Source organism: Micromonospora sp. 050-3, from assembly GCF_046549335.1.
Taxonomy (GTDB): Bacteria; Actinomycetota; Actinomycetes; order Mycobacteriales; family Micromonosporaceae; genus Micromonospora; species Micromonospora trifolii.
The window spans coordinates 168,379-223,846 of the sequence record NZ_JAJPVX010000004.1 but is presented as its reverse complement, the minus strand read 5'-3'; the positions used below and the strand labels follow the sequence as shown (position 1 = coordinate 223,846).

The 55,468-nt window shown below is 71.1% G+C and carries 42 protein-coding genes and 1 riboswitch (1 of these 43 cut by a window edge); of the genes, 16 read left to right on the top strand and 26 right to left on the bottom strand.

Annotation, left to right across the window (positions count from 1 at the left end):
* Positions 1 to 224 precede the first annotated feature (224 nt).
* Positions 225 to 1,898 (bottom strand): phenylacetic acid degradation protein PaaN, encoded by a 1,674-nt coding sequence (gene paaN / locus ACLJOK_RS33160; protein WP_410822417.1) that lies wholly within the window; start codon positions 1,896 to 1,898, stop codon positions 225 to 227.
* A gap of 227 nt (positions 1,899 to 2,125) precedes the next feature.
* Here paaN and ACLJOK_RS33155 point away from each other — a divergent pair, with 227 nt between their 5' ends.
* Positions 2,126 to 4,318: a hypothetical protein gene (locus tag ACLJOK_RS33155; protein ID WP_410822416.1), complete on the top strand. Its 2,193-nt coding sequence runs from the start codon at positions 2,126 to 2,128 to the stop codon at positions 4,316 to 4,318.
* A 9-nt stretch (positions 4,319 to 4,327) separates the two neighbouring features.
* Here the strand turns inward: ACLJOK_RS33155 and ACLJOK_RS33150 are convergent, their stop codons facing one another.
* From ACLJOK_RS33150 to ACLJOK_RS33115, 8 genes are all read right to left on the bottom strand, one after another.
* Entirely contained in the window at positions 4,328 to 5,347 is a 1,020-nt protein-coding gene (locus ACLJOK_RS33150; protein WP_410822415.1) for a GNAT family N-acetyltransferase, read from the bottom strand.
* A 251-nt stretch (positions 5,348 to 5,598) separates the two neighbouring features.
* Positions 5,599 to 6,885 (bottom strand): threonine synthase, encoded by a 1,287-nt coding sequence (gene thrC / locus ACLJOK_RS33145; RefSeq protein WP_410822414.1) that lies wholly within the window; start codon positions 6,883 to 6,885, stop codon positions 5,599 to 5,601.
* 10 nt (positions 6,886 to 6,895) lie between these two features.
* Positions 6,896 to 7,031: riboswitch (SAM riboswitch) on the bottom strand.
* 105 nt (positions 7,032 to 7,136) lie between these two features.
* Positions 7,137 to 7,337 carry a hypothetical protein gene (locus tag ACLJOK_RS33140; RefSeq protein WP_410822413.1) on the bottom strand — a complete coding sequence of 67 codons (201 nt, stop codon included), beginning with the start codon at positions 7,335 to 7,337 and terminating at the stop codon, positions 7,137 to 7,139.
* Positions 7,334 to 7,705 (bottom strand): YbaB/EbfC family nucleoid-associated protein, encoded by a 372-nt coding sequence (locus ACLJOK_RS33135; RefSeq protein WP_410822412.1) that lies wholly within the window; start codon positions 7,703 to 7,705, stop codon positions 7,334 to 7,336. The genes ACLJOK_RS33140 and ACLJOK_RS33135 overlap by 4 nt, the downstream gene beginning before the upstream one ends.
* Positions 7,702 to 8,133, bottom strand: coding sequence for a YbaB/EbfC family nucleoid-associated protein (locus tag ACLJOK_RS33130; protein ID WP_410822411.1), 432 nt, complete (start codon positions 8,131 to 8,133; stop codon positions 7,702 to 7,704). Before ACLJOK_RS33130 ends, ACLJOK_RS33135 begins: the two co-directional genes overlap by 4 nt.
* The gene (locus ACLJOK_RS33125) at positions 8,130 to 8,852 is read right to left on the bottom strand and encodes a hypothetical protein (protein WP_410822410.1); all 723 of its coding nucleotides are present in this window, start codon (positions 8,850 to 8,852) and stop codon (positions 8,130 to 8,132) included. The genes ACLJOK_RS33130 and ACLJOK_RS33125 overlap by 4 nt, the downstream gene beginning before the upstream one ends.
* Positions 8,853 to 8,863: 11 nt before the next feature.
* On the bottom strand, positions 8,864 to 9,163 hold the full coding sequence (locus ACLJOK_RS33120; RefSeq protein ID WP_410822409.1) for a hypothetical protein: 300 nt from the start codon (positions 9,161 to 9,163) through the stop codon (positions 8,864 to 8,866).
* A gap of 114 nt (positions 9,164 to 9,277) precedes the next feature.
* Positions 9,278 to 10,240, bottom strand: a complete 963-nt coding sequence (locus tag ACLJOK_RS33115) for a DMT family transporter (RefSeq protein WP_410822408.1) — start codon at positions 10,238 to 10,240, stop codon at positions 9,278 to 9,280.
* 90 nt (positions 10,241 to 10,330) lie between these two features.
* Here ACLJOK_RS33115 and ACLJOK_RS33110 point away from each other — a divergent pair, with 90 nt between their 5' ends.
* Both ACLJOK_RS33110 and ACLJOK_RS33105 read left to right on the top strand, forming a co-directional pair.
* Entirely contained in the window at positions 10,331 to 10,636 is a 306-nt protein-coding gene (locus ACLJOK_RS33110) for an ArsR/SmtB family transcription factor (RefSeq protein ID WP_410822407.1), read from the top strand.
* Positions 10,637 to 11,062: 426 nt separating this feature from the next.
* Complete coding sequence (locus ACLJOK_RS33105; protein WP_410822405.1) at positions 11,063 to 11,752, top strand: DUF4232 domain-containing protein; 690 nt, start codon at positions 11,063 to 11,065, stop codon at positions 11,750 to 11,752.
* A 9-nt stretch (positions 11,753 to 11,761) separates the two neighbouring features.
* Here the strand turns inward: ACLJOK_RS33105 and ACLJOK_RS33100 are convergent, their stop codons facing one another.
* Both ACLJOK_RS33100 and ACLJOK_RS33095 read right to left on the bottom strand, forming a co-directional pair.
* Positions 11,762 to 12,628 (bottom strand): ABC transporter permease, encoded by an 867-nt coding sequence (locus tag ACLJOK_RS33100; RefSeq protein ID WP_238676619.1) that lies wholly within the window; start codon positions 12,626 to 12,628, stop codon positions 11,762 to 11,764.
* On the bottom strand, positions 12,628 to 15,492 hold the full coding sequence (locus ACLJOK_RS33095; RefSeq protein ID WP_410822404.1) for an alpha/beta fold hydrolase: 2,865 nt from the start codon (positions 15,490 to 15,492) through the stop codon (positions 12,628 to 12,630). The genes ACLJOK_RS33100 and ACLJOK_RS33095 overlap by 1 nt, the downstream gene beginning before the upstream one ends.
* Positions 15,493 to 15,864: 372 nt before the next feature.
* Here ACLJOK_RS33095 and ACLJOK_RS33090 point away from each other — a divergent pair, with 372 nt between their 5' ends.
* The 8 genes from ACLJOK_RS33090 (at position 15,865) to ACLJOK_RS33055 (ending at position 25,151) form a co-directional block, all read left to right on the top strand.
* Positions 15,865 to 17,043, top strand: a complete 1,179-nt coding sequence (locus tag ACLJOK_RS33090) for a hypothetical protein (RefSeq protein ID WP_410822402.1) — start codon at positions 15,865 to 15,867, stop codon at positions 17,041 to 17,043.
* Positions 17,030 to 19,648, top strand: a complete 2,619-nt coding sequence (locus ACLJOK_RS33085) for a nitrate- and nitrite sensing domain-containing protein (RefSeq protein ID WP_410822401.1) — start codon at positions 17,030 to 17,032, stop codon at positions 19,646 to 19,648. Before ACLJOK_RS33090 ends, ACLJOK_RS33085 begins: the two co-directional genes overlap by 14 nt.
* Positions 19,645 to 20,118: a roadblock/LC7 domain-containing protein gene (locus ACLJOK_RS33080; RefSeq protein WP_091402960.1), complete on the top strand. Its 474-nt coding sequence runs from the start codon at positions 19,645 to 19,647 to the stop codon at positions 20,116 to 20,118. Before ACLJOK_RS33085 ends, ACLJOK_RS33080 begins: the two co-directional genes overlap by 4 nt.
* The gene (locus ACLJOK_RS33075) at positions 20,115 to 20,603 is read left to right on the top strand and encodes a DUF742 domain-containing protein (RefSeq protein ID WP_410822400.1); all 489 of its coding nucleotides are present in this window, start codon (positions 20,115 to 20,117) and stop codon (positions 20,601 to 20,603) included. Before ACLJOK_RS33080 ends, ACLJOK_RS33075 begins: the two co-directional genes overlap by 4 nt.
* Positions 20,581 to 21,336, top strand: coding sequence for a GTP-binding protein (locus ACLJOK_RS33070; RefSeq protein ID WP_410822399.1), 756 nt, complete (start codon positions 20,581 to 20,583; stop codon positions 21,334 to 21,336). The genes ACLJOK_RS33075 and ACLJOK_RS33070 overlap by 23 nt, the downstream gene beginning before the upstream one ends.
* Before the next feature lie 38 nt (positions 21,337 to 21,374).
* The gene (locus ACLJOK_RS33065; RefSeq protein WP_410822398.1) at positions 21,375 to 21,875 is read left to right on the top strand and encodes a hypothetical protein; all 501 of its coding nucleotides are present in this window, start codon (positions 21,375 to 21,377) and stop codon (positions 21,873 to 21,875) included.
* Between the two features lie 36 nt (positions 21,876 to 21,911).
* Positions 21,912 to 24,125, top strand: coding sequence for an AAA family ATPase (locus ACLJOK_RS33060; protein ID WP_410822397.1), 2,214 nt, complete (start codon positions 21,912 to 21,914; stop codon positions 24,123 to 24,125).
* A 276-nt stretch (positions 24,126 to 24,401) separates the two neighbouring features.
* Positions 24,402 to 25,151 carry a superoxide dismutase gene (locus tag ACLJOK_RS33055; RefSeq protein ID WP_410822396.1) on the top strand — a complete coding sequence of 250 codons (750 nt, stop codon included), beginning with the start codon at positions 24,402 to 24,404 and terminating at the stop codon, positions 25,149 to 25,151.
* A 51-nt stretch (positions 25,152 to 25,202) separates the two neighbouring features.
* Here ACLJOK_RS33055 and ACLJOK_RS33050 read toward each other — a convergent pair whose 3' ends face one another.
* The 9 genes from ACLJOK_RS33050 to ACLJOK_RS33010 all read right to left on the bottom strand — a co-directional run bounded on the left by ACLJOK_RS33050 (position 25,203) and on the right by ACLJOK_RS33010 (position 32,012).
* A complete protein-coding gene (locus tag ACLJOK_RS33050; RefSeq protein ID WP_410822395.1) occupies positions 25,203 to 25,712 on the bottom strand; it encodes a GNAT family N-acetyltransferase in 510 nt (169 codons plus the stop codon).
* Between the two features lie 149 nt (positions 25,713 to 25,861).
* Entirely contained in the window at positions 25,862 to 26,749 is an 888-nt protein-coding gene (locus ACLJOK_RS33045; protein WP_410822394.1) for a hypothetical protein, read from the bottom strand.
* The gene (locus ACLJOK_RS33040) at positions 26,718 to 27,317 is read right to left on the bottom strand and encodes a DUF3618 domain-containing protein (protein WP_410822393.1); all 600 of its coding nucleotides are present in this window, start codon (positions 27,315 to 27,317) and stop codon (positions 26,718 to 26,720) included. The genes ACLJOK_RS33045 and ACLJOK_RS33040 overlap by 32 nt, the downstream gene beginning before the upstream one ends.
* Before the next feature lie 22 nt (positions 27,318 to 27,339).
* Positions 27,340 to 27,735: a phage holin family protein gene (locus ACLJOK_RS33035; protein WP_354940370.1), complete on the bottom strand. Its 396-nt coding sequence runs from the start codon at positions 27,733 to 27,735 to the stop codon at positions 27,340 to 27,342.
* Positions 27,732 to 28,370, bottom strand: coding sequence for a hypothetical protein (locus ACLJOK_RS33030; RefSeq protein WP_410822392.1), 639 nt, complete (start codon positions 28,368 to 28,370; stop codon positions 27,732 to 27,734). Before ACLJOK_RS33030 ends, ACLJOK_RS33035 begins: the two co-directional genes overlap by 4 nt.
* Before the next feature lie 193 nt (positions 28,371 to 28,563).
* Positions 28,564 to 28,971 carry a DUF3263 domain-containing protein gene (locus ACLJOK_RS33025; RefSeq protein ID WP_410822391.1) on the bottom strand — a complete coding sequence of 136 codons (408 nt, stop codon included), beginning with the start codon at positions 28,969 to 28,971 and terminating at the stop codon, positions 28,564 to 28,566.
* Positions 28,972 to 29,081: 110 nt separating this feature from the next.
* Entirely contained in the window at positions 29,082 to 30,098 is a 1,017-nt protein-coding gene (locus ACLJOK_RS33020; protein WP_410822390.1) for an ABC transporter permease subunit, read from the bottom strand.
* On the bottom strand, positions 30,095 to 31,105 hold the full coding sequence (locus ACLJOK_RS33015; protein WP_410822389.1) for an ABC transporter ATP-binding protein: 1,011 nt from the start codon (positions 31,103 to 31,105) through the stop codon (positions 30,095 to 30,097). Before ACLJOK_RS33015 ends, ACLJOK_RS33020 begins: the two co-directional genes overlap by 4 nt.
* Before the next feature lie 121 nt (positions 31,106 to 31,226).
* Entirely contained in the window at positions 31,227 to 32,012 is a 786-nt protein-coding gene (locus tag ACLJOK_RS33010; protein ID WP_410822388.1) for a DeoR/GlpR family DNA-binding transcription regulator, read from the bottom strand.
* Between the two features lie 200 nt (positions 32,013 to 32,212).
* On the opposite strand from ACLJOK_RS33010, the gene ACLJOK_RS33005 reads away from it, so the two are divergent.
* The 3 genes from ACLJOK_RS33005 (at position 32,213) to nagA (ending at position 35,313) form a co-directional block, all read left to right on the top strand.
* Positions 32,213 to 33,142 (top strand): SIS domain-containing protein, encoded by a 930-nt coding sequence (locus ACLJOK_RS33005; RefSeq protein ID WP_410822387.1) that lies wholly within the window; start codon positions 32,213 to 32,215, stop codon positions 33,140 to 33,142.
* Positions 33,143 to 33,256: 114 nt separating this feature from the next.
* Positions 33,257 to 34,207, top strand: a complete 951-nt coding sequence (locus tag ACLJOK_RS33000) for an ROK family protein (protein ID WP_410822386.1) — start codon at positions 33,257 to 33,259, stop codon at positions 34,205 to 34,207.
* Positions 34,204 to 35,313 (top strand): N-acetylglucosamine-6-phosphate deacetylase, encoded by a 1,110-nt coding sequence (gene nagA, locus ACLJOK_RS32995; protein WP_410822385.1) that lies wholly within the window; start codon positions 34,204 to 34,206, stop codon positions 35,311 to 35,313. Before ACLJOK_RS33000 ends, nagA begins: the two co-directional genes overlap by 4 nt.
* Positions 35,314 to 35,319: 6 nt before the next feature.
* Here the strand turns inward: nagA and ACLJOK_RS32990 are convergent, their stop codons facing one another.
* A complete protein-coding gene (locus ACLJOK_RS32990) occupies positions 35,320 to 36,543 on the bottom strand; it encodes a DUF4032 domain-containing protein (RefSeq protein WP_410822384.1) in 1,224 nt (407 codons plus the stop codon).
* Between the two features lie 119 nt (positions 36,544 to 36,662).
* Here ACLJOK_RS32990 and ACLJOK_RS32985 point away from each other — a divergent pair, with 119 nt between their 5' ends.
* Positions 36,663 to 37,400, top strand: coding sequence for a phosphatase PAP2 family protein (locus ACLJOK_RS32985; RefSeq protein WP_410822428.1), 738 nt, complete (start codon positions 36,663 to 36,665; stop codon positions 37,398 to 37,400).
* Between the two features lie 11 nt (positions 37,401 to 37,411).
* Complete coding sequence (locus ACLJOK_RS32980) at positions 37,412 to 38,647, top strand: APC family permease (RefSeq protein WP_410822383.1); 1,236 nt, start codon at positions 37,412 to 37,414, stop codon at positions 38,645 to 38,647.
* Between the two features lie 19 nt (positions 38,648 to 38,666).
* On the opposite strand, the gene ACLJOK_RS32975 is transcribed toward ACLJOK_RS32980, so the two are convergent.
* The 5 genes from ACLJOK_RS32975 to ACLJOK_RS32955 all read right to left on the bottom strand — a co-directional run.
* Entirely contained in the window at positions 38,667 to 39,452 is a 786-nt protein-coding gene (locus ACLJOK_RS32975; protein ID WP_410822382.1) for an ABC transporter permease, read from the bottom strand.
* Positions 39,449 to 40,438, bottom strand: coding sequence for an ATP-binding cassette domain-containing protein (locus ACLJOK_RS32970; RefSeq protein WP_410822381.1), 990 nt, complete (start codon positions 40,436 to 40,438; stop codon positions 39,449 to 39,451). Before ACLJOK_RS32970 ends, ACLJOK_RS32975 begins: the two co-directional genes overlap by 4 nt.
* 30 nt (positions 40,439 to 40,468) lie before the next feature.
* The gene (locus ACLJOK_RS32965) at positions 40,469 to 43,321 is read right to left on the bottom strand and encodes a BTAD domain-containing putative transcriptional regulator (protein WP_410822380.1); all 2,853 of its coding nucleotides are present in this window, start codon (positions 43,319 to 43,321) and stop codon (positions 40,469 to 40,471) included.
* 234 nt (positions 43,322 to 43,555) lie between these two features.
* Positions 43,556 to 44,275: an SMI1/KNR4 family protein gene (locus ACLJOK_RS32960; protein ID WP_410822379.1), complete on the bottom strand. Its 720-nt coding sequence runs from the start codon at positions 44,273 to 44,275 to the stop codon at positions 43,556 to 43,558.
* A gap of 1 nt (position 44,276) precedes the next feature.
* Positions 44,277 to 55,468 carry the 3' portion of a LamG-like jellyroll fold domain-containing protein gene (locus tag ACLJOK_RS32955; RefSeq protein WP_410822378.1) on the bottom strand. The gene runs 406 nt beyond the window's last position, so 11,192 of the gene's 11,598 nt are visible here — the last part of the coding sequence; its start codon lies beyond the right edge, outside the window; it ends in the stop codon at positions 44,277 to 44,279.

The window sequence follows — 55,468 nt, the reverse complement described above, 5'->3', positions numbered from 1 at the left end:
CCCCCACCCCACGATCCCCGCCCTGAACGAGCTACAGATGCGCAGAGCAGCCTAGAAGGGAACCTTTCCAGGGCAAGAGCCACGCTGATGCCCCTGAAAAGCCGGCAGCGATGCGACGAGCCTGCCCAGGAACGGGTTTCCGGGGCAGCCCGACCCGCGCAGGGATCAAGCCTGACCGCCCGGAGCGGGTCGGGCTGCCCCGGAAACCCCACCGCAACTAAAGATCAAACATGACGCCGAGACTGCACGATCCGGAACCGGTTGGCGACGTACGCCCCGTCGGTCAGCGCCGAGTTGGCAGCAGCGTTGGCCCCACTGCCGTGGAAGTCGGAGAACGCCGCCGACTGGTTGACGAAGACACCGCCGGTGAGGTTGCAGGACAGGTGCACCCCGACCTCTACCGCCACCGCCTCGGTCGCGTCCAGCACGGCCTCGTCGGTCGAGTAGACCCCGGCGGTGAGCGCGCCCTTCTCGCCGACCGTCCGGCGCAGCAGCTCCAGGCTGTGCGTGGTGGAGTCGGTAGCGATGGCGAAGGAGATCGGCCCGAACCATTCCCGGCCGTACGTCTCCGTGTCGTCAGCGGTCAGCTTCACGATCGTCGGGGTACGCACCACCGCGTCGGCGTACGACGGGTGGGCCACGGTCCGCGACTCCAGCACGGGCTCGCCGACCTTGGTCACCTCGGCCAGCCGCTCCAGCACCCCGTCGTTGACGATGGCGCCGGTCAGCTCCACGCCTCGGGCCGGGTCGGCGGTGAGCTTGCCGACGGCAGCGGCAATCCCGCCGGCCACCTCGTCGAAGCTCTTGTGCCCCTGGTCGGTCTCGATGCCCCCGGCCGGGATGAGGATGTTCTGTGAGGTGGTGCACATCTGCCCGCTGTAGAGGGTCAGCGTGAACCCGAGGTTGCGGCACATGCCGGCGAAGTCGTCGGTGGAGTCGATGACGACGGTGTTGAGGCCGGCCTTCTCGGTGTAGACCGATGCCTGCCGCGCGTGCGTCTCCAGCCAGTCGCCGTACTCGGTGGAGCCGGTGAAGTCGACGATCCGGATGGCGCGGTGCAGAGCCAGGTCGCTGGCGAGCTTCTCACCGGGCGCCTCGGCCGCCAGCATGATCAGGTTTGGGTCGAACCCGGCCTCGGCCAGCACCTCCCGGGCGTACTTCACAGTGATGGCCAGCGGCAGCACCGCGCGCGGGTGCGGCTTGACGATCACCGGGTTGCCGGTGACCAGCGAGGCGAACAGTCCGGGGTACGAGTTCCAGGTCGGGAAGGTGTTGCAGCCGATCACCAGCGCCACCCCACGCGGCACCACGTGGAACGTCTTGGTCATCCGCAGCGGGTCACCCTTGCCGGCGGCCTTCTCCCAGCCCGCCGTGCCCGGGTGCCGGGTCATTTCCGCGTACGCGTACGCCAGCGCTTCCAGCGCCCGGTCCAGCGCGTGCGCACCACCGGCCTGGAAGGCCATCACGAACGCCTGCCCGCTGGTGAACTGCACAGCGTTGGCCAGCTCGAAGATGTGCTTGTGCAGCCGGTCGAGGATCTCCAGGCAGACGCCCACCCGGGCCTGCGGGCCGGCGTCACGCCACGCCGGCAGCGCGGCGGAGGCGGCGTCGACCAGCTCGCCGGGGCGGGCATGCGGGTACCGCACCGCCAGCTCCACCCCGAACGGGCTCGTCTCGGTGGCGACCCGAACGCCCGCGCCGGGCTGGTCGAGCGGGAAGTCACCGCCGAGGTACGCCTCGAAGGCGGCCTTGCCGTCGGCGGCGGCGGTCTCGCCGTACACCCGAGGGCTGGGGGATTCGGGATAGGCGGACCAGTAGCCCCGCTCCGTGATCGCGGTCAGCGCACGGTTGAGGGTGTCGGCGTGCCTGTCGTACAGGGGATGCGGGGTCTCCGTCATGCCCGCCATCATGCCTGAGTCCGGTCCGCGAGCAGTAGCGCGAATGCCCGACAGCGGCTCATGCCTGAGTCCGATCCGCGAGCAGTAGCGCGAATGCCCGACAGCGGCTCATGCCGCGGTCGAGTTCCGGAGCAGAAGCGCCAATGGTCGACGGCACGGGGTTGCTCGCGGCGGCAGCGGGTAACCGCGGGCCTCCGGCCAGGGGAGCCGGCCAGGGAGGGCGGCGGGTGAGGATCACCGAGATCCGGGTGCACGGGGTCGCCGACAAGGGGCCCGAGACGATCCTCGACCGACCGATCGTCGCGCGGTTCGCGGGAGACGACAACGCCGGCTTCTACCGGCCCCGGCCCGGTTACGGCGCCGCCGCTGACCGCAACGGGGTGACGCTTGAGGCGTACCGCTGGAGCAGACTGACCGGCGGCACCGCCACCCGGACGTTTTCCCTGGTCCTGCTCTTGCCGTTCATGCTCAGCAACATCGCGGTGTGGATGCTGCCGGTCACCGGCCGCGGCGGCCATGCCGCGCGGGCGCTGTGCCGACTGTTGGCCGCGACCATGACCGCGATGTACGTGCTCTCCACCGTCGGGGTGTCCCTCGACCTGATCGCGTGGCAGTGCGCGGCCTACCCGAGGTGCCTGGAGGGGCGACGGGAGATCTCCTGGCTGGGCGACGTGCCGCCCGGGCAGCGGCTCGCGCTGCTGGCCGTACCGCCGATCATCGCGATCGTCCTGATCTGGCGGCTCGGTGCCCGGACCTGGCAGCTCCCCGAGGACAGCGACCACGCGCCCGGCGTGGGTGCGGACCGGCTCGACGCGCCCGCCTTCTGGGACACCCGCTCGCTGCTGCGCCGCCTGCGGTCGGTTCACGTCGCGGTGGCGCTGGGCACGCTCGACATCACTCTGCTGCTGGTTCTGGCACCGCACGACGCCACAGTGTCCGGCTGGCTGCTGCTGGCCGCGGACGTGGCGCTGCTCGCGGGCGCGGTGGTGCTGCTCTGCCGGCCGGCGATAGAGCGGCGCGGAGAGCAGGACCAGCGGAGTTCGCGGATGATCCGCTGGGTGGCCGTCGCGCTCACCGCGCTGACCCTGGGGTACGCGTTGCTGCCACGGCCGCCGTGGACGGCCGAGGGGATGATGCCGGGGTACGGGATGCTGGTCGCCGGGCTGTTCGCCGGGCAGGTGGTGCTGCTCGCGATGCTCGGCCTGGTGGTCGTGGTGCAGCGTCGTTCCCTTCCCCGGCCCCACTTCCTGTTGGCCGGGCTGGGCGCGCCGGTGCTGATAACCGTCGCGATCGGGCTGGGCGTCGCGTACTCCTCGGGCCTGACCTATGGGCTCGCCGAGTACCTGGACCGTGGCTCCAGCCCGACGCCGGCACGGCCGCTGCCGCCTGGCGCCCCACCGTTGTCTCCGCCGATCGCCTACCGCTGGGTCACCCTCGGCTTCACCCTCGCCGTGCTCCTGGTGGTCGTGACGGCAGTGCTCGTCCCCCGGCTTCGCCGTGATCGTCGCCGTCGGGAGGCCGAGGAACTGGTCCGGCGGGACTTTCCGGAAGCCTCCCGGGCGGCCCCCGAACGAGTGCGGGCCGTCCGCGACGCGATAGTGCGTGCCCGGCTGACGGATCGGCTCGGAGGGCTGCTGGCCACCGCGTACGTGGTGTTGGCGCTGCTCACCCTCGCGGCGGCCGGGCTCTCGGTGATCGGTCCCGGCCCGGGTGCGCTCGCGTTCCGACTGGGCGGCGAGCCGTTGGCCCGGCCGGTGATCTTCGTGACCGATGTGGGTGCTCTGCTGATCGGGCTGTTCGCCACGGTCCTCGCGGTGATGGGACTTGTCGCCTACCGATCGGGCGCGATCCGGCTGGTCGGGGTGCTCTGGGAACTGGCCACCTTCTGGCCGCGTGCCGCGCACCCGCTCGCCCCGCCGTGCTACGTCGAGCGGGCGGTCCCCGAGCTGACCCGTCGGATCGGGCAGCTCACCGCCGACGGGAACGCGGTGGTGCTGTCCGGGCAGAGTCACGGCAGCGTGCTCGCGGCGGTGACGATCCTTCAACTGCCCGACCACTGCCGCAGGCGGGTGGCCCTGCTCACCTACGGCGCCCCGCTCGGAAACCGGTATCGGCGGATCTTCCCGGCGTACGTCAGCGACGAGATGTTGCGCGAGGTCGGCAGCCGGTTGGCCTGGCGGTGGATCAACCTGTGGCGGTACACCGACGCGGTGGGCGGACCGGTGTTCGTCCCGCTCCCGGACGGACCCGACGACCCGGCTGCCCGGGTCGACCGTCGGGTACGGGACCCGAAGGGACTGCTCATCCCGCCGACCGACACAGTGCCCCCGCCGGTGCAGGGCCACCGGTTCACTCCGGACGACGACTTTCACGCTGCGATCGGCGAGCTGGTCGAGCGCTTGGAACGGACCGACGGGTGACCAGCCGGGTCAGAGCGTGAGCTGCCAGTCGGTCCAGGAGTCCACCGGACGGAAGCCGAGCTGCTCGTTGATCGCCACCATGTAGCTGTTGCTGGCCGCGTTGATGGTGTCGATGCTGCGCACCGCCGGCTCGTGGGTGAGCAGGTGATGCAGGTTCTCCGCCTTGGCGATCAGGCCGAGCCGGTGCCCACGATGTGCGGGGTCGACGATGGTGATCTGCTGGAACGCGTGCCAGTCGGCGGAGGCGCCAACCTCCAGCAGCGTCCAGGCGACCAGCCGGCCGGACGCCTCGTGTCGCATCCCGAGGTGGTACCGCCGGCGGCCCTTGGCCTCCAGGGCACGATCGGTGCCGCGGATGCGCTCGGCGTCCACCTGCTCCGGCTCCCACTGCATGTCGCCAAGGGGCGCGTCCATCATCAGCCGGCCGTCCAGGTAGGCGATGTCCGTCAGATACTCCTGCGGGGTGGCGCCCTGCCAGCACACCGATCGGTACCCCTCGGCCCGGGGCTGGGCCTCGACGAGTGCCGCGCGGAGCGCGACCCGGTCGATCTCGGCGATCTCCAGCCGGCGACGCACCTCGACCAACGCGGCCTGGGCGCCGGTCGACGCGGCGAACGCGTCGCCCGCCGCGCTCCGAGCCGGCCCGTCGGGCAACGCGGAAACGGTCAGCCCGACGACCCGCTTGCGGCCGTGCTCGCGCAGCAGCCGTACGCCGTACTCGTGCAGGGCCCGACCGACGCCCCGGCGCCGCAGCTCCGGACGCACCTTCAGCTCGACGGTGGCGTTGTCGGTGTTGTCGAGCTGCGGCAGGTCCAGTTGCAGGAAGCCGGCCGGGGCGCCGTCCAGTCGGGCCAGCGCCCAGAGCGTCCGGGTGCCGGGCAACGGCGTGTGGAACAGCGCGTCGAACCGGCGTCGGCAGAAGGGCGGTAGGTCCGGCAGATCGGCGTCGTTGACCGCCACCCCGATCCGGTACGCCTCGTCGACGGAAGTCCGGTCGGCGCCGTCGAACGGCGCGATCGTGATGCTCATGCCGCTGAGGGTGCACCCGGGAAAAGCGATAGGGCCAGCGATTAATCGCTGGCCCTATCGAACGTGGTCGGGAGGGACACTCGCACAACGCCTCCGGCGTTGGGTCGCAAGAACTTCAAAAGTCTTCGGCGAAATGCCCTCCCGCACGGAGCATCTTGCGCCGTCCGGTTCCTGCCGTCAAGTCCGTAGCGGCGGGTTTTCCACACTCACAGCGAAAACCCAGTTACCGGCTGATCCACTCGGTCCCCCGTTCAGCCGAGGAGGCCGGCGTCGCGGGCGGCGCGCAGCGAGGGCTTGATGTGATGGGTCGGCCCGACCTGGCCGGCCACCGCGTCGATGGTCTTCAGACCCTCGCCGGTGTTGAACACGACGGTCTCGGCCGTCGGGTCGAGCCGACCGGACTCGACCAGTTTGCGCAGCACGGCCACTGTGACCCCACCCGCGGTTTCGGCGAAGACCCCGGTGGTGCGGGCCAGATCGCGGATGCCCGCCCGGATCTCGTCGTCGTCGGCGTACTCCATCCAGCCGCCGGTGCGGCGAACCGCCTCCAGGGCGTAGAGGCCGGCCGCCGGGTCGCCGATGTTGAGCGACTTGGCGATGCCGGTCGGCTTGACCGGGACGATCGTGTCGGTTTCGGCGTGCAGGGCGACGGCGATCGGGTTGCAGCCGGCGGACTGCGCGCCGAAGACCTTCCACCCGTCGGCGGGCGCCTCGACCAGGCCGATCTCCACCAGCTCGGAGAACGCCTTGTCAATCTTGGTGAGCAGCTCGCCACTGGCCATCGGGATGACCACCTGCGCCGGGATCCGCCAGCCGAGCTGCTCGGCCACCTCGTAGCCGAGGGTCTTGGAGCCCTCCGCGTAGTACGGGCGGACGTTCACGTTGACGAACGCGGTGTCCTCGAACTCGTCGGTCTCCACCAACTCGCCGCAGAGCCTGTTGACATCGTCGTACGAGCCGTCGATGGCGACCAGTTCGCCGCCGTAGACGGCGGTGGTGATGACCTTGCCCTGCTCCAGGTCGCTGGGGATGAAGACCACCGAGGGCGCCCCGGCGCGGGCGGCGTGGGCGGCCACCGAGTTGGCCAGGTTGCCGGTCGACGCGCAGGCGAACCGGCTGAAGCCGAGCGCCTTGGCGGCGGTGAGCGCCACCGAGACGACCCGGTCCTTGAACGAGTGGGTGGGGTTGGCGCTGTCGTCCTTGACCCAGAGCGGCGCGGTGATGCCCAGCTCGGCGGCGAGGTGCGGGGCCGCCACCAGTGGGGTCAGCCCCGGGTCGAGGGTGACCCGGGTGGCCGGGTCCTGACCGGCGGGGAGCAGTGCGGCGTACCGCCAGATGTTGTTCGGGCCGGCCTCGATCTGCTCGCGGGTGACGGTGGCCAGCGCGGCGGCGTCGTAGTCGACTTCCAGCGGGCCGAAACACTCGTAACAGGCGTGCTGGGCGGCGAGCGGGTAGCGGGCCGAACAGGCACGGCAGACCAGGGCGCGGGCGGGGCTGGCGGAGGTGTCGATGCCGGAGGCGACGAGCGTCGACGTCATGTCGAGAGTCCTCTCATCTTTCCCCGCATCGCACGGTGCGGCGGGGACGGAATTGGCACCTGCCCCACGGGTCGCTCAGCGGTGAGCGCGCGGGGTGGTTGCCGGGGCGTCGTCGGGCCGTATCCCTCAGCCCCTCTGGATGAGGTATTCAGTTGTGCCGTCGAGTCTAGGACAACGCTGTCGGTCGCTGCTACCGCAGATCCCACGCTGTGAGCCGACCGCCGGCATCCCGGCGGTCGGCGCGCTGCTGGTCAGCGCCGGCGTCGACGCCCGAGGTATAGCGCCACGGCCCAGAGGATGGCAATGGCGGCCACGAGAATCCAGCCGGCGGTCGCGATGGCGCCGCCCGTGAGCCGTTCGCTGCCGCTGAGCAGCCAGATCCCACCCGACACGAAGAGGAGCGCGACCAGGACGGACACCATGGTGACCACGGCGCGTTGCGCGGGGGTCATCGCTGCCGCCTCGGTCGGATGGTGCCGGGCATCGCGGCCTCCGGGTTGGCCAGGATCTCGGCGACCGAGCGGCCGCCGATGGTCAGGGACCCGAGCAGAGCGGTGCGTGCCTGCTCGGCTTCGGCCTCGGCGGCTCGAATCGCGTCGCGGACGTGCTCGCCGAGGGTGAGATTGTCCACGGTACGCCGGGCCTGCGGCGTGATCCGTACGTCGAGCAGTTGACCGCCCGCCCCGACGGTGGCGATCACCGCGCCGTCGCCGGCCGCGGCCTGGTACTGCTCGCTCGCCGGCCGCTCGGCGAACTCCGCCGCCGACTCCAGGGCGGCGGCGATGTCCCGACGGATCGCCGACAGGGCATCGGGGTTCATCTGGCCCTCCGGGCGGCTGCGCGCAGGGCCTCGGCGGCCGACGCCGGATCGTACGTCTGCGGAACCGACGCGGGACCGTCGACCGGAGCGGGCTGACCGGAGATCTCGGCGATCGTTGCGGTCAGGCCCTGGGCGGCGCGCATCCTGGCGTCGCTGACGGCTGTCACGCACGCCGCCCCGAGGGCCTGTGCGTCGAGGTCGCGGACCGCCTGCGGGCTCAGGTAGACGTCTTCGACCCGGCCTGCGCCGGTGGCCCTGACCACCACTGTGCCCGAGTCGTCAGTGCCCTCGTAGACCGTCTCCTGCGCCTCGGCGATTCGGGCGAGGACCCCGTTGAGCTGGTCGGTCATCGCTCGCAGCGACCCAGTGGTCAGGGCAGCGCGTTCCGCCTCGCGCGTCGCGTGCTCGAAGGCTGGTACGTCGCTCACTCCTTCACCCAGCCCTTCGGCTCGGTGATGCGAACCCGGACCTGCTCGGGCAACTGCAGGCTCGTGGTGTCGATCCGGTCACTGTCGCTTGTGAACATGTTCTCCAGAACGCTGAAGGCGTCGGCGACGTCACGCCCAGCCGTCCACACCTGCTGCACGAAGGTCAGCACGGCGGCGAGCGTCGTGATGGCGAATGTCGCCCAGGCTCCGACGATCGCCCACTGCACGGCGGGTGTGTAGGGGCCGGAAAGATAGGCCACAGCGGCCGCCACCAGCGTCGCTCCCGTGACACTGACGTAGCTGAGCAGGTTCGTCATCAGACCCCACCGCATGTCGTCGCACATGTTGCGGACGTTGCTCGCCGCCTGAGCGATCGCGTCGAGCGCGGGCTCGATGCGCGTCTCCAGGAACGCCTTGAACGCCTCGGCGCCCTGATCGGCCCAGTAAGTGTCGACGTCACCTCGCGCCCGGGTCAGCCCCGCCTTGGCCTGCTCGAACACGTCGCTCATGTCGTTCCACGCCTCGGAACCCTTTTCCCATGGGTCCGGCGTGCGGATGTTGACCTCGACAAGGGCGGTGATGCCGGCCACCACCGCCGGACCGCCAACTGTGGGCCAGACGGCCGCGGCGAGCCCGGTGCCGAGGACACCGACGAGCATCCAGAGGCTTTCGGTGGTGTCGTCGTCGACCCGGTCGGAGTAGAGCGAGGAGTCGGACATCACGGCTCCGTTCAATCCTGGTATGTGAAGTTCTCGCCCCGCACCCGCTCCTGCTCCTCGTAGTGGGTGGCGATGGCGGTCAGTGCGGTGCCGATCGAGTCCATCGTCTTCTGGAGCGCCGCTGCGACGTCGCCCACGCCCTGCCGGACCCGCTCGTAGTCGTCAGGCAGGTTCCACGCGAACATCGGAAAGGCATCCCGCGGCAGTGTCAGCGAGGCGATCTTGGGCAGCACCGTGTCGGCGAATGACTTCGCGTCCTCGCTGATCGTCTGGCCCGCCCTGCGCATGGCCTCGGTTTCGAGCGACGTCACAACGGCCCCCTCACCAGGCATCCAGGGATCGACGGAAACTGCTGGTCCTGGCGGTTCATCCTGCCACGGTTGGACCACTGGAGCTGTCCCCTGCTGCCGCCGCGGGTCGGTGGGTCAGCGGGCGCTCACGGCCACCGGGTCGGTCACCGCGATCGGGTCCGTCACCGCGCTCGGCCGGGGCAGCGACGTGGTCCGGGGCCGGGCGGCGAGGTTCGCGGCGATCAGGGCGGCGATCGTGATGGCGGCCCCGACCAGTTCCACGGGCTCCGGGCGGTAGCCGCGGGCGATCTGCACCGCGAAGGTGGTCACCGGAACCAGGTTCATGAACAGCGCGGCGTTGGCGGCGCCGAGTCGCTGCACGCCGGTGTTCCAGGCCAGGACCGCGATCACGGCACCCACCAGCACGGCGTACGCCAGTTGCGGGGCGACCGCCACGAGGTCGGCGGCGGCCGGCGCGTGCTGCCAGCCGACGGCGTCGGCGCCGATGCTCAGGACGAGCATGGCGGCCGTGCCGGCGAGCGCGGTCAGTGTGGTGAAGCGCAGCGGCGACCACTCGCCGAACCGGCTGGCGCCGTGGGTGTAGATGCCCCAGCCCAGCACCGCGCCGATCATCATGAGCCCGCCGAGGCCGAACTGGCCGAGCCCGGCCAGGCTGCCGCGCGTGATCACCAGACCGACGCCGAGCAGCGCCACCAGGGAGAGGGCCAGCAGCAGCGGCTTCGGACGTACGCCGTCGCGAGCCCAGCGGACGAGCTGGGTGATCACCGGAGTGGTGGCCACGAAGAGGGAGATCTGCTGCGGGGCGGCATGTTCGAGCGCCAGGTTGGTGAGCAGGTTGAAGCCCGCGAAGCCGACCACTCCGAGCACCACCACCTCCAGCGCCCGGCCACCGTGGCGCAGTGCGCCGGCACCCTCGCGGAGCAGCAGGATGGCGACCAGGACGACGGCGGCCAGCAGGTAGCGCGCGGTGGTCAGGTTGAGCGGGTCGACCCGGTCGAGCGCGCTGGCCAGGATCGGGAACATCACGCCCCAGCCGAGCACGGCGACCAGTGGGTACGCGGTGGCGCGAGATCGCATCGCAACTCCAATGTTCGAGTATCGTCGAACCAACGACACCGACCATAGGGTGTTGTTCGATGATTGTCGAACAAGGGTTACACTGCTCACATGGAGCCGCACGAGCCCGACCTGACCGCCGTACCGGTCACCAGCGTGTTGGCCGCACTCGCCGACGACGTGCGGCTTCAGATCGTCCGGGCGCTCGCCGAGGGCGGCGAGGCCGCCTGCGGCAGTTTCGACTTCGGCGTCTCCAAGGCGACCCGTAGCCACCACCTCAAGGTGCTGCGCGAGGCAGGCCTGACCCGGACCCGGGCCGCCGGCACCAGCCGACTGGTCCGGCTCCGCCGGGACGAACTGGACAAGCTCTACCCGGGCCTGCTGGACGCGGTCCTCACCCAGCGCCCGCCAGCCTGACCCCGCCTCACCCTGACCCGTCCGGCAGCGGCCCGCGCGGCGGCGGGTGGGACCTGCCCCAGGCGCTCGCTTTGGAGCTGAATCGTCTACGACATCAGCGAAGAGCCGCCGCCCAACGGGCACCTCGGCCGGCACGCCGCCGAAGCCACCCCGTCGAGTCCCCAGCAACGGCCGACCCGACCGTCCCCACAACGGCCCCCACACCACTCCGTCGATCAAGGAGTTGTGGTGGGTGACAAAGCGCCCACCCGGCGCCAGACCAGGCACCACAACTCCATGATCGACGAGGTGGGCCTGCCCCCTTCTTCGCGATCTTGCACCTGCTGTCGTGAGATAGCGGGCATTCCGTGCGTATCGGCGACTGAACCTGCAAGATCGGCGGGGGCGGGGTGACGGTGTGGGTTCTTCGTGGGCGAGGATCTACTGATGATCTCTCGCGGGACGGCAGCGCGGCGACGGGTCAGCACGGCATCCGCGACGGTCACGGCGTTCATGGCGGCTCTCACACTCGGCGCGTGTATACCTGGCGACCATCGCGGCCAGGGCGGCCCGGACGGCCCGCGACCACGTACCGCGCCCGCCAGCACCGAGCCGCTGGCCGATTGCCCGGCCACCGGCGTTCGGATCCAGTCGACCGGCGGGGACGCCGCGATGGGCCTGCGCGCCCTCGGCCTGGAGCTGGTCAACTGCGGCGAGCACCCCTACCAGCTCGACGGGTACCCCGTGCTGCACGTGTTCGACGAAGCGCGCGAGCCGATCATGCTGCGGGTGGTCAACGGCGCGAAGGAGATCACCTCGGGCTTCGACCAACCACCCCGGCAGGTCATCCTCGCCGCCGGGGAGCGGGCCACCGCCGTGGTGCTCTGGCGCAACCTGGTCACCGACTCGACGGTGGTGGCCACCAACGGCGAGTTCCTGACTGTGGCGCCCGCCGCCGGGCAGCCGGCCGAAGAGGTCGACCCGGACGGGCCGATCGACCTCGGCAACACCGGCCGGATCGGCGTCAGCGCCTGGAAGAAGGCCGACCCGTCCACGCCGGTGCCGACCCGACCGGCCCCGCCGCCGGCGCCGAGCGCGGTGCCGTCGTCGGTGAGCCCGCCGGACAGCCGACTGTGAGCCGACCCGCTACGAGGTGATGTCCTTGCGGGTGAAGCGCCAGAACGCCAGCCCCCAGAACAGCGTCGCGTAGCTGATCGCGGAGATGCAGCCGCGCACCACGTCGTCGGTTTGCACCGGAGTCGACAGCAGACCCAGCCAGGCGGTACTGAAGTGGGTGGGCAGGAAGTCGCGCAGCGCGCCCAGGGCGGTGATCTGGTCCAGGATGCTGGACAGGATCCAGAGCAGGACCGCACCACCCACAGCGCCCAGCGCGGCGTCAGTGGTCACCGACAGCAGGAACGCCAGGCCGGCCACCACCAGCAGTACGACCGCCAGGTAGCCCAGCACGGCCAGCAACCGGAGCAGCCCCTCGGTGGGTTCCAGCTCGGCGGCGACGGTGCTGCGCAGCGGCGACCAGCCGTAGCGCAGGGTGCCGGCCAGCAGCGCGGTGCCGGCCAACAGGATCAGGGCCAGCCCCGAGTACGCGAGCGCGACCACCAGCTTCACCGTCAACAACCGCGCCCGGGGCACCGGGATCGCCAGCAGATACCGCAGGCTGCCCCAGCTCGCCTCGCTGGCCACCGTGTCGCCGCAGAACAGCGCGACGACCACCACCAGCAGGAACGACGCCGAGACGAAGATCGAGAACAGGGTGAAGTTGAGCCCGCCCGAGGTGGCCAGCTCGACCAGGCTGGCGAACTCGTTGCGACCGTTGTCGTCGTCGCCGCCCGAATCGAACTGGAACGCGATCAGGATGATCAGCGGCAGCAGCACCATGAACCCGAGCGCCAGCTGGGTCCGCCGCCGGGACGCCTGCCGACGGAACTCCGCCACGAACGGCATGGTGGCCGACGGCCGGTAACCGCGGGCCTCACCCGCATCAGTAACAGCCATCACCGGTCACCGCTTCCCCGAGAGTTCTCGCCCACCAGGGCGAGGAACGCGTCCTCCAGGCGCCGCCGAGGCACCACCCGGTCCACCCCGATGCCGGCGCGCACCAGCTCCGCCACCACCTCACTGCGGGCCGTGCCGTTGGTGTCGACGACCAGTTGGCCGTCGCTCTCCGGCAACACGCGGACCCCGTGCAGCCGGTCCAGCACCGCTCGCGCCGCCACCGGGTCGGTGACGTCGAAGAGCACGCTCGGCGACTCGCCCACGATCTCCTCCACCGGCCCGGACGCCACGATCCGGCCCTTGTTCACCACCACCGCGTGCGTGCACGTCTGCTCCACCTCGGCCAGCAGGTGACTGGAGACCAGCACCGCCCGACCGTCCGTGGCGTACCGCTGGAGCACCCGCCGCATCTCGGCGATCTGCGGCGGGTCCAGCCCGTCGGTCGGCTCGTCCAACACCAGCAGTTCGGGAAGGCCGAGCATGGCCTGGGCGATGGCGAGCCGCTGGCGCATCCCGTGGCTGTAGTTCTTGATCTTCCGGTGTACCGAGTCACCCAGCCCGGCGATCTCCAGCGCCGCGTCGAACTGTGCGTCCTCCCACGGCCGCCCGGTGGCCCGCCAGTACGCCTTCAGATTGTCCAGACCCGACAGGTGCGGCAGGAAGCCCGGCCCCTCCACCAGCGCCCCGATCCGGGACAGCACCGGCGAGCCGGGCACCAGCCGACGACCGAAGACGTAGATCTCCCCGGCGGTCGGCTGGGTCAGCCCCATCAACACCCGCAGGGTGGTGGTCTTGCCGGCGCCGTTCGGCCCGAGCAGACCCACTACCTGACCGGGGTGCACCTCGAAGTCCACGTTCGACACGGCGACGAAGCCGTCCGCGTACTCCTTGCGCAGTGCGCGCACGGCCAGCGGGGTGTCCGCGTACTCCGGATGCACCGACCGGTCCTGGCGGCGGTGCCGGCGGCGGACCAGGGCGACGACCACGACGAGCCCGATCACGATGGCGGCGAGCAGGCCGGCGAGCACCCAGCGCCAGATCGTCGCCGCGGTGGGGATCGGCTCACCGCTGACAGTGGGCAGGCTGACAGCGCCGTCCGCGGCCACCGTGTAGACCGTGGGCGCGGCGGGCGTGGTGTACGCCTGGTCGGAGGTGGCCACCACCAGTCGCAGCCGGTGCCCGGCCTCCACCCGGCGGACGATCCCGGGCAGCGTCACGGTGACCGGGCGGGCGTCCTGCACCTGCTGCGGCAGGCCGGTGAGCCGGATCGGGGCGACCAGGCCGTTCGGCAGGGTGGCCGCGCCGTCCGGGTCGACGTCGTAGAGCTTGACGAAGAGCACCGCCTCGCCGGTCGGCGACGCGGCCCGCAGGGTGACGGTGGGCGCACCGGCCACGTCCACCGCCTCGGCCAGCGGGGTGGACTCGAACTGGGCGTGCTGGCCGGGCACGTCACCGGCCACGCCGTCCAGCAGCGAGGCGAGCCCGCCGGCGAACGGGATCGAGGAGATGGCGGCCGGGTTGCCGTTCGGCGGGTTCGCGATCGGCTGTGCCGGACCGGCGACCGTCACCTCCCGGCGGGCGTTGCCGGCGAGGCCCGGGTAGTCGGCGCGGCGGAATCCGGTGGCGACGAGACCCCTGTCGAGTGCGTCGAAGCCGGCGATCCGCGACCAGGTGAAGTCGTCGCCGGGCGCGTCGCCCTCGCCCTTGACGTAGTGGTCGAGCCACTGGACGGTCAGGAACTTCACCCGGTCTTCGTCCGAGCGGGGTCCACTGCCACCGTCGTGCCCGCCGGTGAACCAGGCGACCCGCACCGGAGTGCCGGTGGCGGCGATGCCGCGGGCGTTCGCGTCCGCCTCACCGAGCGGGAAGAGGGTGTCCGCCTCGCCCTGCACCAGCAGGGTGGGCGCCTTGATCCGGTCCAGCACACCGGCCGGGCTGGAACGGCGCAGCAGGTCCACGGCGGCCTGGTCGCCGCGACCGGTGGTGGCGATCCGGAGGTACGCGGCGCAGACGTCGGCGGCGAAGCGACCGCAGGACGGGTCGGCGGCACCGGCCGGGGCGACACCGGTGCCGGTGCCGGGGCCGGCGCCCGGCCCGGGGCTGGGCGGGCCGGCGGACGCCGGTGCGCCCTGCGGCTGGGCGGCGGTCGCGCCGGAGAGCCCGGCCGGGCCGGAGCCCACGTTGCCGCCCCCGCCGAAGAAGAGACCGGCCCAGCCCTTCTTGAACACGCCCTCGGTCGGCGCTCCGCCGGTGCTCTCCGGCAGGAACGCGCGGGACAGGTCGTTCCAAGTGATCATGGGCACGATCGCGTCGACCCGACGGTCCTGGGCGGCCAGCAGCAACGCCAACCCACCTCCGTACGAGCCGCCGACCACGCCGACCTTCGGGTCGCCGGCGGCGTCGGTGCGCACCTCCGGCCGAGCGGCCAGCCAGTCCAGCAGCCGCTCAGCGTCGCGAACCTCGTAGTCCGGGTTGTCCAGGTGGATCTCACCGCCGCTGCGACCGAAGCCCCGCGCGGTCCACGTGAGCACCGCGTAGCCGCGCCCGGCGAACTCCTCCGCGTCGGAGCGAACCGACTCCTTCGTGCCGCCGAACCCGTGCGCCAGCAGCACCGCCGGCACCTTCCGACCGGACGAGGCGTCGTCCGGCAGGTAGAGGGTGGTGTCCAGGTTCACCGGTTGGTCACCGGACGGTCCGGACCGGACGGTGAGCATCGCGCTCTCGGTGCGTACACCCGGTCCCTGTGGCCACACCGCCCAGGTCACGGCGGCGGCCAACAGCACGACGACCACCGCGGCGGCGGTCGCCCGGCGGCGGGTGGGCAGGGCACGCCGGAACCACGCGGCCGGCGACGGCGATGTCATGCGGCACACGGTACGGCCCGCAGCCTGAGCGTTGGCTGAGATCCGCCGTACGTCCGTCCGGTTGCCCCGATCGGTGCGCGGTGGGGTGCGAGCGCGCACCGTCCGACGCGGCACAGTGAGTTGAGTTCGGATCCCGTGAATTCCGATCTTCCGCGGATATCCACCTCGATCCCTCCATGTCACACCCACAGCTGACACAGAGCGTGCCGGTAACGCGGACAAATGGTGACATGGCTCGAAGTGACGCGAACCTGACTCGCCGAGTGAGGTCTGACCAGGCGAGGGTTCGATTAGTTTTCCGGTCCGGTGCACGGGACTTGTCGGCTAGCCCGACGCCGCGCCGATCAGCGCCCCACGCCGGAGGAGACATACATGACAGTCCCCGCGCCGCGGGCCCGTCGACGGCCGTCCACGCTGGGCCGGCTACTGCCTCTGCTGCTCATCGGAGCACTGCTGGCACCGTTGGGCCTGCTCGTCACGTCGAACTGGCGGCAGGTCACCGACGACCGGGACCTTGCCGCCCGGGAACGGCTCGGCGTGCAGTACCTCACCGCGCTGGCGGCGGTCACCGACGCCCTCGTGGAGGCCCAGTCCAACGCTGTCAACGGCCGCCCCGTGGCCCGGGAGGCGTTGAACGGGGCTGTCGAGGAGGCCGCCGCTGTGGACGCCCGCATCGGCGGAGAGCTGCTCAGCCAGGAACGCTGGGCCGGCGTACGGGCCAAGCTGGAGGCGCTGCGCGGCCGGAACGCCGCCGACCCCGAGGCCGCCTTCACCGCCTACGGTGAGGTCGCCGACCTGCTGCTGGCCCTGCACCGGAAGGTCCGAGAGAGCTCCGGGCTGGTCCGCGACCCCGAGGCCGACTCGTTCTTCCTCCAGGACAGCGCCGGCCAGGAACTGCCCGAGGCGGTGGTCGCCGCCGGCCGGCTAGCCGACATCGCCACGTTGGTCTCCCGCCGGCCGGCCGCCGAACAGCCGCGCGGCCTGCTGGAGCTGACCGGCCTGCGGGTGTCCGCCCTGGCCCCCGCCGCCGACCTCGTCGACAACCTTCGCTCGGCCGTGGACGGTTCGGAGAGCACCGACCTTGGTGCCAACGTGCTGAACCCGCTGGACACCTACCAGCGTTCGGTGGAGGCGCTTGCCGCGTACTCAGTACCGGGCAAGGACACTGGCGTGGTCAACCCGAGCCAGTTGAGTGCCGCCGCGCTCAACTCGCACCGCTCGGCCCGCCAACTTCAGCCGGTCATCCTCGCCGAGCTGGACGCGCTGCTGGCCGAGCGCATCGACCGGCTCAACCGGGACCGCTGGCTGACCGCCGGGGCTGGCGTCGTCGCCGTCCTGCTACTGGGCTGGCTCGCCGCGTTGCTGGTCGCCGCCGGTCGCCGGGCCCAGCGTCGGGCCGCCCTGGCCGCGACCCACGCGGAGAGCGCCGACACCCCGCCACACCGCGACCCCTGGCAGCCGCCGGCCGACGAGGCGCGCGCGCTGCAACCGCTCGGCGCGGCCCGCGACCCGGAGACCGCACAGTGGGGGGCGTTCGATGCTGCTCGGTAGGCTCCGGATCCGCGGCAAGCTCGCGCTGCTCGTGGTGATTCCGCTGCTCAGCATGGTCGGCCTGGCCGTGCCGGTGATGCTCGACCGGGTCGCCGCGGCACAGCGCGCCGGCGACACCGCCGAGCGGGTCCGGCTCGCCAGCCGGGTCGGCAGCCTGGTCCAGGACCTCCAGCAGGAACGCACCCTCTCCGTCGGCTTCCTGCTCGGCCGGGTCGAACGCAGTGAGCTGGTCCGCAAGTCCGCCGACGTGGACGACCGGGTGGCCGACCTCCGGGCGGCGCGGAGCGACGCGCTGACCGACCAGGTCGACCGCGCCCTCGACGGCGTGTCCAGCCTCATCGACCTGCGCACGGCAGTCCTGGCCCGGGCCGCCAACCCTGGTCAGGTGATGGACGCGTTCGGCCCGGTCAACAAGGGGATCATCGAGTCCCTGCGGCTGGTGGTCGGGGTGGACACCGACACGTTGCCGGGCCGTCAGGTGCTCGCCCTCGACGGGCTGCTCCGCGCCGACGAGGGCCTGGCCACCTGCGCCACCCTGAGCCTGCTGGTCAAGGCGATCGGCACCCCGGACACCACCGCCGGGTACGTGGCGTGCATCGCCGCGCTGATGGTCGACAACTCGCGCTTCCGCAGCCTGATCACGCCCGAGCAGCTCACTGTGGCCCAGCTCAACGACGCCGCCGTGGCCGCGCGTACCGAACCCGACTTCCTGGTCAGGAGCGCCCGCGATCCGGCGGCCGCGGTCCGCGATGTGACGATCGAGGCGCTGTTCCCGGCCGTCCGCACGATGATCCGGCTCGGTCAGTTCGTTGAGAAGAAGCTGGTCGCCGACGTGCTCGCCGCGGTGACGGCCGAGCAGCGGCGCGCGCTGACCGCCGCGTACCTGGTCGGTGCGGCGACGGCGGTGATCCTGACGCTGGTGGTGCTGCTCAGCGTTGCGGTGGCGCGGACGGTGGCCCGGCCCCTGACCCGACTCACCCGCTCGGCCGACCGGGTCGCCCGGGTCGCCGAGGCGGAGCTGGTACGGGTCACCGACGACGAGGCGGAGAGACCTCAAGCGGTCCGGCTGGAGCCGGTGGACATCCGCGCCAACGACGAGATCGGCGACCTGGCGCGGGCTTTCGACCGGGTGCAGAACACCGCGGCGCAACTGGTTGAGCGGCAGGTCGCCGGCCGGCGCAACGTGGCGCAGATGTTCGGCCACGTCGGACGGCGTACCCAGAACCTGGTGGGTCGGCAGATCGCGCTGATCGACCGGCTGGAGCAGCAGGAGGCCGACCCGGGCCGCCTGGAGCACCTGTACCGACTCGACCACATCTCCAGCCGGTTGCGGCGCAACGCCGGCAGCCTCGTGGTGCTCTCCGGCTCGGCCGGGGCCGACGCGCACACAGCGCCGGTGCCGCTGGCGGACGTGGTCCGGTTGGCGCTCGGTGAGATCGAGGACTACACCCGGGTGGAGGTGCAGGTGCCGGCGGGCGTCTCGGCCGCGCCGGCGGTGGTCGGTGACCTCGTCCTGGCGCTGGCCGAGCTGATGGAGAACGCCACAGTCTTCTCCCCGCCGCACACCCGGGTGCTGGTGGCCGCCGAGACGTCCGGCCTCGGCGCACGGCTCACGGTGGTGGACCACGGCATCGGCATGAGCGAGCAACGACTGGCCGAGGAGAACGCCCGGTTCACCCGCCGGGAACGGCTCGACCTGGCCCCGACCGAGGTGCTCGGGCTCTTCGTGGTGGGCCGGTTGGCCCGTCGGCACGGCTGGCAGGTCGCCCTGGCCGCCACCGGCGGCGGTGGGGTGACCGCCCAACTGGAGATCCCGTTGACGTCGCTGGTGCTGCGCCGCGCCGACCGGGCGGGGGCCGCCGTGGCCCGCGCCGCGGTGCCGGATCGGGACCGGCGTACGACGGCGACGCTCGACCCCGAGCAGGACGCGCGACCCAGCGCGGTGGCCGTCGCCGTGCCGGCCCGCTTCGACTCCGACCTGCTGAGCCGGGCCACCCGCAGCCTGGACGCCGGCCCATCCTGGAACGCGTTCGGTCAGGGCCAGCCGGAGCAGGCAGTTCCCGAGCCCCAGATCCCGGAACCGGCGGGCAAGCCGGGCGGGCCACGGGTGCGGCAGCGGGTGCCCGGGGCGACGCTGCACGCCACCGCCGCGACGAGCCGGCCGGTGGACGCCACCGGCGCGGACCCCGCCGCCGCCCGCGCGCTGGTCGAGGCATTCCAAGCCGGTGTACGCCGTGCCGAGCTGCACGTGACGCCGGGCCTCGACGCCGCGTCGGCGCGGACGGCCAGCGACCCGACGGCCGGCGCCGGGGCGGCCATGGTGGACTTGGGCACGACCGTCGACCTGCCCAGCACCCCGGGAGGCGCCGGCCCCACGGTGCCGCGTGGTGGTGGCTCGACCGATGCCCCGCCGGAGCGGCCCCGGTTGAGCCGACGGGTGCCGGGAGCGAACCTCACCGCCATCCCGGTCTGCCAACCGCTCAGCACCCACCTCGGTGACCCGGCCGAGGTCCGCGACCTCATCAGCGAGTTCGAGGCGGGCGTCGCCCGCGCTCTCCGCGAAGTCAGCCCCGACCACCGGAACGAAGAAGGATCATCACGGTGACCAGCCCCTTCCTGCACGACAATGTCGACCAGAGCCAGCCCAGCGCCAATGGGGACCTCAGCCCGGAGGCCCGTACGTTCAACTGGCTGCTGGACTCCTTCACCTCCAGCACCGCCGGGGTCCTGGAGGCGATCGCGGTCTCCTCGGACGGTCTGCTGATGGCCATGTCGGCGATCAAGGATCGGTCCAACGCGGAGCGGTTGGCCGCCGTCGTGTCCGGAATGACCAGCCTCGCCGGGGGGGCCGCCAGTTGGTACGCCCTCGGCGGCCTGAACCGGGTGATCGTCGACATGGCCGACGGCTACCTGCTGATCAGCGCGATCAGCAGCGGTTCCGTGCTCGGGGTGGTCGCCGACCGCTCGGCGAACCTGGGCACCGTCGCGTACGAGATGACGCTCTTCGCCGGGCGGGCCGGTGGCGCCCTGACCCCGCGACTGATCGTCGAGTTGAAGAACGCCGTTCAGCAGTGACCCCCGACGTCGCCGGCGAGGATCCGGATCCGGAACCCAAGGTTCGGATCCGCCCGTACCTGCGCACGTCACCCCCGACCGGGGACGCGGCGGCGGCGACACCGGCGCTGCCCGAGCCGGAGCCGGACAGGGACCAACCGGCCGGTCCCCGTCCGTTCGTGCTCACCTCCGGGCGGGTTGCGGGTGCCGACCCGGCGATCGGGTTGGAGACCCAGGTGACCGCCCGCATGGACAGCGGCTGGTGGGCCGGCTCACCCGGCGCCCTGCTGGCACCGGAACTTCAGACGATCATCGCGCTCTGTGCCGAGCCGATCTCGGTGGCCGAGATCTCGGCCCGCGCCCGACTGCACTTCGGCGTGACGCGGGTCCTGGTCGGCGATCTACGCGCCGCCGGGCACCTGGACGTGCACGTGACCGACACCGACGACGCTGTCGACCCCGATCTCATCCTGCGAGTGATTGATGGACTCCGTGCGATCTCCTGAATGGCCGGTCGCCCCGCTCGGCGGGGTCGCCGCGAACAGCGCCGCCGCCCGCTACGGCATGTCCCCGGGGACCGGGCCGATAGTCGGGCGGGCCGGCCCACCGCCGGGCGCACCGCCGCCGTACCGGCCCTCGTCCGGCACGGGGTCGAACCCTTCGGCCGGTAAGCCGAGCGCACCGCCGATCCCGGTCAAGATCCTGGTGGCCGGCGGGTTCGGGGTGGGCAAGACCACCACTGTGGGTGCGATCTCCGAGATCGCGCCCCTGACCACCGAGGCCGAGATGACCAGCGCCGGGATCGGCGTGGACGACCCGGGTGCCCGTTCCACAAAGACCACCACCACTGTGGCGATGGACTTCGGCTGCGTGACGATCGACCGCAGCCTGAAGCTCTACCTGTTCGGCACGCCGGGGCAGACCCGATTCGGCTTCATGTGGGACGACCTGGCCCGGGGAGCGCTCGGCGCGCTGGTGGTGGTGGACAGCGCCCGGCTGGACGACTGCTACCCGGCCATCGACTTCTTCGAGCGGGCCGGGCTGCCGTTCGTCGTCGGGGTCAACGCCTTCGACGGGCGACTGGCCCTGGAACTCGGCGAGATCCGTTGGGCGCTGGCCATCGGCGATCATGTACCCCTGGTGCAGTTCGATGCCCGCGACCGGCTCTCGGTGCGGGACGCCCTACTGGTCGTCCTGGACCGCGCGCTGGACCGCGCTACCCGGGACAGGAGAGCCTGAGCCGACCAGCTCCGGCCGTGGCGGGAAGAGGTGATCTGGTGAGGGGCGACCTGGACGAGACGCTGGCCCGGCTGGCCCGACGCGAGGAGGCGTCGCGCCGTCGGGCCACCGAACGTGACGACACCACAGCACCGTCGAGCCCACCCGCTCTCGGCAGCGACACCCGCAACGCCCGGCCGGGCCGGCACGCAGGGGTGGAGGCCCCGAGCGAGGTGGCCGGATGGGGGCCGGTCGAGGAGGTGGCCGAGGCGATTCGCCAGGTCGTCGGGTCCTACCCGGGGCTGGCGGTGACCGTGCAGGTCGAGCACGCCGGGCGGACGTACCCGATGCGGGTCTCCTGGGACGGGCCTGCCGTCACGGTCGGACCGGTTCCCCCGCCGACGCCGGTGGAACCCCCGCCGGCCTGGCCGCTCTCCGGCCGGACGGTGCCCGCCTGGGCGCCCGGTCCGGACGGGTTGATCTCTGACCCGGCGGCCCGGTTGGCCGAGCTGATCCGACGCGACCCGACGCTGCTGGACGAGCTGGATCCGCGCCGCTGACCGGCGGGGCTGGCCGGCGGCGGCTACGGTCGGGCAGTGGCGCAACCCGACCTGACCTTGACGGCGAGCCTGCGGCCGGCGGCGCTGGACGCCCGACGGGGCATCGTCCGCCTGCACCCGGAGGCGCTGACCGCGCTGGGGCTGCGCCCCGGCGACCCGGTCCGCCTTGCCGGCCGCCGGGAGACGGCCGGGATCGCGGCGGCGGCCGGGCCGGGCGCGAGCAGCGCCCTGCTGTACGCCGATGACCTGACGTTGGGCAACCTGGGTCTGCGCGACGGCGGTCAGGTGCGGGTGAGCCCGGTGCCGTTGGTGCCGGCGAGCCGGGTCGTCCTGGCCGGGCCGGTGGGGGTCGTCGCGGTGGTCAGCCCGGAGATGCTCCGGCTCGCCCTGCTGGGCAAGGTGCTCACCGCCGGGGACGACGTGTCGCTGCTGCCACAGGATGTGCTGGCGGACGCTTCGGTCCGCAGCCTGGTCGAGGCGGCGCGGCGCAGCCTCGCCAACACCGTCGGCTTCGCCTGGACCAGCACCCTGCTCAGCGTGGTCACCGTCGAGCCGACCGCCGGCGCGCTGGTCACCATGGGCACATCGGTCGCCTGGGAACACGGTGCGACGACACACGGCGGGCCCGCCCCGGTCGGTACCGCGTCGACAGGGCCGGGCACGAGCGCCGACGCTGTTCCGGCGGAGGACGCGCCCGACGTGGACGAGCTGCCCGGGCTGCGGGCCCAGGCCGAGGAGTTGACCGAGCTGCTGGACCTCGGCTTCCACCATCGGGAGGTGCTGGGCCGGCTCGGCACCACCATCTCGTTGGGGGTGTTGCTCGTCGGCCCGGCGGGCTCCGGGAAGTCGGCGCTGGTCCGGGCCGTGGCCGCCCGGGTCGGTGCCCGCGTTCACCCGCTCTGGGCACCGGAGGTGGCCGCGTTGGCCAGTCAGGCCGCCGCCGAGCGGTTACGCGTCGCGGCATCGGCGGCACGGGCCGAAGGGCCGGCGGTACTGCTGGTCACCGACGTCGAGGCGCTCGCACCCGCCGACGAGCCCGGTCCGGTGGCGACGGTGTTCCGTCAGGTGCTGGCGGAGAGCATCCGCGCCGGTGTCGCCGTGGTGTGCACCACCGGCCGACCGGAGGCGGTCGACCCCGCACTGCGCGCGCCCGACCTGCTGTCGCTGCGGATCAGCGTCCCGCTCCCGGATCAGGCGCTGCGCCGCGAACAGCTCACCGTGCTGACCCGGCAGGTGCCGCTGGCCGACGACGTGCGGCTCGACGAGGTGGCCGCGCGTACCCCCGGGTTCGTCGCGGCGGACCTGGCCGCACTGGTCCGGGAGGCCGGGGTACGCGCCGCGCTGCGGCAGAAGTCCGCCGAGACGCCGACGGTGTCGATGGCCGACTTCACCGCCGCCCGGGAGGTGGTCCGGCCCACCACGATGGCGTCGTCCACACTGGATCTGGCCTCGGTGACCCTGGACGACGTCGGTGGCCTGGACGAGGTCAAGCAGACGCTGACCGAGTCGGTGCTGTGGCCGCTGACCTACCCGGACACCTTCGCCCGGCTCGGCGTGCAGCCGCCGCGCGGCGTGCTGCTCTACGGGCCGCCGGGCTGCGGCAAGACCTACCTGGTCACCGCAATGGCCGGGTCGGGGCGAGCCAACGTGCTGTCGGTCAAGGGCGCCGAACTGCTCTCCAAGTGGGTCGGTGAGAGCGAACGCGCGGTCCGCGAGCTGTTCCGTCGGGCCCGGGAGGCGGCCCCCACGCTGATCTTCCTGGACGAGGTGGACGCGCTGGCGCCGGTACGCGGCCAGGCCACCGACGGGGGCACCACGGACCGGGTGGTCGCCGCCCTGCTCACCGAGTTGGACGGGGTGGAGACGCTGCGCAACGTGGTGGTGGTCGGTGCGACGAACCGGCCGGACCTGGTCGACCCGGCGCTGCTGCGGCCGGGCCGGTTGGAGCGGCTGGTCTACGTGCCACCACCGGACGGGCCCGCCCGCGCGGAGATCCTGCGGGCCGCGTCCCGGCAGGTGCCGCTGGCACCCGACGTCGACCTGCCCGCTCTCGGCGACGAGCTGACCGGCTTCTCCGCCGCGGACTGTGCGGCGCTGATCCGCGAGGCGGCGCTGGCCGCGATGCGGGAGTCGCTCACCGCCGCCACGATCACCGCTGAGCACGTGTCGACAGCACGGGCCCGGGTACGACCGTCGCTGGACCCGGCCCAGGTTGCCGGCCTGGCCGCGTACGCCGCCAACCGGGAGTGATCAGAGCAGGACAACCTTTCGCCGCGCCCGGGACGTTCCTAGTACGTCACATTCCTCAGTGGAGTTCTCCACTGCGACGTCAGGTGGTGTTCCTTGCGCAAGCGGCTCTCTCTCCTCCTCGTCCCCCTCGTGGCGGCGGCGACCCTGGTCTCGGTCGGCGCACCGGCGACGGCCCATCCGGCGAAACCGTTCCCCGCCCGGATCGCGTTGCCAAACGGGTTCACCCCGGAAGGGTTGACGATCGGCCGGGGCACAACCGTGTTTGTAGGGTCCATTTTGGACGGTGCTGTGTGGCGGGGTGACTTACGCACCGGCCGCGGCTCGGTGCTGATCCCGGGCACACCCGGCACTGACAAAGCGGGCCTCAAGCTCGACCCGCAGGGCCGACTCTGGACCGCCGACTTCTCCGGCGGTGGCGCGAGCGTGTACGACGCCGGCACCGGCGCCAAGCTGGCCCACTACCAGTTCACCGACGTGCCGGGCAGCTACGTCAACGACCTCGTGATCACCCACCGCGCGGTCTACTTCACCGACTCCGCGCGGCAGGTGCTGTACGTGGTGCCGCTGGGCCCGGGTGGCCGCCTTCCGGCCCCCACCGCCTTCCGGGTGCTGCCACTCAGCGGTCCGGCCGCCACTCCGGACGTCTACCACAACGGGATCGTGGCGCTGCCGGACGGCGATCTGCTGGTCGCGCAGATGCTGTCCGGCCGACTGGTGCGCGTCGACCCGCGCACCGGCGGCAGCCGACTCGTCGACCTCGGCGGCTACTCGGTGGAGCGGGCCGACGGGCTGGTGCTGCGCGGACGCACCCTCTACGTGATCCGGAACCTGACCAACGTCATCGCTGTGGTCCGGATGAACGCCGGGTACACCGCCGGGGTGGTGCAGCGGGAGATCACCGGCCCGCAGTTGCGTTCGCCGGCCACGGGCGACCTGCTCGGCTCGGCGTTGTACGTGGTGAACGGCCGGTTCGACGTGGAGTCCACGCCGAGTACCGACTACGACATCGTTCGGCTGCCGGCCTGACCCAGGCGGTCGGCGGCGACCCCTTCGGTCGCCGCCGGCCCGCCGGGCAGCTCAGAAGGCGGGCGGCGTCGAGTCGAGGCAGATCTCGGCGCGTACCTTGCCGTCGTCCTCGCGCAGTTTCGCGCCGCACTTCCGCAGGACCGACACCGCGCCGATGTTGTCCGGCGTCGTCTCGGCGACCACCGCCCGCATGCCCGCCCGAGCGGCGGCGTTCAGCAGCTCCCGTAGGGCGGCCGCACCGATCCCCTGCCCGCGCGCCGACCGGCCGAGCCACATCCCGGTTTCCACAGTGCCGGCCTCGTCACAGCGCGTCATCCGGACCATGCCCATCACCTCGCCGCCGACGAGGATGGCGTACATCTGCGAACCGGTCGGGCCGTCCAGCCCGCCGAAGCTCGCCCGGTGGAATTCGCGAAACGCTTCGCGACGGGCGAGCGACCAGCCGGCGGGCGCCTCGACCGGGGGCATCACATCACAGGGCTCCGCCTCCGCAGCCGCTACGGAGAGCAACGGCTCCAGGTTCCGTTCGTCCACCGGCTCCAGCCGGACCGCACCCGCCACGTGCCGCAGTCTGCCGCCCTCATCGGCCGAAGTCCACCCCATTGGCCATCCACTGGCGGTCCGGACAGCGGTACCGGCCGGTCGGGCGGCCCGGGTGTTCCACATCACGCTCTGTTGTCACCCGACCGGGTGTCAAGGTGCCAAAACGCCTACCCGAACTCGCAGAACACCACCGAAGCGTCGTCGGTGGACTTGTGTCGGCGCAGCCGGTCGGGGTGGTCGCGCTCGGCGTTCCGCACCCGGTCGATCAACGCGCCCGGACCGTCAGCGGTCAGCAGGTCGAGCAGACCGACCCAGTCGGTCAGCGCGAACTGCTCCACCGCGCTGGACGCGCCGTCACTGAGCAGCGCCGCCCGCCGTAGCGCCCCCGGACCGTGCCGAGGCGCGGTCCCGGTCACCGCGTGGAAGGCCGCGTCCGGGTCGGAGGCCGCCACCCAGTAGCCGTGGGTGCGGTTCATCCGCTCCCGCTGGACGGTCACGGCGTGCCGGAACCGGGTCACCGGGTCCTCCGCGCCGCCCGGCAGGACGGCCACGGTTTCCCGCAGCTCCGCCATCGCCGCGTCCAGCCGGTTGTCGGTGACCACGCTGACCTGCCCTCCGGTGTCGAGGACCAGCGGGCTGTCGCAGAGCACCAGATAGTCCACCTGGTCGCCGCAGTCCCGCAGGAGGCAGACGGTGCTGGACGGGGTGCCCGGATGGTCGAGGTCGCACTGCCCGCCATGGTCGGCGCGCACAGCGAGGATGGCCGCGGCCAGGTTGCTGGTCAACCGGGCGGCCGGGCGCACCGCCTCGGCGACGCCGATCCGGGCCGCCAGGTGCCGGACGTACCACTCGGGCCCGTGCACGCAGCCGGTGTCGAAGCCGTCCGGCACCGTCGCGCCGTCCAGGACACCGACCAGCGGGCCGAACCGGAAGACCAGGTCCTCGTTGACCGGCCGGTCCGGGGCCGGCGCGGACGCGGAGCGTACCCGCATCACCGGCGCCGGCCCCGGCACATCGGTCGAGTCAGCGCTGCCGAAGGTCGTCGACGGCCGCATGCGTCTCTCCCTGCACCTGACCGGCGGCCGAACGGCCCTGGTCGCGTACCGCGGACACGCCCTGCTGGGCGCTGGACCGGACCGACTGCGCCGCCTGCTGCGCGGGCTCCCGCAGGTTGTCCTGCATCTGATGGCCAACCTGGCTCGCCTGCTCGCGCAGCTGATCGGAGTGCTCACTCACCATGCCCCGCGCGCGTCCGGCGAGTTGCCGCTCACGCCCGCTCGGCGGGATCAGGGAGGCGGCCAGCAGACCGACTCCGAAGGCGACCAGGCCGGCGGCCATCGGGTTGCCCTGAGCCTGCTCCCGAGACTGGTGCCCGAGGGATCGGGTCTCGTCGCGAACCGATCCGGCCATGTGCGACATCCGCTGGCTAGCCTCTTGCCCCATGTGACTCGAGCTGCCCATCATCTTCTCCTTCGCTCGGGTGAACGCCCCGCGGGCCTGCCCGACGCGGTCACCGGCGATCCGACGCGGGTTGACCTTGTCGGTCAGCGCGTCGACGTCACTGCTCAACTCGTTGCGGGTGGTCTCGATCTCCCGCCGGATCCGATCCGGATCACTGGACATGACCTGTTCCCTCCCGACTCGTTCACCGACCCCGCAGGGCGTCCGGCAGCTCCCGGGCAGTCTGTTTCGTCCGGGGCAGAACCGCGCGAGCCCGCTTCAGCTGGGTCCGGGCGTTGATGAAGAGACCACCGGCCACGGCGGCCCAGAGGACCGCGACGATCAGCGCAGCCCACCCCTGGTCCATCGTGTTGGACAGCCCCCACCAGAGGGCGTACGACACGAAGAGCACCGCCAGGAACCCTGCCAGCCCGGCACCGCCGAACATACCGCCGGCCTTGCCCGCCTGGCTGACCTCCTCGCGCAACTCGGCCTTGGCCAGCTCGACCTCCTTGCGCACCAGAGTGGACATGTCCCGGGTCACCTCGCCGATCAGCTCGCCGACGGAGGCCTGGGTCCGCTCCTTCTCCGGGGCGCTCACGGTGCCACCCCGCCGGGCAGGTCCCTCGCTGGTTCACCGCCGGACGAGACGTTCTGCGCCCGTGCCGTCCCCACGTACGGCTGCTGACCGGCGTCCACCGGTGCGCCCTGCGCAGGTGACGGAGCACCGGACGGGCTCGCACCCTGACCGTTGCCCGAGGCCGGCGCTGTCAGGCCACGGGTGAGCCGCCCGATCAGCAGCCCGGCCACCGCCGCGCCCGCGAGGAACGTCGTCGGATGGTGCCGCGCGTACGTGCGAACCTCGTCGAGCACCTCGCCGGGTTCGCGTTCGTCGAGCCAACCGGCGGCCTGCTGGGCGGCGTCGGCCGCCTTGCGCACCACTTGACCGGCCAGCCCGGAATCGCCGTCCCGTTCGGCCATCGAACTGAGGTTCTGGCCCAGGTCGCGCAGGCCCGCCGCGGCTCGCCGCTGCTGCGTCTGCGCCTGGTCCCGAAGCTGCCCGGTGGCCTCCCCGGTCAACTGCTGGGCCTGTCGCCGCGCCTCTGCGGCCACCTGCCCGCCCTGCTCGGCTGCGGTGTGGGCGACCTGACCCCCGGCCTGCGCGGCCTGCTGGCCGACGCGCGAAGCCTCCTGTCGGGCCTGCTGACCTCTGCCGCTCTGGTTCGTTGCCGTCATACCCCGCTCCCTTCCTGAGCCCAAGGTCGCAAGCAACCTCGGCGCCCCTCCCGCGTACCCGCCTGCCCAGCCGCCATGCGGCTGGCTGAGCAGACCGCCGACCGACGCGGCGATCTTGCACTCTGTGTCCAGACAAAGACGGGCAAAAGCCCTCGAAGCGGCGATAAAAAATGCAAGATCGCGGAGCGTCAGGTCAGCGGCGGCGGTTACGGGCGCGCGACGAGCGCAACCGGCGGAGTCGGCTGATCAGTACGGGGTCGACGGCGAGGGCGACCGGATTGTCCAGCAGGCCGTTGAGCAGCTGGTAGTACCGGGTCGACGAGATCCCGAAGGTGTCCCGGACGGCCTGCTCCTTGGCGCCGGCGTGCCGCCACCACTGCTGCTCGAAGGCGAGGATGGCCCGCTCCCGCTCGGTCAGCCCCGCTGCCGGATCAGCGGGATCAGCGGGCTGCGCCGCCTCGTCGGCGGGCGGCGCGTCGGCGGTCTCGATGGGCGGCGCCGGTCGGGGATTCGGGACGGTCGGCCCGGCAGCACCCGTGACCTCACCCGGACGAGCGTCGATGGACGGCTCGGGGGCGGCCGGGGTGGTGTCGGCGGACATGTCGTTCAGCCTAGTCAGCGGCGACCAGGGACGCAGCAGGCGGCGCGGCCGGTCCGTACCGCCGGGAACCCCGACGGCCGGGCCGGCCGCGCCGCGTCACTTCGGTCAGGTCAGGAGATGTCGCGGCGACGCATCGCCCAGAGCGCCGCCCCGAGGATCACCACCACCCCGACCGAGAGCAGGACGGAGGACTGCTGCCAGGTGATGTCCATCGTGGCCGGCTTGCACTCCCCGTAGTAGGTCGCGTTGCAGGAGTTCCAGTCCTGCAACGTGACAGTTTTCGTCATCCAGGCCAGCGCGTACGTGGGCAGCAGCCATGCCTCGGCGAACCGCACGCTCGCCATGGACAGCAGGATGCCCAGGCCGAACTGGCCGACCACCATCACCGCCACCACGCCACCGAGGGCCATCGCGGTGTGCCGACCGAGCGAGGCGAGGGCGAAGCCGATGGTGGTGAGCACCAACACCAGCACCACGCCGCGTACGCCGGTCAGCATGAACGACTGCCAGACCCCCGAGGTCATCTTCTCGGTGCTGCCCCGGAAGTTGGCGACCGCCCAGAACCCGGCGAACCACAGCACCGCGGCAGGAAGCGTCACCGCCAGGATGCCGGTGAGCAGCGCGGCCAGCTTGGTGAGCAGTACGGTGAGCCGCTTCGGCCGCCAGAGCAGCAGGTTCATCATGCCGCCGGTGCTCCACTCGGCACCGACGAAGGACGCGCCGATGACGAACCCGACAAGGGCGAGGATCGCCGCGAACGGGATCAGCGTCTCGTCGAACGTCTCCTTGAAGTCGAACGTCGACGGCAGGAACCAACTCGCCTCGATCTGGTCCCGGGACGGGGCCGTGATCATCGAGCAGTCGGGCGGGTAGCGGCCGTCGGTCGCAGTGCCGGCCGTCTTGGCCTGCTCACAGGCGGCGCGCTCCTGCTCGCTCCAGCGCACCTGCTCCTGGTACTGCTGGTCGGCCTGACGCTCGGCCTGGGCGAGCTGGCCGGCGTCAATCTTCTGGTTGGTGAAGAACACCCCGACCACCACCGCGGCCAGCACCAGCAGGCCGAGCAGTGTCATGTAACGGGTGAAACGCCGCTTGCTGAGCCGGCGAAGCTCGGTACGAAAGAGGCTCACGCGCCCCACCCTCCCCCGGCGGGACCGGGCTGACCCGTCCCGCCGACCTTCATGGACTCGTCGACCTGCCGGTGCTGCCCGGGTACCGGCGCGGTGGCGGTCAGTTCGAGGAAGACGCTCTCCAGGTCGACGGCGATCGGCGCCAACTCACTGACGTAGAGGTTCTTCTCGGCGAGCAGCCGGGTCACCGACGCCGGCTTGTCGACGCCGGCCAGCATCAGGTGGTCCGGGTGACCGGTGACCCGGATCCCGGCCTGGGTGAGCGCCTCGGTGGCCAGCGGCAGGTCGCTGACCGCCTCCAGCCGGATCCGGACCGCGCCGGACGAGTGCTGCGCGAGCACCTCGTCGACCGGGCCGAACGCGACCCGCCGGCCCAGCGAGATGATGGTGACCGAGTCGCAGATCAGCTGGATCTCACCGAGGATGTGGCTGGACAGCACCACTGTCATTCCGGACTCGGCGAGGGTGCGCATCAGCGTGCGCATCTCCCGGATGCCGCCCGGGTCGAGGCCGTTGGCCGGCTCGTCGAGGATGAGCAGCTTGGGGTTCTTCAGCAGGGCCGAGGCCACGGCGAGCCGCTGCTTCATGCCCAACGAGTACGTCTTGACCCGCTCGCCGGACCGGTCGCGCAGCCCGACGAGTTCCAGCACCTCGTCGACCCGGACGGCCGGCACCTCGCCCGCCCCCGCGAGCAGGGACAGCGTGTCCCGGGCCGTGAAGTGCGGGAAGAACTGCGGACTCTCCACGATCGCGCCGACCTGGCCGGCGACAGTGGGCAGCGCGTCGGGAACCTCGTGCCCGAGCAGCGCCATCCGGCCACCGTCGGGTCGGATCAGGCCGAGCAGGGTACGCAGCGTGGTGGTCTTGCCGGACCCGTTGGGACCCAGGAAGCCGTGCACCTGCCCCGCGTCGACCCGCATGTCGAAGCCGTCGAGCGCGTTGCGGGCGCCGCGTCGACGACTCTTGTACGTCTTACGTAGACCTTCGATCTCCAGGACAGCTGGCAAGCTGCACCTCCCCCGATGGGTGGGCGTGACAGCCGACACCATACGCGGTATGCAGAAGCGCGCAATACGCGGTATGCACCGACGCGCCGATCAGGCTAGTCCATCGACGGAGCGTGACCTCTCAGGCGCAGATGACCTGCAGACCGGCAGCGCGGAACGCGTCCACCACCTCCGGCGCGGCACCGGAGTCGGTCACCAGCGTCTCCACCCGCTCGACCGGGCAGATCCGGGCGAAGGCGTGACCCCCCAGCTTGGACGAGTCCGCGATGATCACCACGCGCTTGGCGCGGGCCACCATCAGGTTGTTCATCGCCGCCTCCCCCTCGTGGTGGGCGGCGGCGCCGAGCTGCGGGTCGATCGCGTCCACACCGAGCAGGGCGACGTCCAGGGTGACCTCGCGCAGCAGCGCCCCGCCCAGCGGGCCGACCAGCTCGAACGACTTCGGGCGCACCACACCGCCGGCCACCACGACCTTCATCCGGGATCGGACCAGCAGCTCGTTGGCGATGTTCAGCGCGTTTGTCACCACTGTGAGCTGGGCGCCCTCAGCACTGGTGTTCAGGTCCGGTCGCACGGCGAGCGCCCTGGCCACCTCGGTGCTGGTGGTGCCGCCGTTCAGGCCGACCACGGTGCCTGGCGTGACGAGCGCGGCGGCGGCCGCCCCGATCCGCTGCTTCTCGGCCGAGTGCTTGGCAGTCTTGTAGCGCAGCGGCAGGTCGTACGACACGCCGTTGGCTACCGCGCCACCCCGGGTCCTCGTGATCATTTGCTGCTGCGCGAGCTGGTCGAAGTCACGCCGGATGGTGGCCTGGGAGACGTCCAGCCGCTCGGCTGCCGCCTCGACGCTGACCCGGCCGTTGTCGGTCAGCATTTCGAGCAGGGCGTTCCATCTGGCGTACCGGTCCACAGCGGGGGCCCTCCCAGCAAGTGCACGGACGGTGATTGATTGCGTGCACACTAGTGCGCGAAACTAGGCTGGCGCAAAAGACTGACCTGCGCGATCGGCCGGCCGGTTGCCATGGTCACCCGCGTTCGCGCAGAATAACGCGCGAAATGCGGGTCTAACGAGCCGTATTGCGCACCGGTCGGCCCTGCGAGGAGTTTCCCATGGCGTACGTGGACGCGGAGATCGCGAGCCAACCCGACTGCTGGCGGGAGGCGGCCAGGCTGGCCGAGGTCGTACGCGGTGACCTGCCGCGTCCCGGGGAGCGGGTCGCCGTCGTCGGTTGCGGCACGTCGTGGTTCATGGCGATGGCGTACGCGGCCCGCCGCGAGCAGGCCGGCCAGGGTGAGACCGACGCGTTCCAGGCGTCCGAGTTCCCCGCCGGCCGCCGCTATGACCGGCTGATCGCGATCACCCGTTCCGGCACCACCACCGAGGTGCTGGACCTGCTCGCCGCACTGCGCGGACGGACACCCACCACTGTCATCGTCGGTGACCCCGCTTCCCCGGCGGTCCACCTGGCCACCGCCACAGTGGCCCTGCCCTTCGCCGACGAACGGTCGGTGGTGCAAACCCGCTTCGCGACCACCGCGTTGGCAGTGCTCCGAGCCCAGCTCGGCGACCCGGTGACCGCGCTCGCCGCCGACGCCGAGGTAGCGGTGCGATCCCCGCTGCCGATCGACCCGGCCACCATCGAGCAGGCCACCTTCCTCGGTCGGGGGTGGACGATCGGGCTGGCCCAGGAGGCCGCGCTGAAATGTCGCGAGGCGGCCACCTTCTGGGCCGAGGCGTACCCGGCGATGGACTATCGGCACGGGCCCATCTCGGTCGCCGCGCCGGGCCGGCTGGTCTGGGCGTTCGGTGAGCTGCCCGACGGGCTGCCCGAGGATGTGGCCGCCACCGGCGCGGCCTTCGTGCACAGCCGCACACACGGCTGGCGCACGGTGCTGGGCAGCTGGTCCGCCGGCCGTACCCCGGTCGACCCGATGGCCGACCTGATCCTGGCCCAGCGCTTCGCGGTCGCGCTGGCCACCAGCCGGGGCCTCGACCCGGACGCGCCCCGCCACCTCACCCGGTCCGTGGTGTTGGCGTGAGCGCGAGGAGTGAGCCGGGGTTGCGAGCCCCGCAGTCGCGAACCGAGCTGGCGCCGTGAGCGCGAGGAGTGAGCCGGGGTTGCGAGCCCCGCAGTCGCGAACCGAGACGGCACCGTGAGCGACCGCGTGGTCGTTGCGCTGGACGTCGGCGGCACCGGCATGAAATGCGCCCTGGTCCGCCCGGACGGCGTCGTGGTACGTACCGAGCGGCACCCCACCGACGCCACGCGCGGCCCGGCCGCCGTGGTCGGCACCGTCCTGGACGTGGCCGACGGGCTGGCCGACAAGGCGCGCGCCGACGGGTTCACCCCTATCGCGGTCGGCATCGCCGTGCCCGGGGTGGTGGACGAGGCGCGCGGCGTCGCGGTCTGGTCGGCGAACGTGGGCTTCCGGGACGTACCCCTGCGGGACCTGACTGTGAAGCGGCTCGGACTGCCGACGGCGCTCGGTCACGACGTGCGGGTAGGTGGTCTCGCCGAGGCCCGGCTCGGCGCCGGACGCGGCACCGGGCACGTGCTGTTCGTGGCCATCGGCACCGGCATCGCCGCCGCGCACGTCGTGGACGGCACGGCCGCCGTGGGTGCCCACGGCGCCGCCGGGGAGATCGGCCACATCCTGGTCCGGCCCGACGGTCCGCGCTGCGGCTGCGGCCGCCCCGGCTGCCTGGAGGCGATGGCGTCGGCTGCCGCGATCGGCCGCCGCTACGCCGAACTCGCCGGCGAGACCGCCGACGCTCCGGTGACCGCGGCCGAGGTGGCCGAACGGGCCGCGGCCGGCGAACAGCTCGCCGGCCAGGTCTGGCAGGAGGCGATCGAGGCGCTCGCCGATGGCCTCGCCAGCGGGCAGGCGCTGTTCGACGTGGCGACGATCGTGCTCGGCGGCGGCCTGGCCCAGGCCGGGGACCAGCTGCTGACCCCGCTGCGGGCGGCGCTGCACGAACGAATGACCTTCCACCGGGAGCCGCAGCTGGTAGCGGCAGCTCTCGGCGACGAGGCTGGTTGCCTCGGCGCCGCCCTGCTCGCCCTGGACGCCGTGGGTGTCCGTGACCATCAGGAGAAACGATGACCGTACGGGTGAACGGCCGAGTGGTGACCCCGACCGGAGTCGTCCGACAGGGCTGCGTCGAGTGGGACGGCGATCGGATCACAGCGGTGGCCGAGTACCCGTCGGTACGCGACGGGCACTGGATCCTGCCCGGGTTCGTCGACATGCACACGCACGGCGGTGGCGGGCACACCTTCACCACCGGCGACGCCGACGAGGCCCGCAAGGCGGCCGCCTTCCACCTCTCGCACGGCACCACCACGCTGCTGGCCAGCCTGGTCAGCGCGCCCTTCCCGCTCATGCGTACGGCCACCGAGGCGTTCGCCCCGCTGGTCGACGAGGGAGTGTTGGCGGGAATCCACTTCGAGGGGCCGTACCTGTCGGCCGCCCGCTGCGGCGCGCAGAACCCGGAGTACCTCCGTGACCCGTCGACCGACGAGCTGACCGAGCTGATCGAGCTGGGCCGGGGCGCGATCCGGATGGTTACCCTCGCCCCGGAACGCGACGGCGCGCTGGAGGCGATCAAGCTGCTCACCGCGCAGCGGGTGGTGGCTGCGGTGGGCCACACCGACGCCACGTACGAGCAGACCCGCGCCGCGGTCGCCGCCGGCGCCAGTGTCGGCACCCACCTGTTCAACGGGATGCGGCCGGTGCACCACCGTGAGCCGGGGCCGGTGGTGGCTCTGCTCGACGCGCCCACAGTGATCTGCGAGCTGGTCGCCGACGGGGTGCACCTGCACGACGGCATGCTGACCTTCGTCACCGCGACCGCCGGCCCGGACCGCGCCGCGTTGATCACCGACGCGATGGCCGCCGCCGGCATGCCCGACGGCGAGTACGAGCTGGGCGGCCAGGCCGTCACCGTCGCCGACGGGGTGGCCCGGCTCGCCCGCGACGGCGCGATCGCCGGCAGCACCCTGACAATGGACGCCGCACTGCGGCACGCCGTGAACGCCGGAATTCCGATCGCCGACGCCGCACGGATGGTGGCCACCACCCCGGCGCGGGCCATCGGCCTGGGCGACCGGCTCGGGTCCCTCCAGGTGGGCCTCCGCGCCGACCTGGTGGTGCTCGACGACGACCTCAACGTGGTGCGGGTGCTGCGCGCAGGCTCCTGGGTGGAGTGACCGGCCTCAGCTGAGGCTGGGGACCTCGACGCCGAGGACGGCCTGCTCGTCAGGGCGGTGCACCAGCACGTCGGACAGGTACGACTGGACCGCGTGGCGCATCCCGACGTCCCGGCCGGCCTGCTCGGAGAGCAGCCACTTGTGCTCGATGATCTGGGCGAACAGCTCCTGCGGCTCCAGCTTGCGGCGCAGGTGCGCGGGGACGGCCCGGACCACCGGCTCGAAGACCTCGGTGAGCCAGCGGTGCGCTGCCTGCTGCTCGTCGATCAGGTCGCTCTCCGCGCGGTAGGCGTCCAGGTCGTTGAGCAGCTTGCGGGCCTGGTTCTCCTCGGCGTCCAGCCCGGTCAGCCGCAGCAGCCGCCGGGTGTGGTAGCCGGCGTCGACGACCTTCGGCCGAACGAGGAACCGTCCGTCGTCGATGGACGACATGGCCACCTCGGCGACGTCGAAGCCCAGCTCGTTGAGGCGGCGGATCCGGCCCTCGATGTCGTGCCGGGCCTCCCGCTCGATCGCCTGCTCGTAGGTGATCTCGTGCCAGAGCCGCTCGTAGCGCTGCACGACCTCCTCGCAGACCACCTCCGGGTCGATGGACTCGTGCAGCAGGCCGGCGGCCTGCAGGTCCAGCGCCTCACCGAAAATGTTCACCCGGGCGATCTCCAGGTCCTCGCCACGCTGACCGTTGGAGAGCTTGTTGTGCAGGGCGCCCGTCTCCGCGTCCACCAGGTACGCGGCGAAGGCGCCCGCGTCCCGCCGGAACAGCGTGTTCGACAGCGAGCAGTCGCCCCAGAAAAAGCCGGTCAGGTGCATCCGCACGATCAGGGCGGCGAGCGCGTCGAGCAGCCGGCTCATCGTCTCCGGCCGGAGGGTGTGCGAGAAGAGTGCCCGGTACGGCAGCGAGAACTGCAGGTGCCGGGTGATCAGCACCGATTCGAGTGGCTCCCCGTCCTCGCTCTGCCGGTCGGCGACCACCGCCACCGCCTCGACCGAGGGAAAGTCGATCCGTTCCAGGGCCCGGAGCAGGTCGTACTCCCGTTCGGCGATCCGCTCGCGGGTCTCCTTAAAGGCGTACACGTAGTCGCCCAACCGGACGAACCGGACGATGTGCCGGGAGATGCCCTGCGGCAGCGCCACCAGGTGTTGGGCAGGCCACTCCTCCAGCGGTGTCGACCAGGGTAGGTCGAGCAGCGCCGGGTCCACGAGGGCAGACGTGATCCGCACGGGCACAAGCATGACGCCTCGCCCCCCGCATCGCCTCACATCGTGGTTGGGCCCACAGCGCCGCACACCCCGGCCTCGCGCCGGGCCGGTAGCGTGGTCGCGTGCTCAAACCCACAGCGGTACGACGTGACCTGCGGCTACGGCCCGTCCGCCCGGCCGGCTGGTGGTTCGACGCGCTCCTCCTGGTCGGTCTGGTCGGGTTGACTGCGGCGCTCGCCGCCGACCAGCTCTTCGGGTTGGACCGGGCGGTCGCCGACGGGGCCGACGGGCACCGGCCGGCCGCCGCGTACTGGATCGCCCGGGTGCTGAACTTCCTCGGCCAGGGCACCCCGCTCACGTTGATCGCCGCCGGGCTGGGCGTGCTGCTGGCCGTCCGGCTGCGGTCGGTGCGGCCGATCCTGCCTCCGGTGGTCGCGTTCGTGCTGACCAACCTGACGATCGGCCCGCTCAAGATCTGGACGGCGCGGGCGGCACCGAGCGCCAGTGTCAAGGAGCCGTTCCTGACCCCCGAGCAGACCCTGCCGTTGTTCCACGACGACCTGCCGGTCCGGTTCGCCCAGTCCTACCCGTCGGGGCACGTCGCCAACGCCATCGTCTGGTACGGCGTCATCGCGCTGCTGCTCGCCCCGCTGGCCCGCAGCTTCGGCCGCCAACTACCGGCCCGGCTCGTCACAGTGATCCGCGTCGTGCCGCCGCTGGTAGTCCTCACCACCACCACCTACCTCGGCTGGCACTGGCTGACCGACTCGGTGGCCGGGCTGCTGCTGGGCCTGCTCCTCGACCGGCTGCTGCACCGCGCGCCCTGGGACGGCGTGCCGCTCCCCGGCCGGCTCCGCGGATGGGATCAGCCGTTCACCTCGTACCCCTAGGGTTTCGGGCCGTGGATCAACTGGCGCGGCGGCTGGGCGTACGCGATGCGGTCGTCATCGGGTTGGGCTCGATGCTCGGCGCGGGCGTCTTCGTGGTCTTCGGCCCGGCCGCGGCGGCGGCCGGCGGCGCCGGCCTGCTGCCCGCGCTGGCGCTGGCCGGCTTCGTCGCCTTCTGCAACGCGACCAGCTCGGCGCGGCTCGCGGCCCGTTACCCGGAGTCCGGCGGCACCTACGTCTACGGCCGGGAGCGCCTCGGGCCGTTCGCCGGGTTCCTGGCCGGTTGGGGCTTCGTGGTCGGCAAGACGGCGAGCTGCGCGGCGATGGCATTGACCGTCGGGGCGTACCTCTGGCCTGGTCAGGCCCGGCTGGTCGCCGTCGGCGCGGTGCTCGCGGTGACCGCCGTGAACCTGCGCGGTATCGGCAAGACCGCCACCGTGACCAGGGCGTTGGTCGCGCTGGTGCTCGCGGTGCTGACCCTCGTCACTGTCGTCAGCCTGGTCGGTGGGCCGGTGCACCTGGACCGGCTCGGCGAGCCCGGCGGTTCCGCGCGGGGCGTGCTCACCGCCGCCGGGTTGCTGTTCTTCGCCTTCGCCGGGTACGCCCGGATCGCCACACTCGGCGAGGAGGTCCGCGACCCTCGGCGGACCATCCCACTAGCGGTGCCGCTGACGCTCGGGGTGGTGCTCGTGATCTACCTGGTGCTGGCCGTGGTCGCCCTCGGCGTGCTCGGCGCCGACGGTCTGGCCGATTCCGCCGCGCCCCTGGTCGACGTGGTGACCGCCGCCGGGCTGCCCGGCCTGGCGTGGGTGGTCCGCGCCGGTGCCACCATCGCGGTCGTCGGGGTGCTGCTGTCCCTGGTCGCCGGGGTCGGTCGGACCACCCTCGCCATGGCCCGCCGCCGTGACCTGCCCGGCGCGCTGGCCGCCGTACACCAGGTGCACCAGGTGCCCCACCGCGCCGAACTGGCGGTCGCCGCCGTGGTGATCGTGGTGGTGCTGCTCGGCGACGTACGCGACGCGATCGGCTTCTCCAGCTGCACGGTGCTCGTCTACTACGCGATCACCAACGCGGCGGCGCTCACAGTGGGCCGGGACCCGGACCGGCAGTTGCCGGTCCGGGTGCTCGCCGGTCTGGGGCTCTTCGGTTGTCTGCTGCTGGCGGTCAACCTGCCGCTGGGCAGCGTCCTCGCCGGCTTCGGTGTGCTCGCCGTCGGCGCCGCCTTCTACGCCCTGAGGGCTCGCCGCTGACAGTGGCAGGCGGCCGGAGTCAGCGGCTCAACCGCTGGTAGCGGCGCACGGCAAGCGGGGCGAACGTCGCGATCAGCAGCACCGGCCACAGCACCGCCAACAGCATCGCGTGCTCCGCCGGCCAGGAGTCACCACCCAGGCCCGGGTTGCCGAACAGTTCGCGGATCGCCGCGACGGTGGCCGACAACGGGTTCCACTCCGAGATCGTCCCGATGACCGACGGCATCAGCTCGGGCGACACGAAGACGTTGGAGATCGCGGTGAACGGAAACGCCGCCGGAAAGACGATCACGCCGACCGTCTCCGGGTTGCGGACCAGCAACGCCAGGTAGATCCCGACCCAGGTGATCGCGATTCGCAGCAGCAGGAGGAGGCCGACGGCGAGCAACGCCTTGCCGACACCCTGACGCCACTGCCACCCGACGAGCAGGCCACACACCAGGAGGGTGGACATCTCCAGCAGGGCGCGCAGCAGGTCGGCGGCGCTGCGACCGGTCATCAGGGCGGACCGTGCCATCGGCATCGACCGGAACCGGTCGACCACGCCCCGGCTGAGGTCCAGCGCCACGCCGGTCGCGGTGGCCCCCAGCCCGTACAGCATCGTCATCACGAAGACCCCCGGCAGCAGGAACTCGCGGTAGTCGCCACCGCCCGCCACCTGCATGCCGCTGCCGAACACGTACCCGAAGACCAGCACGAACATGATCGGCAGCGAGAAGTAGAGGATCAGCTCCTCCGGCGCGCGAACCACATGGATCATGTTCCGCCTGGTCATCGTCCAGCCGTCAGCGATTGCCGTGGTCATGCCACCTCCGCCTTTCGTCCCGCGGCGACGGGCTCACGGGCCTCGTCCGGCCGGTGCCCGGTCAGGTGCAGGAACGCCTCGTCCAACGTCGCGCGCCGCAGGCCGATGTCCTCGACCGCTATCCCGGCGTCGTCCAGCGCGCGCACCACGTCGACCAGGCCGGCGACGCGATCGACCACCGGCACGCTGAGCCGTCGAACCTCAGGGTCGAGCTCGGGCTCCGCGCCGCAGATCGGCGCGACGAGGCGGGCCGCGTGGCTCAGCTCGGCCGCGTCGCGGACCACCACCTCGATCCGGTCGCCGCCGGTCATCGCCTTCAGCTGGTCCGGTGAGCCCTCGGCCACCACCCGACCGGCGTCAATCACCGAGATCCGGTCGGCGAGCTGATCGGCCTCCTCCAGGTACTGCGTGGTGAGCAGCACCGTCGTCCCGTCCGCCACGAGACCGCGGACCAGGTCCCACACCTGGTTGCGGCTGCGCGGGTCCAGGCCGGTCGTCGGCTCGTCCAAGAAGAGCACGCGCGGTGTACGGATCAGGCTGGCGGCGAGGTCCAGTCGGCGACGCATCCCACCCGAGTACTCACCGGCGGATCGCCCCGCCGCCTCGTCGAGCCCGAACCGTTCCAGCAGTTCGTCAGCGCGTCGACGGGCCTCCCGTCGGCCGAGCCGGAACAGCCGGCCGAACAGCTCCAGGTTCTGCCGGCCGCTGAGGATCTCGTCGACAGCGGCGTACTGCCCGGTCAGCCCGATCCGGGCGCGCACCTCGTCCGGCTGGCGCAGCACGTCGCACCCGGCCACCGTGGCCCTTCCCGTGTCGAAGCGCAGCAGCGTGGTGAGGATCCGTACGGCCGTCGTCTTGCCCGCGCCGTTCGGTCCCAGCAGTCCGTGGACCGTGCCGGGCGGCACGGTCAGGTCGAACGTGTCGAGCGCGCGGGTCGGGCCGTACCGCTTGCCCAGCCCCTCGGCGACCACCTCGAATGTCGTCATGCCCCCACGGTGCGGCAGGGCGCTGACCGGTCACGCACCGTCCGCTGACGGCGGCGCACCGACCTTCTCCGCCTCGGCGATCTCCTTCAGAACGACAATGATCTCCGCACGGGCGGCCTCGCCGACGTACCAGCCGGTGAGCCCACCGGCCAATGCCTCCTCGCAGAATCGCCTCGCGGCGGCCAGGTCCCCGCGCACTCGGGCCACCTGGGCGAGGCCGAGCCGGGCGCTGGCCACGAACTCGGGCGCGCCGCTGCGCTGCGCGAGGAGCAGCGCACCGGCGAAGTCGTCGTGCGCAGCCGCGAGGTCACCGGCGCGCAGCCTTATCTCGCCCCGGGTACGCAGCATGTCGGCCTGGTCGACGGCCGACCCGAGCGCCTCGACCAGTCCCATGGCCTCGTCCATGTGCGCGCCCGCCGTCTCCGGATCGCCCTGCCAGGCGGCCAGTTCGCCGAGCGCACCGAGCGTGATCATGGTGCCCCACCGGTCCCCGGTGCCGCGGAAGCCATCGAGCGCGGTGGCCAGCGCGGCCCTGGCCCGGTCCCTTTGGTCGCTCCACATCAGCGCCGAGCCGCTGCCCATCGCGCCGAGCGCGTTGATCCACGGGTCCGGGCCGACCAGCCGTCGCAGCTCCCCCATCAGCTCGTCGACATCCTCGGCGCCTCCGGGCGGCGGCCCGGTCGAGATCCCCGACAGGTACAGCAGGAACGGCTGTCGGGGCGCCCGGCCGAGGCTGCGGATCACGGCCCGCTGCGTCCCGAGGGACGGCAAAGGGCCGGAGCCGGCGAGCGAGGCGTTGTAGACGCAGAGGACGAACTCCTCGCTCAGCCCCGGTGGTGCTTCGGCGCCGAGCAGTTCGAGGACGTCGGTGGCGAGCCGCGCCCCTTCCCCGCGCATGCCGCGCAGCCACCAGTAGAACGACAGGGCCGCGACCATCCCGGCCGCGTCGGACGTGTCACCGGCGGCGGTGGCCCGCCGCAACGCCGCGTGCAGGTTGTCCCGCTCCGCGTCGAGCCGTCGCAGCCAGTGCAGCTGCTCCGCGCAGCGGAGGTGGTCGCTGGCGGTCCAGGCGAATTGCAGAAAGTACGCGGTGTGCGCGCGACGGAGCTGGTCGGCCTCACCGGCCTCGGCGAGACGCTCGGCGCAAAAGGCCCGGACCGTTTCGAGCATCCGGTACCGGCCGCCGGTCATCTCCACGAAGGACTTGTCGACCAGACCGGTCAGCGCGTCGACGAACTCGAAGGTGGGTAGGCCGCAGACCCGCCCGGCCGCCTCCAGCGTCGCCCCACCGGCGAAGACGGTCAGCCGTCGGGCCACTTTCCGTTCGGCGTCGTCGAGCAGATCCCAACTCCACTCGACCACGGCCCGCAGCGTGCGGTGTCGCGGCGACGCGGCCCGGTTGCCAGTCGACAGCAGGCGGAACCGGTCGTCGAGGCGGGCGGCCACCTCGGCGACGGACAGCGCCCGCAGCCGCGCGGCGGCCAACTCGATCGCCAGCGGCAGGCCGTCCAGGCTGCGGCAGATCCGCAACACCATCTCGACGTTGGCCGGCGTCACGGTGAAGTCGGGCGCGACGTCGGCGGCCCGCTGGGCGAAGAGGCCGACCGCCGCGTAGTCGTCGGCGTCCAGCGCGGACGCGCCGAGCGGTGGCAGGGTGAGCCCAGACAGCGGGCACAGCGCCTCACCGGCCAGCCCCAGCGGCTCCCGACTCGTTGCCAAGACGCGCAACGCCGGGCACGCGCCCAGCAACCGGGCCGCCAGCCGGGCCGCGTCGACGAGAACGTGCTCGCAGTTGTCGAGCACCAGCAGCAGTCGCCGCTCGGCGAGCGCCTCGACCAGCCGATCGGTGGTCTGCCAGCCCGGCTCGGCCGGGGCGCGCAGGCCCGCGTCGCGCAGGCCGAGCGCGCTTAACACCGCCTGCGGTACGTCCGAACCGTCGGCCAGCCCGGCCAGCTCGACGAAACGGACCTCCCCGTCGACCCGGCCCGCGGCCTCGATCGACAAGCGCGTCTTGCCCGCGCCCCCGGGGCCGGTGAGGGTGACGAGCCGACGGTCGCCGAGCAGGTCCCCGACGCGCTTGAGCTCCTCCTCCCGCCCGACGAACGTGGTGAGTTGACTCGGCAGCACCGGTTCGACCGACGCGCGTTCCTCACCGCGCAGCACCGCCAGGTGGACTGCGGCCAGCTCCGCCGACGGGTCGACGCCGAGTTGCTCGGCCAGCGTGTGCCGGGCGTCCTCGAACTCGGCCAGCGCCTCCGCCGGCCGACCCAGTGCCGCCAGCGCACGCATGAGCTGGCCCCGCGAGCGCTCCCGGAGGGGATGCGCGACGACCAACTCCCGCAACTCCGCGATCAGCGCGCTCTGTGCTCCCAACGCCAGGTCCGCCTCGACCCGATCCTCGATGGCGGCCAACCGCAGCTCGTCCAGCCGGGCCGCCTGCGCGGGCGCGCCGGCCGCGCCGATGGCATCGGCCAGGGCGGGACCCCGCCACAACTCCAGCGCCTCGCGCAACACCGCCGCCGCCCGGGGCCAGTCACCGTCGACGAGCGCGCGTCGCCCCGCCTCAGCAAGGCGCTCGAACCGGTACGCGTCGACCTCGTCGGGATCCACTGCCAGGCGATAACCGGCCGGGTGAAACTCGACCGGGTCGTGCTCGGCGGGCAGGGCCTGGCGCAGCCGCGACACCTGGGACTGGAGCGCGTTGGCCGCTCCCCGGGGCGGATGCTCCCCGTAGAGGCCGTCGATCAGCCGCTCGGCAGAGACCACCCTCCCGGCGTCGAGCAGAAGGAGCGCCAGCAGGGCGCGCAGCCGCGGACCGCCCACGGGGACCTCTCGCCCGTCGGCCAGCACGACCTGGGTCGGACCCAGGATGCGGAAACGCATGCCATGGATTGTCGCCCACTGCCGGCCGGTTCCTGCTGACCGATCCGCCGACCTTGCTGATCTGGAGGGTCAGCCGCTGAGCGCCCGGCGAAGATCCTTCATCAGCAGCAACAGGTGCATGGGGTCGGTCGGGCTGGCCTCGAACTTGGCCAGCCGCTGGTAGAAGTCGCGGGCGGCTGCCGACGAACCCGATCACTGTTAGCCATCATGTCAACTCTGGCAGGGGAGTCGACCTCACTCCGCGAACACGACGCGCAGTCTTCGCCGGCCGATGTCATCAACCCAGGGCTCCACTCCCACGACAGCTGCCTCGTCAGGCGCCGACACCACCGCGGTGTAGATGTCGCCTCCATAAATCATCGCAGTGTAGCTGTCGATCTTCACCATATTCGAAACGTCCTCGTACCCACCCAACAAAAGGGAAGGCGTAAGGACAACGTTCTCCTTAGAAGGAACGCGGCCGAATTTTTCAACACAAGCCAGTGCCGTCGGATGAGAAGGGCTTATTGCATTCTGCACGATCTCCTGATCCAAGAAGTGCGCAAACGAATTGAAGATGGGACGGACGCTCAGAAGATTCACGTCGAGGAGGTAGACGACGTCCTCGTAGGAACTGCCGGTCCAACGCAGCGCGTACTGATCTCCGAACGCAGTCTCGCCAAACATGAGGAAGGAGGGATCCGCCTTTTCACCCCAGGCGAATCGCCATCCCTCCGCCTCGTTCCAGGACCGGAGATCCATATGCCGGTCCTCACGAACCCCGAAGACCCGGTTCATGCCGCTGTGAACTGTGAAGCCGTTCGCGATACGAAGAGCTGCTGCATAGACGCTCGGCAACTCTGCCAGGAGCGTCTCCGTTCGGTCAGAATCGTCTAGAGCATCTCCCACGTCTGCAAGCTCCACCTCGTGCAGACGCCGGAGAACGTCATCTTCGCTCATTACACCCCTGACCACGTCACGTAATGTACACACCGTCAACGAGGAAGCCTCGCAAGGTCTTGCCGATCCGCGAACTGAGCCCGCCGCCAGCGATGCTATTTGCCCTCGACGGGGAGGGCAACCACGATGGCGGACTCGCCATACCAGTCACTCCCGTGTCCGGCATGTGACCTGGCACCCATCCCGGCGGGTACTTGCCGGGATTGGTCCTCCGCTCCGCTTCAATGGCAGCCCGCATATCTGCTTGCAGCAACCTGGTCGACTGCACGACCTGCGGGCCATTCGCCTCCAACCATGCGTTCGAACCGCGTGCGTAGTCGTGCAGATTCTGCACTTCATCCGATGTCAACGCGGGCTTCCCCTTTTTGGGGGCCGTGCTCATGTTGTAGTACTCCGAGCGAGTGGACACCGGGCAGGAGGCGCCGCTAACCCCGAGATTGATAAAACCGGGGTCATTGTTGTGGACCAGGACAGGCGTCTTGCCGGCTACCACATAGTACGTGTGGATGTCGGCGACGGTGAGGTCGCGCATCTCCTCGGCGCCGAGTTTGTTGAGCACCGCGACGACGGTGACCGCACCCTTGCCCTTGACCAGCAACTTCGTGCCCGGCTTCAGGTCCTTGGCGTCGTCCCACTTGCGCTCTGAGTTGTTCCAGAACGGGTGGTGCCAGGTCGTCTCAACCTTCGTCACCTTGCCGTCCTGGTCGCGGACGGTCAGGTCGGTCAGGTCCTTGTCGGTGTTCCGGTGCAGTTGGGTGACCTGCTTCGGCTCCGACTTACCCGCCACAGGGTCGGTCGCCATGACCTTGTCGCCGACGTTGACGTCCTCGATCGGACGCCTCGTGCCGTCCGCCATGAGAACCCTAGTTTTCGGATCGAAGCTGTGCCGACTGCCCTTACAGCCGCCACCACCCGAGCCACTCGAAGAACCCCCACCGGAGCGCGCGCCCCCACCGCCCTTGCGGCTCAATCCACCGAGGCCCGGCACCATGTTCTCCGCGGCAGCCCGCGGGTTGTAGGTGCCTGACGTGGCCAGCTGCCCGACCGCGTCCTCGATGCCGTTCTCGGCGGCCTCGGTCGCCAACCGGCCCACCAGGCCGGTGCCGACCTTCTTCGCCACCGCCGCACCGACCCGCGCCGCGATGGCACCGCCCGCACCGCCGATCAGTCCGGTGACCGCACCGGTGCCCAGGGAGCCCAGCGCGTCGCCGATGCTGTGGATGTCGCCCTGCGCGGCGTCCTTGGCCAGGCTGATCAGCGCCCCGGCACCTGCCATGCAGGCGATCGCACCGACACCGGCGGTCACCGCCGTGCAGGCGATACCCGCCAGGATCGCGCCGCCGATCGCGGCGACCTCCAACAGGACGTCCTTGTGTTCCTTGACCCACTTGGTCGTCGCGTTCGCGGCGTCGCGTACTGCGGTGGTGGCCTTCTTAACCACCCGATGTGCCTTGGCCGCGATCTTCTTACCGGCCTGCTTCAGTTTCGCCGCGGCCTGTTTGGCGCGTTTCTTGACCGCCGCCACCTTCTTGGCGACGTATTTCTTTGCCTGGTTGTACTTCTTCTTGACCGCCCGTTTGGCCTGGTTGTACTTCTTCTTGACCTGCTTCTTGACCTGGTTGTACTTCTTCTTGGCCTGGTGATACTTCTTCTTCACCGCCGCCTTCGCCCGCGAGGCGGTCTTCTTCACAGTCGACTTCGCGGCGCTGTAGGCCGACGACGCGTACGAGTAGGCCGACGACGCGTACGACGAGGCGTACGAGTAGGCCGACGACGCGTACGAGCGGACGCTTGAGGTGACCGCGCTGACCGTGCGGGAGAAGGTCTTTTTCAGGCTGCCCAGACCCCAGTGCCCGGTCGGGTCGGTGACGGTCAGCGGGTTCGCGTCGCCGTACTGGTAGCGGTTGGCGTTGATCGAGTCCGGCAGCGGGCTGTTGCTCGCCGTGTCCCGGGTGTCGAACTGGCCGGTGTCCGTGTTGTACCAGCGGGCGTGCATGTTCACCCGGTTGGTCAGCGCGTCGGTCCACTCCGACTGGTATCCGAGCTGGCCGAGCAGCCCGCTGGTGTTGAGCGCCTTGCCCAGCGGGTCGTAGGTCACCGAGCCGGCCAGCGCCGTCCCGGTCGGGGTGAACTGCCCGACCACGTCGGAGTGCAGGTCCGTCCAGACCATCCGCTGGTTGCCGCCACCGGTGGTCCCGACCACCTCGCCGGACGGCCCCCGCACGTAGCTTGCGCTGGAGTCGGCCGCCAGGTCGTTACCCAGACCGGTGTACGAGTGACCGGGGCGAATCGCCCGACCCAGGCCGTCGTACGTGTAGGTCTGCGTGCCGGCGGCCGACTGCTGCGACACCACCTGCCCGAAGGCGTCGGTGCGGGTGATGTTGCCGCCGGCGTTGGCCAGGGTGCCCCGGGCCGTGTAGGTGTAGCTCGCGCCGTCGGCGGTGAGCAGCCGGCTCCGCTGGTCGTAGGTGAACAGCTTGGAGCCGTTCTGCACCCGGTTGCCGGACTTGTCGTAGGCGTACGCCGTGGTGCTGGCGCCGTTGTTCCAGGACGTCAGCCGGTCCGCCAGGTCGTAGGTGTAGGTGTTTGCAGCCGAACCGGCGAAGCCCGTCGTCGACTTCGAGGTGATGTTGCTGTTCTCGTCCCAGCCGTACGTGATCTTCGCGAGCGACGCTCCCGCGGACGACTTCAACTCGTCGCCGGTGAGCCTCCGCAGCGGGTCGAAGGTGAAGTCGCGGGTGTTGCCGTTCGACCCGTACGTGATCTTCTTGACCTGGGAGAGCGTGTTGTAGGTGTAGGCCATCTGCACACCGGCCGACGAGTTGGCCAGCGTCGAGAGCCGACCCGCGCCGTCGTAGGTGTAGGAGGTCGTGCCGGCCGCGTCCTGCCGGGAGGCCAGCCGGCCGTCCGGGTCGTAGCCGAACGTCGAGTTCCCCGACGGGCCGGTCACCGACCTCGGCAGGCCCCGGTCGTCGTACGCGATGGTGTTCGTGCCGCCCGAGCCGGACAGTGAGGTCATCCGGCCGGCGACGTCGTAGCCGAAGCTCCGGTCCTCCGTGGGGACCTCGGCCCCCACGCCCGACTGCCGGACCAGTTGACCCAGATCGTCGTACTCGTTGGTGACCGCGACCCCGCCCGGCATGGTCTGTTTCGCGGGGCGACCGGACTTGTCGTACGACACGGTGAAGGTCCGGTCCGCCGGGTCCGGGTGCGCGGCGGTTGCCGGTTCGATCATCGCCTCCGGCAGCCCCCACGAGTTGTACCTGGTGTGGAAGGCGTTGCCCCGACCGTCGGTGAACCGCGTGCGGTTGCCCTCCAGGTCGTAGCCGAACGTGGTGACGATGGAGTCCGACGCGGAGATCGGCTGCGTCTCCTTGGTGACCACACCTGTCGCGTCGTACTCGTAGGTCACAGTGGTGCGGCGGGCGTCGGTGCTGGCCACCATGTTGCCGGCCCGGTCGTAGCGGACCGACTGCTCGGACAGCAACGTCCCGGTCGGGCTGTACTCGGCGGTGCGGGTGGCCCGATCCGCCATGTCGTAGGTGACCGAGGCGTACGAGCCGTCCGGGCGGATCGTCTTCGTGGTCCGACCCTCGGAGTCGTACTCGTAGCGGCTCACGTTGTTGGCGCCGTCGGTGACCGTCAGCGGATCACCGAGCACGTTGTACGTCGTCGAGCTGTTCACGCCGGCGGCCGTGGTGACCTGCGACGGCCAGCCCTGAGCGTTGTACGTGTAGTTGGTGGTGTGGCTCTTGCCCTCCTGCCGCACCACCTCCGTCGAGGTGAGCGTGCGACCCAGGTAGTCGTAGGTCGTGGCGCTCACCGCACCGGTCGGGTCGGTCGACGACAACACGTTGCCCGCGTCGTCATAGGTGTAGGTGGAGGCGCCGTCGTTCGGCGCGATCTCCTTCGACACCCGGCCGAGCTGGTCGTACTCGTAGCGGGTCACCTTGCCCAGCGGGTCGGTGACCGCCTCCAGTTGACCGCTCTCGTCGTAGCTCTGCCGGGTCTCCGGCACTATCGGCGTCGCCGTTCCGGGCGGGGTGTACGCGGGTGCCTTCTCCGACACCGTCCGACCGACCGCGTCGTACTCCACCACCGACCAGTTGCCGTTCGCGTCCCGGGTGTCGGTCGGCTCGTCGAAGGTGTTGAACCCGACCAGGCTCACCGCGTTGGCCAGGGCCGGAACCTGACCGGGCTGTTCGGTCATCGCCGCGGGGGCGGTGGTCTTCACCGCCCGGCCCTCCTCGTCGTATCCGTAGTGGGTGGTGTTGCCGTTCGGGTCGGTGATCGAGGTGGGCAGATCGTCGGAGTCCAGCACCTGCGAGGTACGGATGACGTGCGCGTCCGCCGCCGGGGCGGTTCCCGCCTTGACCTGCGAGACCTCCGCGTCGGTCAGGGCCTTCTGGTAGATCTGCACATCGCTCACCGAGCCGGGGAACCCGCCCCACACGCCCGCGCCACCGATGGTGAGCCCCGTCGACGTGTTGTTGAAGGCCTCCGTCGTGGTCGCCGTGGCCTGCAACGCGCCGTCGGCATAGAACTTCATCGTCTTGTTGGCCGGATCCGCCGTCAGTGCCAGGTGCGTCCAGACACCCGCCACTGCCGAACCACCCGGTCCGCCACCCTGGAGGAACGTGTTGCCCCCGTTCGCCTTCCGGACCGCGACGCCGGCGTACCACCGATCGTCGCCGGGCGCGTAGAAGACCTTTGCCGCAGAGTCGCCGATCGCTCCCGCGGCCTCGAAGACGAGCTGCTCACCTCCGAAGGCGGGATTCTCCGTGGCGAGCTTCGCCCAGGCCGAGATCGTGAACGCCCGCTTGGTGTCCAAGATCTGGCCGGTCTTCACGTGCGCGCTGGTGCCGTCGAAGACGGCCGAGCCGCCCCGGTCGGTGGACCAGGTGACGTTGCCGACCGCGGTGCCCGGGCTGTTGCCGGTGGCGTCGGCGGCCTTCGTGCCGCTGGTCTCGTCGAGCTTCCAGCGTGCGACCGGGGTCAGTGCCGCCGACGGGTACTCCGTCTCGGCGATGGCACGGCCGGCGCCATCGTAGAGAGCGTCGGAGACGCTGGTGACAGTGCCGTCCGGCCCGGAGGACACTGTGGAGATGACATTGTCGTCGGCGTCGTAGGTCAACGCGGTGCGGCGCTTCAGGCCGTTGGGGTCGACGACCGAGGCCGTCGTCCGGCCCGCAGCGTCGTACTCCGTGGCAGTGACGGTGTGACCGTTGTTGGTGATCTCGCTGACCGCGTTGCCGGCGGCGTCGTAGAGGTTCTCCTCCACCACGAACGTCCGGGTGCCGTCGGTCCGGCTGACCTTCGCCTCCAGGCCGTTGTCGGTGTACGTGTAACTGGTGGTCCAGCCCATCGCGTCGGTCTCGCTGGCCAGCCGGCCCGCCGGGTCGTACGCCCGGTTGGTGGTCACCAGGTCGCGAGGGGCCGACGGGTTGTTCGGGTCACCCGTGTAGCCCTTGACCGTCGAGGTGAGCAGGTTGCCCTCGACGTCGTAGGTGCTGGTGGTCACCCCTCCGTCCGGGCCGGTCTCCTTCACCACCCGGCCGTACCTGTCGTACTCGAAGGCGGTGGTCTGGTTGACGCCGTTGGTGGTCGTCGACTCCTGCCCGTACGAGTTGTAGGTGTGCCGTTCGGTCCGGGACGCGTCGCCGCCGGTCAGGTCGCTGACAGTGACCTCGGTGATGTTGCCGTCGTCGTCGTGGACTGTGGTGGTGCGGGCGGTGTGGATCGCGCCGGTGACCCGGTTGGTGACTCCCGGCTCGGTTTCGGCGATCTCGCGGCCCAGCCGGTCGTACTGGTGGCTGGTGGTGAGCCCCGCGGGGTAGCTGGTGGTCAGCTCGGTCTCGGTGAGCAGGCGACCCAGCCCGTCGTACGTGTAGCGGGTGACAGTGCCGCCCGGCTCGATCATCTCGGCGACGTCGCCGCTGGCGTAGTAGGTGATGGTCTGCGTCTGCCCACCGGGGGTGGTCACCGCCGCGGGCAGGCCGGCCGGGGCGAACCCGCCGTCCTTCGCCGCGACGGTGGTGCCGTCGGTGAAGGTGGTACGGGTGATCCGGCCCAGCGGGTCCGTGATGCTGGTCTGGTTGCCCTTGCCGTCGTAGCCGTAGCTGGTCAGGTACCGGTTGTCAGTCGCCGACGACGATCGGCCGTCCCGCATGGTCAGGATGACGTCGTTGCGCGGGTCGGGCGTACCGCCGATCTTGATGGAGCTGCCGGTCGCCCAACCACCGGTGCCGTTGCCCGACACCAGGTACATGTCGTTGTCGGTGCTCTTGAGGTAGAGGAGGTCGGCCAACTTGTCGCCGTCGAAGTCCCCCGCGCTGAGCAGGGCCTTGGCGCTGCTCCACCCGGTGACGATCCGGGTGGCGGTGGTGCTCAACCAGCCGCCGGAGCCGTTGCCCCGCAGCATGTAGAGGTTGTTGTCCGCGCTGCTGCGGTAGATCACGTCGGCCTTGCCGTCGCCGTCGAAGTCGCCCGGCGAGACGAGCAGGTTCGCGGCGCTGACGTTCGGGCCGATGAGGGTCGGGGTGGCGCTCAACCAGCCACCCGAGCCGTTGCCCTTCAGCAGGTACAGGTTCTTGTCGGTGGAGTTGCGGTAGATGATGTCGGGCTTTCCGTCACCGCTGAAGTCCTTGGAGTAGACCATCAGGTCCGCGGCGCTGACAACCGGGCCGATCTTGACCGGGGTGCTCGACACCCAGCCGCCCGCTCCGTTGCCGTTGAGCATGTAGAGGTTGCCGTCGGAGGCGTTGCGCCACAGGAGGTCGGGCTTGCCGTCGCCGGAGAAGTCCTTTGCCGCCACTGCCATGTTCGCCGCGGCCAGGCTGGCACCGGTCGGGGTCGGCAGGCTGGTCAGCCAACCGCCGGCACCGTTGCCCTGCACCATCTGGATGGTGTTGTCGGCGGCCCGATAGACCACGTCCGGGGCACCGTCACCGCTGAAATCCTCGAACACGGTCGGCAGCGCGGCGGCCGCCCAGTTCAGGGGCTCGGCCGAGTTGGCGTAGTAGGTGTAGTAGACCGACGAGCACTTGCTGGCCGACTGGTCCTGACAGGTGATGACCTGCTTCGTGTTGCCCCGGGCGTCCTGGAGTTCCTGGGACCAGACCCCGCGCGGGTCGTACGTCAGGTTGCCGTAGCCGCCCACGTCGTACCCGAACTTGGTGGTGTTGCCCAGCCCGTCGGTCTGGGCGACCATCCGGTTACCGTTGACCAGGTCGTAGCTGTAGGACACCTTCTCGCCCGTCGGCCCGGTGACCGAGACGGTGGAGACGGGCATCGGGATCGCGCTCGCGACACCGTTGACCATTGTTACCGCGACCGGTGCGGTCTGCTTCGACGCCTGGAAGTGCGCGCCCACCTGGTCGGCGGAGAGCTGTGAGCGGTAGAAGGCGACCTCGGCGATCGAGCCGGTGAAGTACCCGACATCGCGGGCGCCACGCCCCGGCCACTCGCCGGCCCACTTGCCCGCGCCGACGTACACGTTCTGCCTGTCGGCGGCGGCCAGCGCGTTGTCGAGCTTGCCGACCGCGACACCGTCCAGGTAGAGCGACTGGGTGGCGCTGGCCGCGGAAAGCACCACGTGGTGCCACTTGTCGTCGTTGACCACGCCGCCGCTGGTGATGACCCGGGTGGCATTACCGGTCCAGAACCCGCCCCGCAGCTTGCCGTCCGTACCGACGTAGAGCGCTGGAGTCCACATACCGGCCACGGCCGGGTCCGCCACCGGGCTGGCCTGGTATCCGTAGAGAACCCCACCGGCGGTGTTGCCGGCCGGCATCTTGAACCACATCTCCACCGAGTTGGGTCCGGTGGTCGGCGCGTCTTCGGGCGGGAGCTGCAGGTACGAGCTGGTGCCGTTGAAGGATGCCGCCCGACTGTCGCTGAACGGACCGGCGACCCCCAGGGTGGCGGAACTGTAGGTGGCGACGCCGCCCTGCACCTCGTTGGCGGCGTCCGTCGCCTCGACGTCGCCGAGCCGCCAGTAGTCGGCCGGCTTGCCACCGAGCACCGAGGCCGCGTAGACGTCACTGCTGCCCGAGACGCTGGGCGTGCCCATCGTCCAGACGCCGCCGTTCTCGTCGGTGACCGTGGACACCCGTCCGGAGCCCTTGTCGTAGCCGACCTGGGCGGTGACCCCGCCGGAGGGGCGGATCACCTTGGTGAGCACCGGGTGAGCGGTTCGGCCGGAGTCGTGCAGCGCGGTGACAGTGGTGCCGGTGAGCGCCTGGTTGAAGAACGACACCTCGGTGATCGAGCCGGTGAAGTAGGTGGCCCTCGGAGGCGAGATGCCAGTGTTGACGTGGTTCGGCCAGAGGCCACCAACGAACCCGGCGCCGACCAGCACGTTCGCCGACCCGCCGGGGATCTGGGCGATCGTGCCGTCGAGGGTGCCCCTCTCGACGCCGTCGAGGTAGAGCTTCTGCGTGTCACCGGCACCGGCCAACACCACGTGGTGCCAGGCCCCGTCGGTGACCGTCACGTTCGAGTTGATCGGGGACGGGGATCCGCTCCAGAACTGCCCGCGCAGCTTGCCGTCGCTGCCGACGTAGAGCGAAGGGGTGTAACTGCCCGCTGGGGTGCCGGTGGTGATCGCGTCGGCCTGATAGCTGAACAGCACGCCGTTCGGGGTGGTGGTCTTGAACCACATGCTGACCGACTGGTACTGGCCGTCACTGACCAGGTTGCCCGGCAGCTGCACATGCGAACTGGTGCCGTTGAAGCCGGCGGTGGTCGCTGTGGAGCCGGGCAGCGCCGCCGCCTGGCCCAGCGCGACGTTGTTGTAACGGGCGTTGTCCACGCCCGCGTTGCCCAGCACCGAGCTCGCCGCCGTGGTGGCGCCGGCAGCCTCGGTCAGCCGCCAGTACGAGTACGGCCCGGCGTTCAGCGTCGCGTTGGCGTACTGCGAGGTGGTGTCGTGCTGGTAGGAGGTGCAGGCCGTGGCGCTCGTCGGAGGGCACACCTTCGCCAGTTGGTCGTTCGTGCCGTAGGTGTACTGCCAGGTCGTCGAGGTGCTCGCGTCGCCCGGGACGGCCGGGTCGGTCGACACCGTCGCCGGGTGGACGTACGTCGAGCCGGCCGGGGTCGACCACGTGACGTACAGGGACCGGCCGGAGGCGGAGGTCACCTTCGTCACGTTCGAGCTGGGGTCGTACGTGAACGTCATCGTCCGACCGTTGGCGTCGGTGACACTGGTGATCTTGAAGACTCCGCTACCGGCGGACTGGGCGAAGACGTAGAGGGACGCGTCCTTGTCGGTCAGTGTGTAACCGGTGACGGCACCGTTGACGTCCTTGTTCTCCTTCAGGATGGAGAATCGGCCGGAGGCCGGGGTGAACGTTCCGTCGGCGTTGCGGCCGAGTGCCACGTCCTGGCCGGTCGGGTACGTGATGAGGACCGACTGCACCTGACCCGCCACGTCGCGCACCTGGGTGGCCCGGGTGTCGAGCATGCTGGACCAGCCGGCGCCGAAGGCGTTGTTACGCCGGGCATCCAGGCTGTTGTAGCTACGGGTGATCGCCAGCGACGGGCCGACAGTGGCGACGCTGGCGTCGGTGGCCGAGGTGGTGTAGTTGCCGATGCCGGGGTCGTAGCCCTTGCCGGAGTTCTGCGTCAGGCTCCCGGTGAGCAGCGGCTGCGGCACCGACGTGGTGAACGCGTACGCCGGGTAGACCGCGCTGGAGCCGGCCTTGTCGTTGACCTGGACGGTGTAGAGGTAGCTCTTGTTCCAGGTCAGCTTGCCGGCCGGGACGGTCCAGCTCGCCGTCGCGACCCAGCCCGAGTTGGCCACCACCGCGCCGGTTCCGGCGTCCGTGACCACGTAGTTGTAGGTGAATCCCTTGTTCGGCCATTTGTCCGGGTCGACCGCCCGGGAGTGCAGCTCCGGGGTGAGGGTCTGCACGACCGCGTTGTTCGTCGGGTAGCGGACGTTGACCTGCGGCGCGACGTTGTTGGTGTACGTCAGCTCCAGGTACGGCTTGTAGCTGCCGTCCGAGTAGTTGGCGGCGGTGAACCGCTTCCAGGCCGTCGAGTCCGTCTCCGAGGCCGTCAGCGCGAGACCCTCGTTCAGGCCACCTGTCGACCAGTCGTTGAACGTGTCGACGGCGAGGGGCACTGTGACCCATTTGCCGGTGCTCCGGTTGGGTGGGTCGTTGGTGCAGGCCGGGTAGTTGTCGGTGATGGTCAGCGAGCCGATCGAGGGGGAGATGGTCGGCCCGGGGTGCGCGCCGGCCGTCAGGCCGGCGACCGTCCACGCCTGCGTCACCCGGTGCACGTCGAACGCCTTGTGCGAGGTGCAGTTGAACGACCAGGTGTGGTACAGGCGCAACTTGGCGGCGCTGAACCGCTTGCCGGCGAGGCCGTCGCTGGTGAACTCGTCGAAGTGGATGAACGAGCGCGCCTTCACCCCACCGCCGTCGTACGTGCCGACAGGCAGGTTGTCGCCGTTGTGGTTGGTGGTCTGACTGTCACTGTCGACGTAGACGTCGCCGGTGGTGCCGGTGGTCGCCGTGGGGTCCACCCGCACCGGGTACTGGCGGGCCGGGTCGCGTAGCCAGGTCGGATCGGCCACGACCTTCAGCGCGGGCACGCCGTCGACCGCGACGATCTCGAACGTGACGGCGTCGGACTCGGCCGGGGCGCCGGAGCGGGGGTCGACCTTCGAGTCCTGCATCGAGCCGTGCGGGAACCAGGCCACGGCCTTGCCGTCGGCGTTGAGCAGTTCCACCGAGCCTGCGGTGGTGAGTCGTGGGGTCAGGCCGGTAAGCCGCAGCGGGAACACCCAGGTCGACGCCGCCTCCGGCGAGCGCAACACAAGAGTTTCCTTGATGCCGGCGTCGAAGGTGGTCAGCTCCAGGTCGGTGTGCGGGAGAACGTCCCGGTAGCGAGCGGTCGGCCCGGTCACCTCGGGCGCGTTGACGGTGCCACCCTCGAGCCGGTAGCCGACGCTCTCGCCGCCGGGCAGGGTGAGCTGGGCGAGGTCACCGTCGGCGGCCGAGGTGGCGGCGCGCCCGGTCGCACTCGGGGTGCCGTCGGTCACCGACACGCCGAGCCGGTTCGCCGTGACGTGCAGACGGCCGTCGGAGCGGCGGGTGAGGTTTGAGTTGATCTTCTGCCAGCTGCCGTCCGCCGCGCGGTAGTTGACCGGACGGTTGTAGGTGCGCTTGGTGAGGGAGCCGTCGGCGTTCGCGAAGATGT

Coding starts and splice junctions, on each gene's coding strand:
- paaN (WP_410822417.1), bottom strand. CDS start 1,898: ATGACGGAGACCCCGCATCCCCTGTACGACAGGCACGCCGACACCCTC.
- ACLJOK_RS33150 (WP_410822415.1), bottom strand. CDS start 5,347: ATGAGCATCACGATCGCGCCGTTCGACGGCGCCGACCGGACTTCCGTC.
- thrC (WP_410822414.1), bottom strand. CDS start 6,885: ATGACGTCGACGCTCGTCGCCTCCGGCATCGACACCTCCGCCAGCCCC.
- ACLJOK_RS33140 (WP_410822413.1), bottom strand. CDS start 7,337: ATGACCCCCGCGCAACGCGCCGTGGTCACCATGGTGTCCGTCCTGGTC.
- ACLJOK_RS33135 (WP_410822412.1), bottom strand. CDS start 7,705: ATGAACCCCGATGCCCTGTCGGCGATCCGTCGGGACATCGCCGCCGCC.
- ACLJOK_RS33125 (WP_410822410.1), bottom strand. CDS start 8,852: ATGTCCGACTCCTCGCTCTACTCCGACCGGGTCGACGACGACACCACC.
- ACLJOK_RS33115 (WP_410822408.1), bottom strand. CDS start 10,240: ATGCGATCTCGCGCCACCGCGTACCCACTGGTCGCCGTGCTCGGCTGG.
- ACLJOK_RS33110 (WP_410822407.1), top strand. CDS start 10,331: ATGGAGCCGCACGAGCCCGACCTGACCGCCGTACCGGTCACCAGCGTG.
- ACLJOK_RS33105 (WP_410822405.1), top strand. CDS start 11,063: ATGATCTCTCGCGGGACGGCAGCGCGGCGACGGGTCAGCACGGCATCC.
- ACLJOK_RS33100 (WP_238676619.1), bottom strand. CDS start 12,628: ATGGCTGTTACTGATGCGGGTGAGGCCCGCGGTTACCGGCCGTCGGCC.
- ACLJOK_RS33095 (WP_410822404.1), bottom strand. CDS start 15,492: ATGACATCGCCGTCGCCGGCCGCGTGGTTCCGGCGTGCCCTGCCCACC.
- ACLJOK_RS33090 (WP_410822402.1), top strand. CDS start 15,865: ATGACAGTCCCCGCGCCGCGGGCCCGTCGACGGCCGTCCACGCTGGGC.
- ACLJOK_RS33085 (WP_410822401.1), top strand. CDS start 17,030: ATGCTGCTCGGTAGGCTCCGGATCCGCGGCAAGCTCGCGCTGCTCGTG.
- ACLJOK_RS33070 (WP_410822399.1), top strand. CDS start 20,581: ATGGACTCCGTGCGATCTCCTGAATGGCCGGTCGCCCCGCTCGGCGGG.
- ACLJOK_RS33045 (WP_410822394.1), bottom strand. CDS start 26,749: ATGCGGCCGTCGACGACCTTCGGCAGCGCTGACTCGACCGATGTGCCG.
- ACLJOK_RS33040 (WP_410822393.1), bottom strand. CDS start 27,317: ATGTCCAGTGATCCGGATCGGATCCGGCGGGAGATCGAGACCACCCGC.
- ACLJOK_RS33030 (WP_410822392.1), bottom strand. CDS start 28,370: ATGACGGCAACGAACCAGAGCGGCAGAGGTCAGCAGGCCCGACAGGAG.
- ACLJOK_RS33025 (WP_410822391.1), bottom strand. CDS start 28,971: ATGTCCGCCGACACCACCCCGGCCGCCCCCGAGCCGTCCATCGACGCT.
- ACLJOK_RS33005 (WP_410822387.1), top strand. CDS start 32,213: ATGGCGTACGTGGACGCGGAGATCGCGAGCCAACCCGACTGCTGGCGG.
- nagA (WP_410822385.1), top strand. CDS start 34,204: ATGACCGTACGGGTGAACGGCCGAGTGGTGACCCCGACCGGAGTCGTC.
- ACLJOK_RS32990 (WP_410822384.1), bottom strand. CDS start 36,543: ATGCTTGTGCCCGTGCGGATCACGTCTGCCCTCGTGGACCCGGCGCTG.
- ACLJOK_RS32975 (WP_410822382.1), bottom strand. CDS start 39,452: ATGACCACGGCAATCGCTGACGGCTGGACGATGACCAGGCGGAACATG.
- ACLJOK_RS32970 (WP_410822381.1), bottom strand. CDS start 40,438: ATGACGACATTCGAGGTGGTCGCCGAGGGGCTGGGCAAGCGGTACGGC.
- ACLJOK_RS32965 (WP_410822380.1), bottom strand. CDS start 43,321: ATGCGTTTCCGCATCCTGGGTCCGACCCAGGTCGTGCTGGCCGACGGG.